Origin of the sequence: Alteromonas sp. P256 (genome assembly GCF_036864455.1) — a bacterium.
GTDB lineage: Bacteria > Pseudomonadota > Gammaproteobacteria > Enterobacterales > Alteromonadaceae > Alteromonas.
Genome location: NZ_JAZETM010000002.1, coordinates 115,343 through 173,013, shown reverse-complemented (window position 1 = coordinate 173,013; position 57,671 = coordinate 115,343). Strand labels below are relative to the sequence as shown.

The window sequence follows — 57,671 nt, the reverse complement described above, 5'->3', positions numbered from 1 at the left end:
TGTTCTCCTAATGCTGTGAACGAATTGAAACAGATAGACGACAACGGCAACGCTTTGCTTTTTACTATCGATGAAAAAGCGAAACGTGTAACTGACGCACGTTATTAAAAATCGCACTATCGTTTCAGTGGCATCAAACCCTGTAAGGCATATTTACCTAACTGGTTTAATACCGAATTTACTTAAGTTTAAAACTAGCTTACTAGGCTTATCTAAAATATGACTAGCAAGCGATGTGGACAGACTACACAAACTTGAACGAGCGTTCAAGAAAATTTTGAACGATCGTTCAAATTGACATAAATAGGAGACTATAATTCGAGACTTAAATTTTGGTAAATGTCGATTTTAACCCGCATTTTTCAATAATGGGTTTACCTTAGCCACTGTTCGAGAGATAATTGAACACACGTTCAAATTTGTATTTAGTATGATGTTATGAAGTACGCACAAGAAGATGCTGTCGAAAAGGCGACTATATTGTTTTGGAAAAAAGGGTTCCAAGGCTCTGGCATGCGCGATATTCAGCAAGCATTGGACATGCGCCCGGGAAGCATATACGCACGGTTTCAAAACAAAGAAGGCTTATTTAAACTTGTGGTAGAGCAGTACGTAGCTCACAGCAAAGACACACTGCAGAGCGTGGCCAATAGCGACACCCCGCTTTTATCCCTACGTGAATTTTTTAAAACTGCCTTAATTAACCCTGATGAGCTGCGATACATGCGCCAATGCTTGTTAGTAAAATCGATTACCGAGTTGGAACTGATTGGCGATGTGGGCAAAAAAGCAGTACTTGAAGGAATGGTGTTACTAAATAAATGCTTCGCTAACATCATCGAAAAAGCGATAGAGACGAAAGAGTTGCAAGATACTACGCCGGTGGTGTTTGCAGCCGATTGGCTGCAAAATCAATTCGTAGGGTTACGAGCCTTCGCAATATTGCAAACTGACAACAGTGCAATTGAAAAAATGATTGATAAGGTGCTTTATGACCTTAAAACACAATGGCCCTCAGACTGAATCATTACGCAATGACCTTCATATTGAATCATTACGAAAACGCTAACCTAATTAATAGAGCCACTAAAAGTAACCCCATTAGTGGCCAAATCCACTTCGCCCACTTTGCTGCGTCATCGTTACTTATGCGCATTTTCGAGCGCTCTAAAAGTGGAACAACAATAACTAACGCCGCAAACAATACCGCCAGTAAAATAAGAACTTCCATTAACGCATCCCTATAGCATATTTAAGCACTTCTTTTTTGATTGGACCTGCACGTTCGGCCACAGAAAGAAGCTGATTTCTTATCCATTTTATGGGGGCTATGTCGTTACTAAACAAGGTGTAGAACCCATCCATTGCTGACATCATTAACAAGTTGTCCCGTTTGCGTGGCTTCTCGTAATCGTTTTTCAACGCCTTAAAAAAGACCTGAGACGTTACATCATGACGCTTGGCAGTTACCTCCAATAGAGCTTGAACGTCTCTAAAGCCAATGTTTACTCCCTGCCCTGCTAATGGGTTAATGGTATGGGCTGCATCGCCGATTAATATTACCCGTTCCCTCACATATTCACTGGCATGCATGCGAGTCAGCGGAAACGCTGCCTTGCCGATAATAGAGAAATCATTCTTGTTCTGAGTAAGTTCATCAGGAAAAGCGTCAATGATCTCTGTTTTTAACTGCGTGCTGTTAAGACCTTTCAGGCGTTTTAATTCCTCAGGGGAGTTGTACCACACAAGCGATGCGTACTTCTCAAACATAGGCAAAAAGGCTTTTGGTCCTGTTGGTGTAAACTGCTGCCAGGTAATAGCCTGGGTTTCTTTTGCCATTTTAATGGTAATGCCCATCGCTTGTTGACCATATTGCCAACCTGACGTGCCAATACCGGCAAACTGACGAACTTGGGATTTTGCGCCATCTGCCCCAATGAGCCATTTAGCGTGAATCTGCGTGTTTGAAGACTCTGTGACTGAAGACAGTGTAATACACACGCTTTGCTCCTGTGTGCTTGTTTCGCTTGAGTGTTCTTCGTTGCTGCTAGAGTTTTTATCAGTTTTAGAGCTAGGCGTTGGTTTGGAGCTAGGCGTTGGTTTGGCGCTCGGCGTTAAGTTACTTGATGCGCTTTCTGATATCAGCGCAATGTTATCTATTTTGTCGTTGAAGATAACTCTCACGTTTTCATGCTGAACTAGCGCCTCGTGACAGGCTAACTGCAACAAACGATTTTCGACAAAGTAACCTAACTGAGGTACGTCGATACTCTTTGCAGTAAAATCAGTTCGGTGTTTGGGGTCATCCCACACGCTCAACCCCACGTAGGGTTTTAAGCGCATTTTTTCAATGTTTGTCCACGCCCCTAGCGCTTTTAGTAAGGTGACAGATGCTTCACTAATCGCTGATACCCGCAAATCTGGGCCTTGCTCTACTTCAAATGCGTGAGGCTGATTTGGCTCTATCACTACCACGCGATAATTTTGCTGCGCTAGCCCAAGGGCTAATGCTGCGCCCACCATACCGCCGCCGTTAATGCAAAAATCGTACATTCGTACTCCGTGGTAACTATAACGTTGAATATAATGAAGAATATAAAATACCCGCTGCCAACACAAATTAAGCGTAAGTTATAAGGCCAGTACTATTTTTGTTGCCGAAATTAATTAATCAGTAATCATCGCATTACGCTGGGAATATAGCTTCATAACAGGTAAAATATGCGGCTATTTTGAACATCTTCAACGTAACTGCGTTGTGTGGCGCAACAATATACGCTATTGCTTGCGACGTTTTTTTTGATTCCACCAACCACTTACCAAAACTTAACAGGTTAACGAATAGTTGCTATGACTAAAAAGCTGTATATCAAAACCTGGGGCTGCCAGATGAACGAGTATGACTCGGATAAAATGGCAGACTTACTAGACTCTACGCATGGCTACACTGCGGCAGACACCGCTGAAGAAGCCGATATCATTTTGCTTAACACCTGCTCAATCCGCGAGAAAGCGCAGGAGAAAGTGTTCCATCAGCTTGGCCGATGGAAAAACCTAAAGCAAGATAAGCCTGAGCTTATTATTGGTGTTGGCGGCTGTGTTGCATCGCAAGAAGGCGACACCATTCGCCAGCGTGCGCCTTTTGTTGATCTTGTTTTTGGTCCACAAACTTTGCACCGCCTTCCTGAAATGATCAACGAACTTCAAGGTGGCGCTAAATCGGTTATGGATATCAGCTTTCCTGAAATCGAGAAATTCGACCGCTTACCAGAGCCCCGTGCTGAAGGCCCCACTGCGTTCGTTTCTATCATGGAAGGCTGCTCAAAGTATTGTACATTCTGTGTTGTACCGTACACGCGTGGTGAAGAAGTCAGCAGACCGGTAGATGACGTGCTGCTTGAAATTGCGCAACTTGCAGGCCAAGGTGTGCGTGAAGTTAACTTGTTAGGGCAAAACGTAAACGCCTACCGTGGCGATCACTACGATGGCACGGTTTGCCGTTTCTCTGAGTTATTAGAGTTGGTTGCTGCTATCGATGGTATCGACCGAATTCGTTATACCACGTCGCATCCGGTTGAATTTACTGACGACATTATCGATGCCTATGCGGATATTCCAGAGTTAGTAGACCACTTACACCTTCCAGTTCAAAGCGGCTCAGACCGTATTTTGAATTTGATGAAGCGTGGCCATACCGCGTTAGAGTATAAATCTAAAATGCGTAAGCTTAAGAAAATTCGCCCGAACATAAGCTTATCGAGCGACTTTATTATTGGCTTTCCTGGAGAAACGGACGCTGATTTTGAAGCAACCATGGATTTGATCCAAGCCGTAGATTACGATTTAAGCTTTAGTTTCATTTACAGTGCTCGCCCAGGTACACCAGCGGCAGATGCAGTAGATGACGTGAGCGAAGAAACCAAAAAGCAGCGTTTACACCTTTTACAGCAGCGTATTACCCAACAGGCCTTGCGCATTGCTCGTCATATGGTGGGTACTGAGCAACGCATTTTGGTAGAAGGCCCATCTAAGAAAAACCCAATGGAGCTTTCTGGCCGTACTGAAAATAATCGAGTGGTTAATTTCGAAGGCACGCCAGATATGATTGGTGAGTTTGTAGATGTAAATGTGGTAGATGTATTTACCAATTCACTGCGCGGTGAAGTTATTCGCAGAGAGAGCGAAATGGGCTTGCGCGTAGCGGTATCGCCCCAAGCGATTTTGGCAAAACATCAAGCAGAATCACCTAACGAATTAGGTGTGGGCCAGTTTAATCCGGCCTAAGCCATTCACCACAGCAGTGTGGTAGTAGTTTAAATTATTGAATATAAAAGCGTATAGCGAGGAAAACAGAAGTTTGAGTACATTGGTAAGTAATGAATTTGAGTTAGAACCGGCAGATAGCAAGCGTTTGTCGAGTTTATGTGGACCGTTTGATGACAACATCAAGCAAATAGAGCGTAGGTTGGGTGTTGAGATAACATACCGAAATAACGCGTTCAAGGTGCTAGGAGAGCCACAGCAAATAAACAGTGCAGCCGAATTACTGAAACTTCTGTATATTGAAACGCAACCTTTAAAAGGCCGTATTCCCGACCTTGAAGCCGAGCAGGTGCACCTGGCCATTCAAGAAGCCCGCGTTATAGAAAAAGACGCTACAGGCGGTTACGGTAAAGAAGTTAACATTAAAACTAAGCGTGGCGTTATAAAGCCGCGCAATCCTAACCAAGCGCAATACGTTGCCAATATCGTTAATCACGATATTACCTTTGGTATTGGCCCTGCCGGTACGGGTAAAACCTACCTTGCCGTGGCCGCTGCGGTAGATGCCTTAGAGCGACAAGAAGTTCGACGTATTCTGCTTACCCGCCCTGCGGTTGAGGCAGGTGAAAAACTGGGTTTTCTACCTGGTGATTTGTCGCAAAAAGTAGACCCCTACCTGCGCCCGCTTTACGATGCATTGTTTGAAATGCTGGGCTTTGAAAAAGTCGAGAAGCTGATGGAGCGTGCGGTTATTGAGGTAGCTCCACTAGCCTACATGCGAGGACGGACACTTAATGATGCCTTTATCATTTTAGATGAAAGTCAAAATACCACGGTAGAACAAATGAAAATGTTCTTAACCCGCATTGGCTTTAATTCGAAAGCGGTCATTACCGGCGATATTACTCAGGTAGATTTACCACGAGGCGCAAAATCGGGCCTTCGCCATGCCATTGAAGTACTCAGTGACGTTGACGATATTTCGTTTAACTTTTTTAGTGCCGATGATGTAGTTCGCCACCCGGTAGTTGCTCGCATTGTTCGTGCGTATGAAGAACATGACGCCGAGCAAGAGCGCATTCGCAAGCAAAAGAAAGAAGAGGCATTGCGACAGCAGCAGGAACAAAGCTCATCATCGGTAGGCAGTTCTGATACAAGCAGCAACTCGTGACCGCTATTATCGATTATCAAAATGTGTATGAAGGCGAAGAGGAAATAGTGAATGCTATTCCTTCTGCCGACAGCCTAGCACAATGGGCTAATGCTGTTTTATCTGCAGAAGAGTTACGCGAACAAGAAGTGACGATTCGCTTTACTGACGAGGCAGAAAGCCAGCAGTTAAACAGTGATTACCGTCAAAAAGACAAGCCTACAAACGTACTTTCTTTTCCTTTTGAGGCTCCGCCTGGCATAGACATAAGCCTACTAGGTGATTTAATCATATGTGCGCCAGTTATTAGCAGAGAAGCCAGTGAGCAGAAAAAGTGCGTTGAGCATCATTATGCCCATATGACCGTTCACGGCATATTGCATTTACTCGGCTATGACCATATTACAGACGAAGATGCTGAAGTGATGGAAAGTAAAGAAATAGAAATTCTTTCCGCCTTGGGTATTGCAAACCCTTATGAAATTTAATCAGCGCTTTGATAGAAACTCCCCTAGGCTTTATAAACAGTTTTTGTAAGCTTGTGGATTAAAAGCGATTTCAAATTTAAAACAATAAAGCATTGACGACTAACGAGAAGCATTTTAACGTTGGCGTTGAACAAACTATAAAATGGATATTATGAGCGACGACAACCCCCACTCTACCAACGGCTCATCAGGCAAGAGTTGGTTAGATAAACTAAAAAATTCGATTTCTGGCGAGCCGAAAAATAGACAAGAATTGGTAGCAGTAATTACCGATGCGGAGCAAAATGAAATAATTGACCCACAAACCCGTGAAATGATTGAAGGGGTTATTGGGGTTAACGAAATGCGCGTAAGAGATATCATGATCCCTCGCGCCCAAATGTCCACTATCGATGTTGAGCAAAAAGTGGAAGAGTTTCTTCCCATTATGCTCGAGTCCGCTCACTCACGTTTTCCCGTTATTAGCGAAGATAAAGACCACATAGAAGGGATTTTACTCGCTAAAGATCTTCTCTCCTTCGCTTTCAACACCGAAAAGAACTTCAACCTTCGCGATATATTGCGCCCCGCGGTAATTGTTCCTGAGAGTAAGCGTGTAGACGTACTGCTAAAAGAGTTCAGGCAGCAGCGCTATCATATGGCTATTGTGGTTGATGAATACGGCGGCGTATCTGGTCTTGTCACTATCGAAGATATCTTAGAGATAATCGTCGGTGAAATTGAAGACGAATTTGATATTGAAGAAGACGGTACGGATGATATCCGCCCGCTAAATAAATCGACCTACTCAGTAAAAGCATTAACCCCTGTAGACGATTTTAACGAATTTTTTGAAACCAGCTTTAGTGAAGAAGAAGCCGATACCATTGGTGGCATTGTGCTAAAAGCCTTTGGTCACATGCCTGAAACTGGCGAAGAAGTTACAATTAGCGATATTCACTTCAAAGTGACTAACTCTGATAAACGTCGCTTAATTCAATTGAAGATATCGGTGCCCTCTCTCGAATAAATAGGGAGCATAGGCGTTGCCTACGTCTATGCTAAAACTACCCATGCTAAAACGCGCTATTCCTTATTTGCTGCTTATTATAAGCGGCCTGAGTCTTACGCTAGCTTTTGCGCCCTTTTCCATGTGGGCGCTCACTATTCCAGCTTTTGCTATTGCGATACGACAAGTCATTAAATTAAAACACAGACCCTTTTTTGCAGGTTGGCTGTTTGGCATGGCTTGGTTTGGCGCGGGTATAAGCTGGGTACATGTGAGTATTGCAGACTTCGGTGGCCTGCCGTTAATTGCCTCTGTGGGCTTGATGGCACTGCTTTGCGGTTATTTGGCACTATACCCAGCACTTGCTTTTAAGCTAACCGCCAAATTTTTTAGACCGCAATTATGGCCCTTGGCACTACCTTTGTTTTGGGTGCTCGCCGAGTGGCTGCGAAGCTGGATGTTATCAGGCTTTCCTTGGCTATCTTTAGGTTACAGCCAAATTAATAGCCCACTAGCAGGGTTCGCGCCCATTATTGGTGAAACGGGTATCGCTGCACTGCTTGTTGTTATTGCTGCATCGCTTGCCATCATTAACAGCAAACGTACCTTACTATCGGCTAGTGCTATAACCGCAAGTTTGCTGATTAGCGGTATTTTATTGCACCAACACACCTGGGTAAGCCCAGCGAAAAGCTATTCTGTTGCCATGGTGCAAGGAAACATTCCTCAAAGCATTCGCTGGGTGCCAGAGCAAGACGCTTCTACCATGGAAAAGTATTTGTCGTTAACGGAAACGGTGTGGGATAGCGACCTGATCATTTGGCCTGAGGCCGCAGTGCCAAAGCTTGAGCCACTAGCGCAGCCTTATTTAACGCAGTTAAACGAAAGAGCCTTTGTCGAAAACACGGCCCTCATCACGGGTATCGTTAACTTTAACTGGGAAACCGATGAGGCTTGGAACAATATAATTGTACTTGGTAAAAAAACGCCAGACGCGGCTTACCCAGACTATCAGTATTTTCATAACAATCGCTTTTCGAAACATCACCTATTGCCTATTGGAGAGGTTGTGCCTTTTGAATCGCTGCTTCGCCCGTTAGCCCCTATTTTTGATTTACCCATGTCGTCATTTTCTAGAGGAGACTTTCAGCAGCAGAACTTAGTAGCCAACGGCATTCACCTTGCGCCCGCTATTTGCTTTGAAATTGCTTTTCCACGCCAAGTGACTGCGAACATAAACAGCGATACCGATATGATAGTTACCGTGAGTAACGATGCTTGGTTTGGTAATTCTCACGGCCCAGCTCAACACCTTCAAATAGCCCAAATGCGAGCATTGGAGTTAGGCAGGCCAGTGCTACGAGCTACCAATAATGGTATTACTGCGTTTATTGATCACAAAGGTAGGGTTGATGGAAGGCTGCCGCAGTTTGAGTCTGCCAATATTAGTGCACCCGTTATTGCCACCACAGGGTTTACCCCCTACTACCACTTGCAAGACTTTGGCGTTGGGTTGTTAGTACTGGTGTTGTTTATTTGTGCGTGGCGTTTGCGAAAATCATAAGCATAGCTACACTGTTCGCTCATCAACATACATATCGGTTGCCAAGGAACGTGCAGCTAACCAATATACGAAAGGGTAGACGTCTAAAGACGTAGCCCCATTCGTTATCTCTGCCCTTTGCTGCAACACAGTCTATGCTGCAGCACGATCGATGCAGCGTGCTTATCTTCTACGCGCTTATTTGAGCCTCTGATAGAAGCTCTTAATTAGCTGTTGCCTTTTGCCTGAATAGCCGTTAGTGCAATGGTAAATACAATGTCATCAACTAACGCACCGCGACTTAGGTCGTTCACCGGCTTTCGCATGCCTTGCAGCATTGGGCCGATACAGACTAAATCAAAACTACGCTGTACCGCTTTGTATGTAGTGTTTCCCGTGTTTAAGTCGGGGAACACAAACACATTTGCTTTTCCTGCTACTGGGCTATTTGGCGCTTTGCTTTTACCAACGCTTTCAATGGCCGCCGCGTCGTACTGAAGCGGGCCGTCGATAAGAAGGTCTGGTCTCATCGATTGGGCAATCGCAGTTGCTTCACGCACTTTTTCTACATCGCTTCCTGCGCCAGATGTACCGGTACTATAGCTAATCATCGCCACTCTCGGCTCAATGCCGAACATTTGCGCTGATATTGCAGACTGTATTGCTATATCTGCCAGCTGTTGTGCATTAGGATCGGGGTTAATAGCGCAATCACCGTAGACCAATACCTGATCAGGCAGTAGCATAAAAAATACTGATGACACCAACGAGGCATTTTCCGCCGTTTTAACTAACTGCAGCGCAGGACGAATAGTATTGGCGGTAGTATTAACCGCCCCTGAAACAAGCCCGTCAACATGGTCTTGCTGAAGCATCATAGTGCCAAGGGTCACGTTGTCTTGAAGTAATTCTTTGGCCACCACGTCAGTAACGCCTTTGTGCCCGCGAAGTGCCACAAGGCCTTCTACGTATTCGCCGCGAACCTGCTCAGGCGATAAAATCTCAACACCATCGCTTAACACCACGCCCTGTTGCTCTGCAATTCGTCGAATTTCGGTTTCATCACCTAATAATACGGGTCTTGCCAAGCCTCGGCTTGCACATATTGAGGCCGCAACAACAGTACGAGGCTCATTACCCTCTGGCAGCACTATTCGCTTATTAACCTGTCTAGCACGGTTAGTAAGGTAATACCTAAATGCCGACGGTGACAGCTTACGCTGCCGTGATACTTTATCGGTAAGCGAGGTTACCCATTCTGCATCTAAACTTTCAGCGGTATGCACCATCACTTTTTCAATGCGCTGACTATCGTCTACCGGCACTTCTTGATTAAACGCATGCAAGTTCTGGGCGGTTTGCCATGTGTTAGTATTAACTAACATTACGGGCAACCCCGTTTCCATGGCTTGGCTACATAAAGCCGCTATGTTCTCGTCGGGCTCATAGCCGCCGGTAAGTAGCAGCGCGCCCAGCTTTGTACCATTTAATGCAGCAAGGCAGCACGACACAAAAACATCGCTTCTATCGCCAGACAGCACCAATAATGCTCCCGGCTTTAGCGCATGAGTCATATTGTGAATTTCTCGTCCACAAAACGTCACGCTACTGAGTCGGCGCTTGGCCATGTCCCCCTCATTGATTAAATTGGCGTTAAGGTGCTTCGCAATGTCGATAGCGCGGGGAGAGACTAACTCTGCGCTCCAATCTACATTTCCGAGCAGGCTTAACCCTTTTTTGAATATGGGCAAATTTTTAAGCGCATCTGAGCGAGATTCATCGTGCTCTGGCTTATCTACAACACCGATATCTGCGCGCAAACTACCGTGCTCATCAAGCGGTGCATTCACTTTGTTAAAAATACACCCTACTACCTTCTGACTTTTATGCCCGCCGTAGGTATCAACTACAATTTCTAGTCTGTGGTTAATATCGACGATATCGTCATTACCGGGAACCGCCACAAACACAATATCGGCATCTAGTGCGCGACTGATTTCTAAGTTTAATCGCTCAGCGTAAGGGTGGTGCCTAGTCGTTACCAACCCTTCAATAACCGTGACGGCATCTTGTTCGCTGCTGTTTTCAAAGCGCTCAATAATGTCTTCCAACAATTCGTCGGTATTATCGTTACTGATCATTCGCTCGACATAGTCGAGCGTAAACGGTGTAATCGGCGTTACGCTGGCATGATGAGCAATAATAGCGGTTGAACGCTCTTCGCCTTTGTCACCACGGCGAGGCTGTGCGACAGGTTTAAAAAAGTTGAGCTTAATGCCCTGCTCTTCAATAGCACGAACAAGGCCCATGCTGACCGTTGTGAGCCCAACGCTTGAACCAACTGGGATCAGCATAATTTTACGAGACATAATTTCTCCTGCTTTTTACAGCATTTTTAAGCGAACGCTGCCGCATCAGCGGCAATCACCCACTCTTCATTCGTGGGTACAACGAAAACGGTCTTTTGTGATGAGGAAGCAGTTATCTCGCCTCCCTTGCCAAACCGTGCGTCGAGATTCTTTTGTTGGTCAATTGTGACGCCCATGTGCGCGAAGTAACCCATAGTGGTTTCTCGAATAAGTGACGAATTTTCACCAATACCGCCAGTGAACACAATGGCATCTAAGGAAGGCACTGCAATAAGGTAACCCGCGACATATTTCGCTAAACGATAGCAGAATATTTCGATAGCAAGTTTTGCCCCTTCATGCCCTTTCTCAGCTTCTTCTTCCAACGTTCTACAATCGTTACTAAGCTCTGATATGCCTAACAAACCAGACTCTTTATTTAATAAGTCACTAATTTCATCAGCTGTTTTGCCTAATTTTTTCTGAAGCGTACTTGGAAGGCTAGGATCTAAGTCACCACATCGAGTGCCCATCACTAACCCCTCTAAAGGAATAAAGCCCATGCTTGTATCAACAGCCTGGCCTTTTTCAATTGCTGCTACGCTGCAACCGTTTCCTAAGTGAGCGCTAATAACACTTGTCTCTTCGACCGGCTTATTAAGCAGTGATGCAGTACTGTCGAGAATAAATTTATGACTGGTGCCGTGGAAACCATATCGGCGTATTCCATGGTCTCTGTAGAGGTCCATAGGAAGCGCATAGATGAAAGCTTTCTGCGGCATGGTTTGAAAAAATGAGGTATCAAATACGCATACATGAGGTAAGTGAGGGTACGCTTTTTGCGCCGTAACAACACCTTTTGCATTAGCTAAATTATGAAGCGGCGCCATACTGGCGTAGTCTTTAATTGCCGCTAATACCTCGTCATTAACCAATGCAGCCTGCTTAAATTTTTCACCGCCATGCACCACGCGGTGACCCACCGCAACAGGTTTAACCCCGGTATCTTCAATGATTGTTGAAATAGCATTAAGCGCCTCGGTATGACCTGCGTTGGCACTTAATGAGAACGACGTTTTATTGCCATTTAATTTGTAAGTGATGCTTGCATCAGGGTTACCCAAGCTTTCTGCTAAACCGGATAAACCAGCTTCGCCAGTATTAGCATCAATAATGGCGAATTTAACGGAAGAACTGCCACAATTTAAAACAACAACTTCTTTTTTCATGAATTTATTTGTATACATATCAAACGGTGAATGTAATGAAATTGTAGCATTTATAATCAACGACGTTGGTTAATGGTTTGCTAAATGTTTTATAAAATGTGTCACAAACCTTTCATTTTGATAAACAAATTCATTCTAACACTCATCGATTTATGTAGTTCACTCACTGCTAATAGAGCATCAAGGAATGTGGGAATGAAGCGTGAATGGAGGTGTTGACAGAGCGCGTAAATGAGAGTGCTTGTATGAGGGCGCATGTAAAAGCTCATATAAGATATCGCTAGCAGCGCAAACGACACACCCCAGTAAAAAAATAGAAAAATCAGCAAAAAAATTAAAATTTAACTTTTAAAAATCAGCAACTTAGAATATCAATCGACTTTTCTTTAAAATAAATTCACTTTTTTTCTTGAAAAGCATTTGGCAAATCCCATATCTGTTATGTCGGCGCTGAAAGGTCAGGTCGACAATACTGCCGCCGCATGTCGGGGCATCATTTTTTAACATATTGCTTTATTTTAAGGATATGACTATGCGTAATATCGATCTATCTCCACTATACCGTTCATTCATTGGTTCAGACCACCTTGCATCACTTGTAGACGCCGCAGCGCGCTCTGAAAAGCAAAGTACTTACCCGCCTTACAACATTGAGTTGCTGAGCGACGACAAGTACCGCGTTACTATGGCCATCGCGGGTTTTAGTAAAGACGATGTGTCTATTCAAGTTGAGGAAAATACGCTCACCATTACTGGAAACAAAAAAACCGACAGTAATGATACTAGCGAGCGGAAGTATCTTCACAAGGGAATTTCTGAACGCAACTTTGAACGAAAATTCCAATTAGGCGACCATGTGAAAGTGTTGGCCGCTGATATGGAAAATGGCCTCCTACATATCGATATGGAGCGAGTCATTCCTGATGCGAAGAAGCCACGAACAATTGAGATTGGTTCGAAGCTTATAGAGAACTAATTTTTTAATATTGTGTGTTTCCCTGTTTTAAACGGCGCTGTGTGGGCGCCGTTTTTTTATATTTGGTATAAAAAGGGAAAGAACAAAAGGGAAGAATAAATTCGAGCTAATTATTCATTACCTTGCTCAGTAAACGAATAGTTAGCTTTACCAGACTCAGACGAAGTGAAGTTCCCAGAAAGGTTAACACCGGAAAGCTCTCCGGTTGCCGTCTCAGTAACAGCGGTAAATGTGCTGCTAGCAACACCGTCTTTAAACGTACCATCGTGTTTAAACGTAACTGTTCCTCGCCGCCCGTCAATCACACCGATAAACTCTTCAAAGCCAACGAAACATGCACTTACACCACTTTTGTAGCTCATGATGAACTCAACGTGTCCTTCTCCCTTCATATCGCCTTCATAGGCTTGAACAACGCTGGCGCGAACAGTTTTTACCTGTTCACACTTCTCTTTTATTATCTCTTCATTCCATTGTGTAATGGTAAATATGCCTTCGCCGTTCATGATTAACTCGCTTGATAATTTGCTGTCAGCAATACTATTAAAAATAGTTAATAAAAATCAATACTGAATGTGTTACCAAAGGTAACCGGAGGATTTTATTTACTTTTTGCCCCATTACGTCTATTACAAGAAACAACCCGTAACTCTGTTTCTCACTGGTCTGACTCGCATTCTGTATTAAATAAAGCCTTTTAATGTCGCCAAGCCGAATGCATTACAGCTAGAGGCATCTTGAATTTCGCCGGCTATAATTTTGTTTTTGAACTCTTCTAGTGGCATTTTAAGTACTTTGAGGTCTTCTTCCTCACTGTCGAGCTCTTGCTTTCCCTGGCTCAGCTCTGAGGCGACAAAAATGTGGTATCCCTGATTACAAAATCCATAAGCGAGATATTGAAAACCCACATATTCCATTTTGCCAGCTCTAAGGCCTGTCTCTTCTCTTAGCTCACCAGCAGCAAGCGTTAGTGGTGAAGCGTTGGGATTGTCTTCCCATGCCCCTTGAGGAAACTCTATTTGTCGTTTACCAATGGTATATCGGTACTGTTCCACTAAATAGACATGGTCTTTATCGATGGGAATAATAATCGCAAAATCAGGCTTTTCTACTACCCCGTAAATGCCTTCTTTACCACTGGCGCGTAGAATTTTATCTTCTCTTAATGTCAGCCATTTATTCTGGTATACCACTTTGCTGTCTAGCGTTTCTATGTCTTTCATATATCCCCTTATATAAGCCTGAGATGATAAGTGACTGGCATAAACAAAAACGCCGAGTTTTTAAGCTCGGCGTTTACATTATTCTATCTACTTGGATAACACTACGCTGACGCTAAATATACTCTACTTCGATAATTTCAACTTCAACAGTGCCGGCAGGCGTTTGAATGTTTACTGTATCATCTAACTCTTTACCAATTAGTCCGCGAGCAATGGGTGAATTTACTGAGATAAGGTTATTTTTGATATCAGCTTCATCGTCGCCAACAATGCGATATGTCGTTTCTTCTTCGCTGTCTACATTAAGGATAGTTACTGTAGTACCGAAGATAACCTTGCCCGTATTTTCCATTTTAGTAACATCGATAATTTGCGCGTTCGACAGCTTACCTTCAATGTCTTGAATACGGCCTTCGCAAAAGCTTTGTTGCTCTCTTGCAGCATGATACTCAGCGTTTTCTTTCAAATCGCCGTGTTCACGGGCATCTGCAATGTCCGCGATAATACGAGGACGTGTTTTGGTTTTAAGTTCGTTTAGCTCATCGCGCAGCATTTGGGCGCCATGCGCGGTCATTGGGTACTGACTCATAAATACAGTCTCGACTAACGTAATATTTAAACTGAAAAATGCGCCCTAAGGGCGCACTTTTATATATTCACACAAATGTAATAAAGCTAGGATACCTCGTATCCTAGCTCATGTCATTAGTGATTAATTCGAGCGTGTAGCTCTTGAACAGAGGCTACTTTGTTTCTATCGTCTGCGGATTTTGCTCTGATAGTCGCAAAGGCAGCGTTCATTGTTGTGGTATAGGTTACCTTATTCAGTAACGCTTCACGGCGAATGTACACTGAATCTGTGATTGCCTGACGACCTTCTGTTGTATTGATTAAATAGGCATACTCGCCGTTTTTAATTGCATCAACAATGTTAGGGCGACCTTCAGACAACTTATTCACTACTGAACTCATAATGCCTGCATCGTAAAGCGTTGTCGCCGTACCGCGGGTAGCTTCAACAGTAAACCCTGCGTCAACCAACGCCCTTGCAAGCTCAATGATTTTGCCTTTATCAGTGTCACGAACAGAAATAAGTGCCTTACCGCTTTTCGGCAGTGGCGCACCAGCACCTAGGTTCGCTTTGGCATACGCCTCTTCAAACGTATCGCCAACGCCCATAACCTCACCTGTAGAGCGCATTTCTGGGCCTAATAGTGGATCAACACCTTGGAACTTCGCGAACGGCAGAACCACTTCTTTCACAGAGTAAAACGGTGGAATAATCTCTTTGGTAACCCCTTGCTCAGCTAAGCTAACGCCAGCCATGGCGCGTGCTGCCACTTTTGCTAACGGAACGCCGGTTGCCTTAGAGACAAAAGGAACTGTACGTGCAGCACGTGGGTTAACTTCGATAAGGTAAACTTCACCGTCTTTAATCGCAAACTGGGTATTCATTAAACCGATTACGCCAAGCTCAAGGGCCATTGCACGAACCTGTTCACGCATGGTGTCTTGAATTTCTGCTGACAGTGAGTGTGGCGGCAGTGAACATGCAGAGTCACCAGAGTGAACACCCGCCTGCTCGATATGCTCCATAATACCGCCGATAACCACCTCTTTGCCGTCGCAGATGGCATCGATATCAACTTCAATGGCATCGTCAAGGAATCGGTCTAGCAATACGGGGGCATCGTTCGATACTTTCACCGCTTCGTTTAGATAGCGCTTTAGATCTTTGATGTCGTATACAATTTCCATTGCGCGACCACCAAGAACATAAGACGGTCTAACAACTAGCGGGAAGCCAATTTCTTCGGCCATCGCCAGTGCTTGCTCAACATTGGTAACCGTTGAGTTAGCAGGCTGCTTTAAATTCAACTTATTAACCATCTGCTGGAAACGCTCGCGATCTTCCGCGCGGTCAATCGCATCAGGTGTGGTACCCATAATTGGTACGCCCGCAGCTTCAAGGGCACGCGCAAGCTTCAGTGGCGTTTGGCCACCGTACTGAACGATGACGCCTTTTGGCTTCTCTTTTTCAACAATTTCAAGCACATCTTCAAGAGTGACTGGCTCGAAATACAAGCGGTCAGAAGTGTCATAATCGGTAGACACCGTTTCTGGGTTACAGTTAACCATAATGGTTTCGTAACCATCTTCACGCATTGATAAGGCCGCGTGAACACAACAGTAATCAAACTCAATACCTTGACCAATACGGTTCGGTCCGCCGCCAATAACCATAATTTTGTCACGGTCTGTTGGGTTGGCCTCACACTCTTCGTCATAGGTTGAGTACATGTAGGCAGTGCTGGTAGAAAATTCAGCAGCGCAGGTATCAACACGCTTATACACCGGCGCAATACCGAACTCTCTGCGCGTTTCACGCACGTCGCTTTCAGCTACTTTGGTGAGCTCTGCAATACGAGAATCTGAGAAACCTTTACGCTTAAGTGTGCGCATAAGGTCTGTGTCTATGCCAGGCAATCCAAGTTCAGCAATCTGAGCTTCGTGTTTAATCAAGTCTTCTAGCTGCACCAAATACCAACGATCGATATTGGTTAAATCGAACACTTCATCAACGCTCATGCCCATGCGGAACGCGTCGCCAATATACCAAATGCGCTCAGCACCGGGTTGACGCAATTCATATATCACCTTGTTACGTGATTCAGAATCGTCTAAATCCACCATGGAGTTCAGGCCGTTAGCGCCCACTTCCAATCCACGCAATGCTTTTTGCAATGACTCTTGCTGGTTACGTCCAATGGCCATGACTTCACCAACAGACTTCATCTGCGTAGTTAAACGGTCATTTGCACCGGCAAACTTTTCGAAGTTAAAGCGTGGAATTTTGGTCACAACGTAATCGATAGAGGGTTCGAAAGACGCCGGCGTTAAACCGCCAGTGATGTCATTCGCTAACTCATCAAGGGTATAACCTACCGCAAGCTTGGCAGCTACTTTAGCAATAGGGAAACCTGTCGCTTTAGATGCCAACGCAGAAGAGCGGGATACGCGAGGATTCATTTCGATGATAACCAAGCGCCCTGTTTTAGGGTCGACACCAAATTGAACGTTTGAACCGCCAGTCTCAACACCAATTTCACGAAGTACCGCCATGGCAGCATTTCGCATAATTTGGAATTCTTTGTCGGTCAGAGTTTGTGCTGGCGCAACAGTAATCGAGTCGCCAGTGTGAACACCCATGGGGTCGAAATTTTCAATGGTACAAACAATAATGCAGTTGTCTGCTTTATCGCGAACCACTTCCATCTCGTATTCTTTCCATCCTAGCAACGACTCGTCAATAAGCAGTTCGCTTGTAGGTGAAAGGTCGAGACCTCGGGTACAAATTTCGTTGAATTCGTCAATGTTGTAAGCGATACCGCCACCGGTTCCGCCCATAGTAAACGAAGGACGAATAATACATGGGAAACCAATGCGGCTAAGCACGTCATGGGCTTCATCCATGGTGTGAGCAATTTCAGCACGTGGACACTCAAGCCCAATGTTCTTCATTGCTTTGTCGAAACGCTCGCGGTTTTCAGCCTTATCGATAGCATCAGCAGTCGCACCGATAAGCTCGCAACCAAACTCTTCAAGCACGCCGTGCTTGTCTAACTCGAGTGCGCAGTTGAGTGCTGTTTGCCCACCCATAGTAGGAAGGATGGCATCTGGACGCTCTTTCTCAATTATTTTGCGTACTACTTCCCAGTGAATTGGCTCGATGTAAGTGGCATCTGCCATTTCGGGGTCGGTCATTATCGTCGCTGGATTAGAGTTAACCAGAATGACGCGGTAACCTTCTTCACGCAGCGCTTTACACGCTTGAGCGCCTGAATAATCAAATTCACAGGCCTGGCCGATAACAATAGGGCCAGCACCTATAATAAGAATACTTTTTATGTCGGTACGTTTTGGCATGTTGGCTAATTCCTACTGCTTGTGTTGTTCAATAAGTTCAATGAAGTGGTCGAATAATGGCGCCGCTTCGTGAGGGCCTGGGCTTGCTTCAGGGTGCCCCTGAAAACTAAACGCTGGCTTGTCGGTGCGGTGAATACCCTGCAACGACTTATCGAACAATGAAACGTGGGTGATTTCTAGGTTATCTGGCAAGCTAGATTCATCAACAGCAAAACCGTGATTTTGGCTGGTGATCATAACCACGTTACGCTTTAGATCTTTAACCGGGTGATTCGCACCATGGTGACCAAATTTCATTTTGGCGGTAGTCGCGCCGCTGGCAAGCGCCAATAGTTGGTGCCCTAAGCAAATGCCAAACACTGGAATACCCGTTTCAACAATGGTTTTGATTGCTGTAATAGCGTAATCACATGGCTCTGGATCGCCGGGTCCGTTTGATAGGAATACCCCATCTGGACTCATAGCAAGCACGTCATTAGCAGGTGTTTGTGCCGGTACCAACGTGATTTTGCAACCGCGGTCGGCAAGCATACGAAGGATGTTGTGTTTAACACCGTAATCGTACGCTACCACATGATATTTGCTTTCACTTGGTGTTACGTAGCCTTTACCAAGCTCCCAGCTTCCTTCTGTCCATGTTTTTGGTTCGGTAATACTCACTACCTTCGCCAAATCCATGCCTTTAAGACCAGGGAATGCTTTGGCTTGCTCTAACGCACTAGACTCGTCTAATTCATCAGTACAAATGATACAACCATTTTGCGCGCCTTTATCTCGAAGAATTCGAGTTAAACGACGGGTATCAATATCTGCTATACCAACAATGCCTTTCGCTTTGAGGTATTCAGATAGAGTTTGTTGTTGACGATAGTTACTAGCAACGAGCGGCAAATCGCGAATAATAAGACCTTTTGACCAGATTTTATCTGCTTCAACGTCTTCAGAATTAGTGCCGGTGTTGCCAATGTGTGGATAGGTAAGGGTAATGATTTGTTCAGCGTAAGATGGGTCGGTAAGAATTTCTTGATAGCCTGTCATGGAAGTGTTGAAAACAACTTCCCCAACGGAACAGCCAGCGGCACCAATAGCAGTACCTTTAAAAACAGAACCGTCCTCTAACACCAAAAGGGCAGAATGAGCCAAGTCAACCTCCAGATTAAGGATAACTATGTGTTTGTGCAGTTTTTTGCACAAACCCCACAAAAAACGGGAGGTAATGAAAACAATACATCCCGTTTCACGATCTTTGCAGCTAATAAATACGTGCTCTACAGCCGATTTACTCGCTAAGAATTCGAAATTCTGGCAAATTCCGGCGAGTATACATTACTCACCGAAAATGTCTAATTTATTTGTAATAATTTATTAAAATAGCCCTTAACATCGTTTTTTTGCGCAGAACCACTGAAAGTACGGCTTAGTGTTTAAATAACGCACGCACTGCTCATTCAACGCTCAACTTATGCCCTCGCCGTCGCTGTTCAAGTAGTCCGCGTTCAAGCCCAATCTGGGTTAGCGCGGTACTCATTATGTTGCTTTTTTATCGTAGGCAGAGAATAAGCAACAGCTAAATAGCTATTGAAAGCTTCAAATTAAAGCTTTAAATTTAAAACATCAGTCATGGAGTATAGTCCAGGTTTTTGACCACACAACCACTTTGCAGCATGAACAGCACCTTTAGCAAACGTAAGTCGACTCGATGCTTTATGCGTAATTTCTAAACGCTCGCCAATATCAGCGAAAAGCGCAGTGTGCTCCCCCACAATATCACCGGCTCTGACCGTAGCAAAACCAATGGTGCCTTGGTCTCTTTCAGGCTCTTTGCCCTCACGACCATAAACTGCGCAGGTACTTAAGTCTCTTCCAAGTTCGTCTGCAATGGCCTCACCAATTGCCATGGCTGTGCCTGATGGCGCGTCTTGTTTAAATCTATGGTGGGCTTCGGTTATTTCAATGTCTGCCGTTTCACCTAACACGCTAGCCGCTTGCTTTACTAGCGACAGCATTAAATTTACGCCAACACTGTAATTTGCAGCAAATACGATAGGGATATGCTTTGCTGCTTCGTCTAGCGCTGCCAACTGCGCTTTGTTAAGCCCTGTAGTACCAATCACTACTGGCGTATTATTCTCAACGCACCAATTTAAATTGGTCTCGATGATCGATGGCAAAGTAAAGTCGATCATGACATCGGCATCTTCTTTTGATAGCGAGGAAAATCCAGAACAATCTACTGGCTTTTTACCAATGCCTGCCAACTCGCCTACATTCATACCCACCCAAGGTGAGTCATCTCTTACTGTAGCGACACTTAGGTCTGCATTTTCACTTAGGTCGAGGGCTTCAATTAACACCCTACCCATGCGCCCATTTGCGCCAAATAGTCCTACTTTCATGTTTAATCTTTTAAATAATTCTCAACTTGTTCACATTCTGCCAAATGCATTCACTAATGCAATGCGATTATTAGATTAATTGAGGTGACATCATCGTTAACAGTACATATAGACGATCGCATAGAGCCTACATAAAAGGATACATAGCAGGTCATAATCTTTATTACCCTCGCCCACATTGTTATTTTTATCAGTTCGAACTCGAATTTTAAGTGCAGAGCCGATACGATACAGAAAAACGCTTCCTATCTACTCAAACACAAAAGAACACCTCTTATGAAAAAAAGGCTTATCTGGGATTTGCCCACTCGACTGTTTCACTGGCTATTGGTGCTGAGTATTTTGGCTCAATACGTGACCGCTGAGTTACTTGACGATGCCGTGCAATGGCATTTCTACATTGGTTATTTTACGTTGGGGCTGATTATATTCAGGCTACTTTGGGGTGTGTTTGGACCAAGATACGCCAAATTTAGTGAATTTGTGAAAGGCCCTGGGGCTGTGTTTGCGTACGCAAAGACTCTCTTTGATAGGGACAGCTTACCATCCGTTGGTCACAATCCATTAGGCGGCTGGTTTGTGGTGGCTATGATAATACTTGTGCTGGTGCAAGCCGTTTCAGGACTGTTTATGACTGACGACATATTTCTTGATGGACCTTTGCGAAGCATGGCGAAAGACGATGTCTTATCAATCATGAATACACTGCACCATCTGTCATTCGATACACTGGTGTATGTAATTGTGCTGCACATTGGCGCTAGTGTATTTTACGGTTTCTACAAAAGACAAAAGCTGGTGCCGCCAATGATAAGCGGTAAAAAGCCTCTGCCTGAAGACGAAGCGCAATACTACGGCGAAGCTCAGGGCATAACACACTCTCAGTTAGGCAAGGCCATTATTATTGCCCTTGTCGCTGCCGCGTGTGTGTATGTAGTGGTTGAAGTATTACCACCTTCAGCCCCTGCCGCCCAGTATTATTACTAGCCTATTTTTAGTGCTAGCCCGTCATTATTATACCCTAAACCTCGGCTGCTTCTACGAGCCCTTTATCGCGCATTAACGTGGCAATCTCAGCAACGCTGCTTGGGTCGTCGATGGTTGAGGGAATTGACACGGGCTCGTCCGCAGCTATTTGTCGCAATAATTTACGCAGGATTTTGCCTGACCTAGTTTTTGGCAGACGCTTAACAACAATGGCGCGTTTAAAACAGGCAACAGGACCAATGCTGCTTCTTACCGAAGCAACCAATTCTTTTTCTAAGTCCGCCTCATTAATATTAACGCCGTCTTTTAACAAAACTAATCCCACTGGGAGTTGCCCTTTTAGTGCATCGTTGACCCCGATAACGCTGCATTCAGCTATTGCAGGGTGTGCAGCAAGTACTTCTTCCATTTCACCTGTAGAAAGTCTATGACCTGCTACATTGATAACATCGTCGGTGCGCCCCATAATAAACACGTAACCGTCTTCATCGATATAGCCGTTGTCACCCGTGCTGTAGTAGCCCTCAAACTCTCTTAGATAACCATTGACTAGCCGAGAGTGGTCTTGCCAAATAGTAGATAAACACCCTGGAGGCAGCGGCAGTTGAATGGCAATAGAGCCTTTTTGTCCGGCTGCCGCTTCACTATCAATACCATTGAGCACTTTTACGTTGAAGCCTGGAGTGGGCACGCTTGAGGAACCAGGCTTAGTCTGCATTGGTTCTATTCCCATTGGGTTTGAGCAAATGGGCCATCCCGTTTCTGTTTGCCACCAATGATCCACTACCGGCTTGTTGGTTTTCTCTAGCGTCCAATAATACGTAGGAGGGTCTAAACGCTCTCCGGCCATAAATATCGTTCGCAGACTGGAAAGGTCATATTGCTTGATAAACTCCCCTTCTGGATCTTCTTTTCGAATAGCTCTAAAGGCAGTAGGTGCGCCAAATAAGATATTGATTTTATGCCGCTCTACCATACTCCAAAATGCACCTGCATCGGGCGTGCCTACAGGTTTACCCTCATACATTACCGAGGTAGCACCTTTTATCAGTGGTCCATAAACGATATAAGAATGCCCAACTACCCAGCCTACATCGGAAGCTGCCCAAAACACATCGTTTTCATCAATACCGTAAAGTGCTCCCATAGAATAATAAAGGGCTACTGCGTGACCACCATTATCTCGTACTACACCTTTGGGTTTACCGGTTGTGCCAGACGTATAAAGGATATAGAGAGGATCTGTTGCGTCTACCTTAACTGCAGGGACGGGCGAACACGTTTCCATTAAAGCATGCCAATCATAATCGAAGGTAGAATCGAGTTCGGCGTGCAGCTGTGGCCGTTGAAAAACCACGCAGCCATTGGGCTTATGCGAGGCAAGCTCAATGGCACTGTCTACCAACGGTTTATAAGGGAGCAGCTTTGTTCCCTCAATGCCGCAAGACGCAGTAACGATAAACGAGGGAGTAGCGTCATCTATACGTACCGCTAATTCATTTGCTGCAAAGCCACCAAATACCACAGAATGAATAGCACCTAAGCGAGCACAGGCAAGCATGGCGATAGTGGCTTGTGGGATCATGGGCATATAAATTATCACTCGCTCTCCCTTAGCTACCCCTAGGTCTTGAAGCGCGCCTGCAAAAGTAGCCACTTCCTGTAGCAATTCACTATAGCTATAGGTTCGCGTGGTATTAGTAACCGGAGAGTCGTAGATAAGAGCGGCTTTGTCTCCCCTCCCCGCATTAACATGGTGATCAAGCGCAAGGTAACTGGTATTGAGCTGCCCGCCTTCGAACCACGTTTGGTAACCGTTTGCCGAGCCAGATAGTGCTGTTTCAGGCGCTTTAAACCATTCTATGTCGCGAGCTTTTTCTAACCAAAAGCGTTCAGGAGAGGTTGTTGAGGCTGTATATTCTTCTTTGTAGTTCATAACCAAATCCGTTGTAGAGTTTGTAGTTACACTACTTCAGTATAGTCATGAATGCTTATAAGACTTCAGGCTTACATAAGTTAAGCTTTTGTTTAATAATAAAGAAGCCGGCAGCACTGCTACCAGCTTTTCAAAAAAACGAGTTCACTTTTGGTGAGATGACTTAGTCTTTTTTGTAGTCATCGTGGCATGACTTACAGCTTGCGCCAATTTTACCAATGGCATTTCTATATGCACTCTTATCGCCAGCTTCAACGGCGCTCTGTAGGCCTTGAGAAGCAGTTTTTAGCGCAGCAATTTTGGTTTCTACATCTGAGAAATTCTCCCAAATGGCATCTTTTGCGCCAGTGTCTACATTGTATTCTCTTGTATCTACTGACAAGTAATCGCCCATCATGGTAGCAAGTTGCTCTAATCGCACAGCGTTAGTTTGCATTACAGACTCATCAAACGGTAATGCACCTTTTGCCATGCCACCTAGTGGGCCCATGTTGCTTTTCACTAGTTGAAAAATCGATTGGCGATATTGTGTTGCCGCTTTTGCATGCTTTGCCGACATTGCTGGCTTTACTTGTGCAGCTAATGCGTTACTAGAAAAAGCAACACTTGAAAATGCCATGTAAGCTGTGGCTGCGATTATTGCTTTATTTATATGTTTCATGCCTGTTCCCTTTTTAACACTATGAGATTTGCTTTCTATACACTGCGGTATCAGTGGTGATTTTAATACGGCCTGTTGACCCCGCTGTTTCCAGCACGCTCTATTTATCGTGACGAAGAGCCATTCAAAGCGCAAGTAATAATTGATAAAAATCAGGCGAAATAAACTAGGAAGATGCTAAGCGCATATTAGAGGCAAACGCAGTGCACGCGTAAAATTTAGAATTGGGTAACACAAGAAATTGTAGCAATGAAGAGTTTAAAAACTGAAGGCAAGTAAAAAAGGCAAGGCCCCTTTCGGGGCCTTTAGTGCGGCGTAATGCCGCTACCATGTTGAAATGGTGATCACACCGCTTAATAGTGTGGTGTGATAAATTCAGTGTGGTTGAAGATTAAATTCTTCCGTTAAGCTCAGCTGAAATTGGTGAGTCTTGTAGACCTTGCTCAGCAATCCACGCTTGAAGTGTTTTGCCGTCTGCTTCTGGCGCTTGTAGATCTTTACTAGGCATTTTTTTAACAAGTAATGTGCCTACTTCAATCGCATTGCTCGTTACCGCCGTACGAATAAGGCTTTGTCCGTTACAAGAAACGCCTGCGTAATAATCGCGAAGTTTCAAACGGTAATCTGACTGTACGCTACGCATCTTTTTACGAAGCTCACCTTTGTCGTCAGCCTGTACGATAGTACAGATATTAGCTAGTGCATCGTTGATGCCGTCTGCTTGTGCTGCGTTAGAGAAAGCAAGTGTAGATGCTGCAATGATGATAGAGGTTTTAACTATTTTCAACATGGTTAAAGTTCCTGTGGTTAATGGTTTAATGTTTTTTTTGCAACTCACTCGTCGTTGCTTGAGTTGTATTAAACGCCACCTTCGCAAAAACAAAAACATGTTGAACAATATATAAGTATTCAAACCTATACTTTAGTTGAAGCCAAAAATTATCACCTAGCCTTAAATATGAAATTTATCAATTAAATTCAAAAGCTTAAGAGTCACCACCGCAAAAAAGTGGGAATTATTGAACATAGGAAAGTAAGGACAAAAGGTATGAATTGAGGAGTTGATTAGGCCAAATTGACCTAGATAGACAGTGGCTACAGACAAAAAACGCCAGTTAGCATGGCTAACTGGCATTTAATCGTTATGTTTCTAAGCTATCTTTCCGTTCTATGTTTTTGGCTATTTCGTTAAGCCTTTAAACATGGTGAGGTGTGTGACCTCACCAGCATTACGGCAGTAACTTAACACCTAAAAAGCTGACTAATTTAATTAGTTAGGTCGTCAAAGAACTTTTTGACGCCATCAAAGAAGCCTTGTGCTTTAGGGCTATGCTTGCTTGACGCTTTACCCATCGACTCTTCAAGCTCGCGCAATAGCTCTTTCTGCTTAGATGAAAGGTTCACTGGTGTTTCTACCACAACCTTACACATTAAGTCGCCCAGCGCGCCGGTACGCACCGACTTAACGCCCTTGCTGCGTAAGCGGAACATACGACCAGTCTGAGTTTCAGGGCTTATCTTCAGCTTCACTTTACCGTCGAGGGTAGGAACTTCTAACTCTCCACCAAGGGCTGCGGTGGTAAAGCTTAGCGGTACTTCGCAATACAAGTTGTTGCCATCACGCTCAAAAATTTCGTGGTCGCGAATATGTACTTGAACATACAAGTCGCCTGCTGGCGCGCCGTTTTCACCGGCTTCACCTTCACCTGACAAGCGAATTCGATCGCCCGTATCCACGCCTGCTGGTATTTTAACATTAAGGGTTTTCGTTTTTTCTTTGCGACCATGTCCGTGACAGCTGTTACACGGATCTTCAATAATTTTGCCTTTACCCGAACAGGTAGGACAGGTTTGTTGAACCGCGAAGAAACCTTGACGCATTTGTACTTGGCCGTTGCCGTGACACGTTGGGCAAGTTTTTGGTGTAGAACCATTTTTAGCGCCAGAGCCATCGCACACTTCACATTCTGCCAATGCAGGAACACGAATATCAACGCTCTTTCCTCGAACCGCTTCTTCTAGCGATAGTTCAAGGTTGTATCGAAGGTCTGAACCTTGACGAGCGCGAGATTGTCGACCGCCTCGACCGCCGCCACCAAAGATATCGCCGAACACATCACCAAAGATGTCGCCGAAATCTGCACCGTTGCCGTAGCCACCACCACCGCGGTTAGGATCAACACCTGCGTGACCATATTGATCGTAAGCAGCACGTTTCTGTGAATCTGAAAGAATCTCGTAAGCTTCTTGAATTTCTTTAAACTTTACTTCAAGTGCTTTGTCACCCTCAGTACGGTCTGGGTGATATTTCATCGCTAGCTTTTTGTACGCTTTTTTAATTTCGCGTTCGCCAGCACTTTTATCTACTCCAAGCACTTCGTAGTAGTCACGTTTCGACATATCGTTTACTTACCCTACTTATTGTCGACAAGCTATGTGAGTTGCCTGTCAAATCTACATCTGACTGTTGTGAAAATCACCTGCGCTGCTCATACGCTAACGACAAGTCATTTACACAACAAAGGCGCAGCAAGAAAATCCTGATGCGCCTGAACTGCTAAAACAGCCCGGCGCACCGGGCTAATCAATACAGCTTACTTTTTGTCTTCGTCTTTAACTTCTTCAAATTCAGCGTCAACTACATCGTCGTCGCCTTTTGCAGAAGCTTCGGCCTCAGCGCCTTCTTGTGCACCACCTGCTGCACCTTGTTGCGCTTGCGCAGCTTCCATCAACTTGCTAGACGCTTGGATAAGTTCCTGCGTTTTCGCTTCAATTTCAGCTTTGTCTTCGCCTTTGGTCGCTGTTTCCAGCGCGCTTAATGCTTCTTCAATTGGCGCTTTGTCTTCTGCACTTAGTGCATCGCCAACTTCTTCCATTTGCTTACGAGTCGCGTGGATCATGCCGTCAGCTTGGTTGCGCGCCTGAATGAGTTCCTCGAACTTCTTATCAGCTTCTTTGTTCGCTTCAGCATCTGCTACCATTTTTTCTACTTCATCGTCACTGAGACCTGAAGACGCTTTGATAGTGATTTTCTGCTCTTTACCCGTGTCTTTGTCTTTCGCTGATACGTGTAGAATACCGTCTGCATCTAGGTCGAAGGTTACTTCGATTTGCGGAACACCGCGCGCTGCTGGACGAATACCCTCAAGGTTGAACTGACCAAGAGACTTGTTGCCGGTTGATTGCTTACGCTCACCCTGTAGTACGTGTACTGTTACCGCAGACTGATTGTCTTCAGCTGTAGAGAACGTTTGCGACTTCTTCGTTGGAATAGTCGTGTTCTTCTCGATTAGCGCCGTCATCACGCCGCCCATGGTTTCAATACCAAGAGACAGTGGAGTAACGTCTAGAAGCAATACGTCTTTAACATCACCTGAAAGAACACCACCTTGGATTGCCGCACCTACTGCAACAGCTTCATCAGGGTTAACGTCTTTGCGCGGCTCTTTGCCGAAGAATTCAGTGACGTACTTTTGCACCAAAGGCATACGAGTTTGACCACCGACCAAGATGATATCGTTGATATCACCCACCGATAGGTCTGAATCAGCAATCGCTTGCTTAAGTGGACCAAGCGAATTTTTAACTAACTCTTCAACAAGAGATTCTAGCTTAGAGCGAGTTAATTTAATCGCTAAATGCTTAGGACCTGAACCATCAGCAGTAATGTAAGGCAGGTTAACCTCTGTTTGTTGTGAAGATGAAAGTTCAATTTTCGCTTTCTCACCGGCTTCTTTAAGACGCTGCATAGCAAGCGGATCTTTGCGAAGGTCGATGCCTTGATCTTTCTTAAACTCGTCAACAAGATAGTTGATAACACGGTTATCGAAATCTTCACCACCAAGGTGGGTGTCACCGTTTGTCGCGAGTACTTCAAATGTGTGCTCGCCGTCTACTTCATCAATTTCGATGATTGAGATATCGAACGTACCACCACCTAAGTCGTATACGGCAACGATGTTATCGCCTTGCTTTTTGTCCATGCCGTAGGCAAGAGCAGCAGCTGTTGGCTCGTTGATAATACGCTTAACTTCAAGACCAGCAATACGACCGGCGTCTTTAGTTGCTTGACGCTGAGAATCGTTAAAGTATGCAGGTACAGTGATAACCGCGCCTGTCACCTCTTCGCCAAGATAGTCTTCGGCGGTCTTTTTCATTTTCTTAAGTACTTCAGCAGAAATCTGAGGAGGCGCCATTTTCTCGCCTTTCGCTTCTACCCATGCGTCACCGTTATCAGCCTCTATAATTTTGTAAGGCATGATGTCGATGTCGCGCTGTACTTCTTTATCTTTAAAGCGACGACCAATTAAACGCTTGATAGCGAATACGGTATTTTCAGGGTTAGTTACTGCCTGACGCTTCGCTGATTGACCAACAAGCGTTTCGCCATCGTTTGTATATGCAATGATTGATGGCGTTGTACGATCGCCTTCCGCGTTTTCAAGTACGCGTGGTTTGTCGCCGTCTAGAACTGCGACACATGAATTTGTTGTACCTAAATCGATACCTATGATTCTACCCATTTTCGTGTCTCCGAAAAGTTTCTTAATTCTGTAAAATTAGTGGGGTTATTCCCGCTATTTTCAATAGTTGTCAGTAAAAAAACTGACTTTTTTGTGTCTTTTTTCGCTGTGCGTTGTTTGTTCAACTTACGCTTGCGTATCAACACCACCGCTTGGCGCGCGCGATACCATTACCATGGCCGGGCGGAGCAAGCGGCCGTTAATTTGATAACCTTTCTGCATCACCGCCATTACTGTGTTTGGCGCGTGGTCTGCACTTTCTTGCATCGACATTGCCTGATGCAAATCAGGGTTAAAGGTTTCGCCCTGCGGATTAATAAGGGTTAATCCAAATTTCTCAATAGTGCTCATAAAACTTTTGTGGGTCATTTCCACACCTTCGAGCAGCGGCTTCACCGCTTCATTGTCGCTATCAGAAAGTTCGATAGCACGCTCTAGGTTGTCAACAACAGGCAGAAGCTCACCAGCAAAACGCTCTAATGCGAATTTGCGTGCTTTTTCAACTTCACCTTCAGCGCGACGACGAGCATTGTCGGCATCAGCTCGAGCGCGAAGTACGCCGTCTTGTTGCTCTTTAATCGTTGCTTGAGCTTCAGATAAAGCAGTTTCTAGCTCGTAAATGCGCTGTGAAGCTTCATCCTGAGGGGCCTCAGTACCTTCTACTTCTTGGCCTTCAACTTCTACTTCTTCAGTAGCCTGCACAGTTTCATCAACTGCGTTTTCTTTATCTGCGTGCACGTCGCGACTATCGCTCATGCCTACCTCCAAACATTGTATAAATTGGGCAACACCCATTTGCTAGCATTACTAGACAAAGGGAATATCTATGTTGCGCTTATTTATGGGGCTAGTTTGTAAGCGATCAAGGGTAACCACACAATTTTTGTGGTTTGAATTTAATTTTTTTTCAAAAAATAATTATCAGCGTGAATACTGCTCACTATTGTGAAAATCGTGTTAACGTAAATCAGTGATTTTTATGAGGTGGTGAATGCTTAGCATTTGGTCGGTAGGCAGTATTGTTGCCGTGTATCTTTTTATTTTGTTTGCTATTGGCTTTTGGGGCGAAAGGTACCTCAAAGACAATCGGCAGCATCCTATTTTATACAGCCTAGGTTTAGGCGTTCACTGCACGTCGTGGGCGTTTTTTGGTACCACATCGCAAGCCGCAGAATACGGTTGGGCCATCGTGCCTACTTACATGGGCATTATATTAACCATGGTTTTTGCATTTCCTGTGGTACTGCACATTAGTCGGTTATGCCAGCAACACAATATCACTTCCCTCGCTGACCTGATTGGTATGAGATACAAGCACTCTCACCTTGTCGCGGCTTTTGTTAGCGTACTGTGTTTTGTGGGGGTTATTCCGTACATCGCTTTGCAGCTCGACGCCATTACCAAAAGTATTACTCTGATCACACCCAATACCGCCGAAACCAGCCAGAGCGTTAGCATGTATGTGGCTTTGTTGATGGCTATTTTTGCCATCATCTTTGGGACGCGAACCCTGAACTTAACCGACAAGCACCCTGGGCTTTTAATGACTATTGCATTTGAGTCGGTGTTTAAGCTTGTGGCGCTGTGGTGTATTGGTATTTTCGTTTGCTATTTTATGTTCGACGGCGTTCTCGACCTTATTTCACAAGCGTCTGTACATGAACAAGCGCGAGAGGTTATCTATGCCGACAGCGCTCCCCTTGTTTATGTTACTCACGTCATGCTTGGGGTTTGCTCCATGTTTGTACTGCCGCGTCAATTTCATATGAATTTTGTTGAACTCAACGGCGAAGGGGAGCTGCGAACCGCCCGCTGGTTTTTCCCCGTGTACTTATTGGGTATGACCATTTTTCTCATCCCTTTGGCTTTGGCTGGCAAAATGCTGCTGCCTGAAAGCGTAAGCTCAGATACCTATGTATTGGCGCTTCCTCTTTTTGCCGAAAACACGCTGCTCTCAATCATTGCGTTTTTAGGAGGATTGTCTGCAACCACCAGCATGGTGATTGTGGCCACGCTTGCCCTAGGCATTATGATTGCCAACAACTTAGTTACACCGCTTTGGATAAAAGCGAGATTAAGAACCGAGCCAAACCATACCCTTGAGACAAATAAAGTACTCGTTATTCGTCGCTTAACCGTGTTGGTAGTGCTGTCGGTGGCCCTTTGGTATCACCTCAATGTCAGCCAAGCCGCACCGCTAGTAAAAAGCGGCGTAATCGCCATCGCCTTACTGGGGCAGTGCTTTCCTGTGCTCATGTTTGGACTTTATTGGAAAAAGAGTACCAAATCTGCGGCTTTGGCCGGGTTATGTGCAGGTTTTCTTTGTTGGTGTGCCTTACTGCTCTACCCTAGCATCATGTCCAGCTACTATTTTTATGCGCCGCCTACCGATGCTCAGCTAGGTATTGGCTTTATTGCTTCCCTTATCGCCAACGCAGCAGTTTTTATCCTGGTTTCGCTGGTTAGCTTGCTGAATCAACAAAAATTAAGTGATAAACGAGGCACTATTAATCACCCAGTTTACAACCACGCTGACGATAAAGATGACAGTGAACATATTGAGTCATCCACACCCTATTTAAAAATTCGCGTAGGTGACATCGTCTCTCTGACCCACAGAGTGCTAGACAAAAAAAGTCACGACACGTTAATAAACCAACTTTCTGTAGACGTCTCTGATGCTCGCGCTAATGGGCTTGCCAATCACACCTTATTGCAACGAGTAGAGCAATTGCTCGCAGCGCAAGTAGGAGGACCAAGCGCTCGTATACTATTAGGCGCTATTGCCGATAAAAACACAGATTCACTTCCCGAGCTTGTAGACTGGGTGGAAGAAGCCTCTCAGTCGTTTCAGTTCAATCACGAGGTACTGCAGTCGTCTGTGCAAAACATAGAACAAGGGATCAGTGTGCTTGACGAAAAGCTGCACTTACTTGCTTGGAATGAACGCTACGTTGAACTGTTCAGCTACCCTAGAGGCTTTTTAAAAGTCGGTATGTCAATACATGACATACTGAGCTTTAATGCCAAACGAGGGCTTTTTGGGAATCAAGAGCGCAACAGGAACGAAACCGATACCAGCACTTCAGCGACAACAGATTCAGCGACAACAGCGTCAGCTGCAGCAAATTCGACTGCATCAGATTCGACAGCTTTAGATTCAACGAGCATAGATACTGACATTAATGATGTAGATGAGATAAATAGCCGCATTAATCAAGAAATAGAAAAGCGCGTTCAGTTTATGCTGGCAGGGAGTCGCCACAAATATATACGAAAACAACATGATGGCAGGGTTATAGAACTTAACGGCGCTCCCCTTCCAGGAGGTGGCTATGTAACTACCTATAGCGATATTACCGAATACATCGCCATTCAAGATGAATTAAAAGAGTCAAAATCGGAACTTGAGCAGAGGGTAATGCGACGCACGAAAGAACTTCAGCTTGCCAAGCAACAGGCTGATGCTGCAAACGAGAGTAAAACTAAATTTTTAGCCGCTGCAGGACACGATTTGATGCAGCCGTTTAACGCGGCAACCCTTTTTGCTTCTATGCTAGAGAAGAAAACGAAAAACAGTGAATTATCTGGCTTGTCTGAAGGCGTAGTGAATTCACTTAATAGCGCACAAACGCTACTTTCTATGCTGCTAGATATGACAAAGTTAGACTCTGGCGTGCTCAAACCCAATAAAATCACCTTCGCCGTAGACGACGTACTTTCATCATTAGTGACAGAGTTTAGTCTTATTGCGTCTCAGCGAGGTATTTCATTAAAATACGTAAAAACAAACTGTCACACACACACCGATAAACACCTTTTTAGACGAGTGATACAAAACTTACTGTCTAACGCGATACGTTATACCCAAAAAGGCAGTGTTTTAATTGGGGTAAGACAATGTACCGTCAATGGTGAAAAAGCATTGAATGTATGCGTTTACGATACAGGTCCGGGTATTCCACTGCATCAACAAGAAGCTATTTTTGGCGAATTCCACCAGCTGGAAAACCCCAATAGTTCACAGGGCATTGGCTTAGGATTAACTATTGTTGATGGGGTATGCAGGTTGCTTGGGCATTCTGTATCACTGAGATCTGCTTTGAATAAAGGCAGTTGCTTTGCCATTACTGTGCCTAAGTACCCTGCCAGCGTGATGCAGACAAAGCGTATACCGCAGGGAATGGAGGCCGAACCCAACTCTCTACCGCTCGATAACACACAAGAGAACACACAAGAGAACACACACTCGCTGTTTTTAACAAACAAACGAATTCTACTTATTGAAAACGACGAACAAGTAACGGTAGCCATGCAGGCGCTGCTCAGTGATTGGGGAGCTGAGGTTATTACCGCAACAGGAAAAAAAGACGCCCTTGCTGCTTTCAAACACAAACCAGACGTTGTTATAGCCGACTATCATCTAAACTTCGGTGAAACAGGCACAGACATTTTGCAGTCAATGGACTCCACACTAACTGAACCAATAGCATCATCTGAATCATCAAAGTCGCTCAAGCCTAACAAACCAGCGCTTCGTATCTTAATCACTGCGAACCGCAGCCCTGAGATAAGGGATTTAGCCGCCAAGATGAACCTTGCCTATTTACCAAAACCCGTAAAACCAAGTGCCCTCAAGCGATTATTAAAACAGACGTTTAGCTAAAGTCGGTAAGGACTCCCCTATCGCTTAAGTATTTAGTACAGTGCCAATATGGCCTTTAACGATGCTAAATCTACTGGTTTAGTGAGATATTCGTCCATACCTGCATCGAGGCATTTTTGCTTTTCGCTATCCATGGCATGGGCCGTTAGCGCTACGATAGGTATCTTTTTGTTTTCATCTCCTGCATGCCCCTCGCGAATACGACGTGTTGCCTCATAACCGTCCACATTCGGCATTTGGCAGTCCATAAAAATAAGGTCATAATGTTTTGCTTCGGGCTTCAACAACGTGTCTATTGCTTCTACGCCATCACTTGCAACCACGACCTCAATTCCCATGTCACTCAACAACGTTACCATTACTTCCTGATTAATTAAATTATCCTCAGCCAGCAGTACATTTAAGCTGAAATGGGAGGGCGGTGTCTCGACATTCTCGAGACTACTAGCCTCTTCGCTTTTCGAAGTCGTCTCGACCATTACGTTAAACTTAAATGTAGAACCCTGACCAGGTATGCTTTCAACAGAAATATCACCGCCCATCAATTCGCAAAGTTGCTTAGTAATCGCAAGCCCTAGTCCAGTGCCACCGAACTTCCTAGTCGTCGACATGTCAGCTTGAGAGAAAGGGGCAAAGAGTTGATCTATACAAGACTCACGAATTCCAATGCCAGTATCACTAATCTCTACATTCAGTGACAGCGCCTCTTCTTTTTCTACTACACTGTAATGAATATTTACACCGCCGTTCTCTGTAAATTTTATGGCATTTGACAACAAATTATTGAAAACCTGCTTCAAGCGATGATGATCACCCATCACTCTCGTATGTTTATTGTCTATAGCTTTTGCCTTAAGCCACAAGCCTTTACTTTTCGCATGATATGCTTGTTCTTGAACAAGGTTAGTGACAAACTGATTTAAGTCGAATTCAACGTGTTCTATCGCCAGTTCCCCAGCTTCAATCTTTGAAAAATCAAGAATATCGTTGATGATGAACATCAAGGAATCTGCGCTTCGCTGAGCGGTAGAGATTAGTTTAGCCTGACTGTCGGTAAGAGGTGTACGACTGAGCACCTCAATCATACCTATCACTCCATTCATTGGCGTGCGTATTTCGTGGCTCATATTAGCAAGGAAAGCACTCTTCGCTTCATTAGCTGCATTTGCTTCTCGCTCGTGAGCGACTGCAACGTCACGCTCCAACAGCAGCTCAATCTGCTTACTTACCAGCTTTTGCCGGGCAAGATGCGCAAACCAACTAAGCAATGTACTCATCATCAATGCGAAGAAAAAATGCATCACCATCGGCAAGTCGAAAGCAATATTGATAGTAAACCAGCCGACCCAATTAAACATTATAGAGGCGAACCAGTGGACTCTGTTTGAGAGCACTATACCAGAGGCAATAAGCACTAAAACGATATTGGTTGCTTGTTCTGGCGTCTGCGAAAGCCATATATGGACGAGGCTATTGGTAGCGCCGGCAATTAACATCAGTAAGATACATGGGCTATGCCATCTCATAGGTATTGCTGTAGCGGTGCGGCTTAATACCAAACTTATAGCCGCAACAATCGATGAACAAGCGATAAGGGGCCACTTAAACGTTTCAGTAAGGAGTAAGAGATGGCTAACCGTTAGAAACGAAAAAAGGATACAAACGACAATTGCGATACGTCTTAAGTGCCCATGGTCTTCACCGCTGATTTGTCTCGGCACACACGATGTCATTACTCTTTACCCACAATAAACGTTCTATATATGTGATCATATTGTAAAAGTATTACGGTAGGTATCCGCAATTAGGATAAGAACGCTACTTTCCCTGTCACCAATAAAGAGCCGCCATTCGGTTACCATTGCTTTAAAAGCGTTATGACTTATCTACAATCTTAAGATCTATAGCGTCATCGCCGTCACTTCTTTTTTCGCCAATGAATACATCGATAACTGTTTGCTCGTGTTCGGTGAACGCGGTTTTAAAATTATCACTGTGCACAGGTATTGATTTACGCATAGGTGGAGCAATGCGCTCGTTAGCTCTTGCTAACTGCTGGGTAAAGTCTTCTATAGATATTCGATTGTAGGTATACACTCCCTCTTTCTTGCCTCCGACAGACGGCGTGAGCAGGTCGTCATGCTCAAGTAAAAACGCATGTTTGAATACCGCCTGAGATTTAGTAAAGCAATGTGTTTTGCTGCGCAGCATTGCCGCTTCTGGCAGCGCTTTAATACGAACGCTGTCATGGCTTTTTTGCCATGTAACACCACATACACTCACTACATAAGCATCATCTTGCTGTGCGACGGTTGCTCTGGCAAGTGGTGAGCCCGCGGGCATTGCGTCTAACGCCCTTATAACATCAGGTAGCTCGTTGAGAGAGAGCTTTTCTAACGTCATCACACCGCTATTAGAGGTATAGGTAAGTTTTAGCGTATTTTCTAAGTAATACACCTGGCCGGTATCTTGCCATATAGAAACAGCGTCATTTTTAAGATTGCTGATATGGTTGTTGTTTTGCTGAGAGGCAGAGAACTGTCTATTTAACCCACTCGATAATCGCTTAATAATATTTGATAACACGGTATACACTTCATATTATTGAGTATTAAGTGCTACGTATTTATAACCAGTGTGGTTTAATTCTCACACTACAAAAGTACTCGATTGGTTTATCTTTAGTTAGGGCGTGTTGATCTTCAATTGGTTTGCCCTCGATTGAATTGCCAGGCCTTACTGCTTATCGACTTTAACCACTCTACTCGCCACCTGCGCCCGCAAGCTAGAGTAGTTGAATGCCAGCTAAAGTAGGCACGGCCAGCTAACGACTGTCACGCCTGTCAACTAGCGCGTCCACAGTCGCTTTATTGGTTATTGCTACCAAATCCAATATTATCGACACTGATACCCATACCGATTACTCTAAAGGCAATACTACACATAAAAAAGGATTTGCCGTTGCGACTGTTTTTCTCCGCTTCACTGCACTCAATACTCTTTGTACTGCTAACAACCTTGATAGCAGCATGCAGTGACAATAATGAATTAAGTGAGTCTGAAAGACGATATAACGCAGCAATGGCGCTTCATGCAGAACGTATTGCGGAAACGAGAGCTCTACTTGATGAAAAACTGACAGGTCAGTTTTTATCTGACATTAACACGCTCATCTATGCAAAAGAAAAACTCGATAGTGCAGCATCTGTGTTCATTGAGGCTAAAATTGTCGGTATTACCTCTTCTGATGCGCAAGCACTTGAATTGAGGTTAAAACAGTTTGAGAAACAAGCTGCTAAATCGTCCATATTGTTATTGCGCTCAGCGTTTGATAAGACGCTTAAATTTCAAAATAGCGTGCACGATATGCCGTTAGCACCTGTAAGCGGCGCTTCGGTAAAGAGCAATTCGATGATTGAGTACATGGGCAAAAAATTCAATACCTCACTTGACGATTGCTGTCTTAAGGACCTGAAAAATATCGAAGTCTTTATGCGAGGCGCTGAAGGCGAACTCTTTTATGCACTGCGAAAACGAATTCTGAACGTAGAAAATGATTTAACTCGGGTATTGTCTGACGACGACTATCGAAGTAACTACAAAAAGCGCCTTACGGAATTAGAAAACGATATGAACGCTTACTTTCAGCCGTAAAACACCCGCAAAAACGTATAAATGTATACTAACGACTCAGCGCCAATCTTTGAAAGCGTTAAACTTGAAGGCGTTAAACTTGAAGGCGTTAAACTTGAAGGCGCTTGAAAGCGTGACATTTAGAACAGCGACCGTAAGAATAACGATAATATTAAGAACGATAACAATAAGAACGAGCCGATAAGGCATGAGGCGTATGAAAACGATAATACAACTTTCAATAAGTGCACTTTATATAGCATATATATATTCATTTAATGCTTTTGCAGAAGCGCAGTCAGAAGCTTTATCAATTGTTCACAACTACCCTGACTGTAATTATGACGTATTGAAAGAAATTACATTACAGGATGCAGCCTCACGGCTATCACATAATGATAACGATGTACGAAAAGACTCAAATTCCTCAAACGTCTCAAGCGAACAAGCTGCTCCAGATAGCAACCGCGATACACTATCCTTATTAAAGCAAGCTGCACTTCTTGATGCAAAAGAGCTTGGTGCCAGTCAAATTGTACTCGTATCCAGCGAACAGCTCTCTGATAACCGTAATGGGTATGAAAAGACTGCAAACAAAACGCGCTCTTTTGAAAAAACATCGGCTGAAAAGACCGGCACTTCTAGTTCCGACCCTACTAATTCCGACCCTACTAATTCCGACCCTACTAATTCCGACCCTACTAATTCCGACCCTACTAATTCAGACACCACTGCTTTTGACACTACTATTGTGAGTGCCACGCTAATCAGCAGCTGTAACGCCAAAGCGTTAGCAAAAATTGACGTAAAGAGAAATCGTTTGCTTGGTACTACCAAGGTAAGTATGTCCTACAAGTACAGCACCGTTGTCAAGGGACGAGACATGACCTTTGATTTTGCCGACTATGCATTAGGTGGAAAAAAGGAAGTACAAAACCCAGAGCTTAAAAACCAAGTAATTTCCTTCGATAACGGTGTATTTGGGGTAAAGGTAGAAGATGATTTATCTATGCTGCTTGAAACATTAGGCACTCCTACCGCCGAGTTAATTCTCAATGACACTGACACCTTATACGCCTATGGGCGAAACCTATGGATTGTGGTGCAAAACAACAAAGTAAAAAGCATACAGAGTGATAACACGTGGCTCTCTGCTGGTTTGATTAATTATTTTGAGTTTGATGACAGACCATTTCTTGCATGGCAAGTGAACGGATCCATTGGCAGAGGGGACGATGTAAAATCCTTTGATGCCAAACTCGATGGCAAATTAAAAGATGAATATACCTATCGACTAGCCGCAGAGAATGGCTTGTTTATCGATATCGGATTAACACTTGTGATAGATAATGAGAACAAGCGCTACGTCGCAAAAGGCTTTGCTTATGGGTATCTTGATGGCAGTGATTTTAAATCTGATTCTGATATAGCTCCTGAAATAACGAATTCGAAGCCGAGTATCTACGAAAAAACACACAGCGACCTCACCGAAGCATCTCAAACGCTAGAGCCCATTACTATTGATCAATTTTCCTTTACTCCCATACTTGCAGCGCGTGGTTATCAAGACAAGACACTGCATATTTATGACAAAAGCCTGGCTATGGTGTATTCCAATAATACACTGAGAAAAATAATAGTAAGAGACTCGTTTTTTAAACATTCAGCACCTAAGGGAAAATGGACCTTCGGACCTCTACAAGCTGGTATGAATGAAGAAAATGTGACAGCGTTATTCGGTGAAGAAAACATTTTTGCACTTGGCGATTATTGGGAAATCTATGTCGATAATCTCAAATATGAACTCTATTTTACCGAAAACGAAAAAGGCGCAATGGTACTTGATGAACTAGAGGTAGAGATGTTTTAGGACTAGCTGTCGTCGTTATAATCAACTATCACTACAGATGTGTTGCACTCTTTCACATAAAGCAATCTTATATTACATAAATGTATTTATAACTGTGTTAAAGGTTCACTATGCTTAAATTGTACGGATTTGATGTTAGTAATTACTACAACATGATTAAACTGGCGATGGCGCTGAAAGGGATAGATTATGAAGCCGTCATGACGTATCCAAATCAAACGCCAGAATATTTAGCAATCAGTCCAACGGGCAAAGTGCCCGCATTGCAAACAGACCAAGGCGTACTGGTAGAAACCAATGTCATCCTTGAGTATCTTGATGAAATCTCGCCTCAAGCACCACTTTATCCAACCGAGCCCTTCGCAAAGGCCAAGGTGAAAGAGTTAGTTAAACTCATCGAGTTATACATTGAATTACCTGCAAGGCGTTGTCACACAGAGGCATTTTGGGGCGTACCCGTTGATGACATCACTAAAAAAGAAGTGAAGCGTGCATTGTTTAACGGTGCCCAAGCGCTTGCCCGCGCCGCTGAATTTTCTCCTTATATTGCCGGTGACACGTTAACTGCGGCCGACATTATGCTGCTTTATTCTATGGACCTTGCAGCTTCCGTGGCTAACAAGCTTTTTGATGTAGATTTATATGAACATGCTCCTGGCAGCAAAGCACTCATGACCAGATTAAAAGAAATGCCGGAAGTACAACAAATTGAAACAGATAAACGGGCCGCTGCGCCAGCGTTTAACGCTTATTTGAAAAAGGCCCTTGGCAGTAAATAAACGGGTGCCAATTGGTGCATGTTGGCCAACATTATCCGTCGGTTCGCATGGCATTTTTAAATGCTATGCCAGCCTTGGTTCTATTGATAACCCCTAGCTTTTTAAGCACTGCAGAAACATGCTGCTTGACCGTTGACTCTGAAATCGCTAACTCGTAGGCAATTTGCTTGTTAAGCAAACCATCGGCGACCATTTTAAGCACTTTTAATTGATGAGGTGTAAGTAGGCTCAATCGCGTGCTGAAGTCATCCAGGGTGCTGCTAGCATTGGTAGTGGCACTGATATGCTCTGGCAACCAAGTTTCGCCGTCTAATACTGTATCTACCGCATCTATAATACAATCCACAGACGCTGATTTTGGAATAAATCCACTGGCACCCAACGCGAGTGCTCGCTGCACAATACCTGGCGCATCTTGCGCTGTTACAATAACCACAAGCACATCTGGATACTCAGCTCTAATCTCAGACAATCCGTTCAATCCCTCACTGCCTGGCATTCCCAAATCTAAAAACACGATGTCGATGCTGGTATCTTGAGATAACAGCGCCTTTGTTTCTGGAAACGTAGACGCTTCAAGTAGCACTGCGCCCTCGCTGTTTTGTAGCGCATGGCACATTGCAGCACGAAATAGCGGATGATCATCCGCTATGAGCAATTTTACCGTTACTGCGCTATTCATTCGTCGCTACCGTTTGTATCTAACATTTGTATCTGTCATCCGTTTTAACCATTGATCTCTGCCGTTGATTTGCGTCATTCAGTTTAACCATTGATTTCTGCCACCCGGCTTTCGTATTTTTGGCTGTCAATTTGTTATTTTAGTGTAAACAGAATACTAACACGACATTGGGCATCTTTCTTTTACCTACTCTTACTTAACTGAAGATTTCCTTAGTCCAAAGAGCTCGTAAATCTTAAATTATAAAAACTGTTTTAGATAGCTAATAAAAAGCCCGCTGAAAAAGCGGGCCTTTAACGTCTTTAGTTAGCAGGCTATTAGAAGCGATAGCCAACAGTTAGATGAACAGTTCTAGGGTCGCCGTAGTAACCAATTAAGGTTGTATCGCCCCCAAGCCCTGGTCCAAAGTTACCATCTTCATCGCGGGTAACAAAGTCGTAGCCGCCGGTCAGGTACTCTTCGTCGGTGAGGTTTTTCACGTGAATACCGCCGTACCAGTCTCCCTCTATGCTTTCCCAACGGGCACTGAGGTTAACCATGCCATACGCATCTTGTTGAATGAGGTCGCTTGCCTCAAACAGTAAGTAATCATCTCTGAAGTAATAGTTAGCGTTAAATGTTATGTCACCAAAACTGGTTTCCAGGAAATAATTAGCGTTGAAATTAAAGGTATTTTCTGGCGTGCTTGCTGAACCAATAAGAGGTGGTATCGCATTATTCTCCTTAATTTCAAAGTCGATGTACCCATATGCCACATCAAACTGGAGGTTCTCTGAGGCAATCCAGGTCATTTCTAACTCGGCACCCGTTGCAGCTGTTTCTGCCGCGTTTCTTAGGCGTTGATCCAGCGCGGTGGGGTCAGATAAATCGCCCTCCACACCAATATACTGTCTATCGCTATGTTCGTAAGAAAAGAGCGTTACGTTTAATCGTAAGGTATCGCTTAAGTCGCTTTTCATACCCAATTCAAAACTGTCTACCACTTCTGGATTTACCCCCGGCTCATTTATTGTTGCACGAGGGTTAAAGGTGCCTGACTTAAAGCCTTGAGAATAACTGGCGAAAAACATCATGCTGGGGTCGAATTGATACTCTAGCCCTACACGAGGTGTAAAGCGTGACCAGCTTTGAACTGCAGGAGCATCCAGCACTCCATCTCCGTCAGTATCGGTGCCCAATACCTGAGGTACTAACTGTCCTTCTGGGCGAACATAGCCTTCAATCCAACCCGTAGACGGATATACATTGTCAAAAATAAGGCCGTTATTCACGAACGCAGATTTTTCTTCGTCGGTGTAACGTGCACCAAGGGAAAGAGAGAGTTGCTCTGTGATGTTGTAATTAAGCTGTGCGTAGGCTGCATAACTTTCCGAGTTGTTACAGCCGGTCACCTCACGGGTGAGACCCGGAGCACCTAATGACTGTCCAAGTACACCTAAGATGGCATCGAAATTACCACAGCTATCACCATCGTAAAAATAGAGCCCCGACACCACGTCAAAATTATCGCCAAAGTAGTTTGCCTGCAATTCATGGGTGGTGTTGCTGTCATCATACTCTGCCGGTACATCAAAAATGGGCAGAGGCGTATTATCAAAGTCGATATTCGTTGGTGAATAACTCTCGCGGTAAGAGCCAATATATTTAAGCTCTAGATTGTCATTAACATTGTAACGGGCCAGCCAGCTGTAGCCCTCTAATTCAACTCTGTTTGATGTTGGCAAGCTGGTATAAGAGTCAAATTTTGAATCTGGAACAGGTGCGTCGGTCAACAAGCTTGGAATCAAGCGATATCCACCGCGGGCGTTAGACGTATCTTCGGTCTTATCCCAGCCAAAACGGAAGAATAAATCATCGCTAGCATGTACCTCTAGGGAGACTCTTGCAGCCCATAAGTCTTTGTTATAGTTTTCTTTGTCTTGGTTTGGCAATGCACTTAACAAGTATTCGCCGAAGCCATCTCTATTGAGATTAGCGTAACCTACACCGAGGTACACGGTGTCCTCAACTAGAGGCACTTGACCAATTAACCTGATATCACGCTGATTATAGCTACCTACGGTAGCCTCTACATTCATTTCTGTGTCGCCAGTCATTTCTTTTGTTACGTACTTAACGGCACCACCAATGGTATTTTTGCCATAAAGTGTACCCTGGGGCCCACGTAATACCTCAATGCGCTGAACATTTAACAAATCGAGCACTGCGCCTTGTGGTCGCGCAATGTAAACATCGTCAACATAAATACCTACACCGGGCTCATAGCCCCATAAGGGGTCTTGTTGGCCCAAACCACGAATAAAGGCGGTTAATGTATTGTTAGTTCCGCGACTGGTTTGCAAGGTTGTGTTTGGCGAGAATTGCTGTAGCTCAGTAAGTACACTAATGCCTTTTTCACCAAGCTCAACAGCGCCTACCGACGTTATGGCAACGGGCGTTTCTTGCAGCGACTCAAGGGTGCGTCGCGCGGTCACTTCTATACGCTCTAATTTACCTTTTTCATTTTCAACTTGTTCTGCGTTGGTTGTTTGGCTATTGGTCTGTTGTGCCCAAGCAGGAGATGCACATAAACTGGCGGCTACCGCAATGGCGCACAAACTGTGGCGAGCACTTTTGTGACAAGAAGCCTTGTGATGAGCGGCTTTGTGATGAGAAACTGGGGTGCAGCCATGACGCTTTGTGTGTGTTGTTAGTAACATAGTGAGTCCTTTTTTGTTCTAGGTGTTATTCACTGCTGGATAAGTTGCTACGGTCACGAATTACTCTAGTTAATTAATTGTTAACAGTATGTAGTACCATCGTACTATGGGATTTTTGCAAAAGTAACGTCAAACTTTACGTGTAATTTGAATACGTTAGATTTATTGACAATAAGCTTGCACGAAAGCACGTCGGTTAGTAGATCTACAATCGACTTAACTGCTTTGGAATATCTGCGGTCACAGATTTTTAAAGGAAAACAACTATGTTAAGTATGATTGGCTTAGTAGGCGGGCTATTGCTACTTATTGTGTTAACAATACGTGGAATGAACCTGTTTATCGCTGCCCCCCTGTGTGCGCTTATTGTGGCGCTTACCAATAACATTGCGGTATTTACTGGCGATGTAAACTTTGTAGAAACCTACATGAGCGGTTTCTCAGGGTTTATTGCGTCGTGGTTTTTCATGTTTTTGCTGGGGGCGTTGTTTGGCAAATTTATGGAAGACACCGGTGCGGCAGATTCGGTATCTCAATGGATAATTTCTAAAATTGGCTACAAGCAAGCTGTACTAGCAGTGGTTATGGCCTGCGCCATACTTACCTACGGTGGCGTGAGTGTATTTGTGGTGGCGTTTTCCGTCTATCCCATGGCGGTAAGCTTATTTAAAGATGCCAATTTACCGAGACGATTTATTCCAGCCGCCATGGCCTTTGGCTCGGTAACCTTTACCATGACGTCTGCGGGCTCACCAGAAATCCAAAACTGGATCCCAATTAAATACTTGGGTACATCGCCTTTTGCTGCATGGGAAGTCAGTTTAATTGTCGCTATTTTAATGGCGGTATTCGGATATTGGTGGCTCGCTAAAATGATTCGAAAAGCAGTTAGTCAAGGTGAAGTGTTCGAGGCAAGGGAAAGCGACCCTGAAATTCGGGAAAGGGACCTTCCACACCCATTTACCGGTATTGTGCCCCTGCTCGTTGTGCTTGCCATTTCGTTTTTATTTCACGAAGAATTGGCTCAGTTAGCGTTAATTCTAGCGTTGGGCGGCGGCGTGCTTTGTTTACTAGCCATAAACTTTAAATACTTTCAAAGCTTGCCTGTTGCCATCAACGCCGGCACCACCGGAGCGCTTATTGCCATTGGCAATACCGCAGCGGTTGTGGGCTTTGGCTCAATTGCAAAAAATACCGACGCTTTTCAACAAACGGTTGCCCTAATGACTCAAATCCCTGGCAATGAGCTCATTGGTGCAGCCATTGCAGTCAGCGTTATAGCTGGTTTAACAGGCAGCGCTTCGGGCGGCCAAGCCATCGCCCTTCCCTTGGTAGGTCCACACTATATGGAACAAGGTGTAGAGCCAGAACAGTTGCACCGGATTGTGTCTATTTCATCGGGCGCGCTCGATTCACTGCCTCATAACGGGTATGTCGTCACAACGATTCGCGCAATTTGCCATGAAACCCACCAAGCAGCTTATTGGGCAGTAGGTGCGCTGACTGTCGTTGTGCCCGTATTAGGGTTAGCGCTGGCCATCGGTCTGTTTAGCATACTGTGATAAAAGGGAAAGATATTACTATGATTCAGCGTTTTAACGACTTACTAGTGCTGGCGAGTACGTACACTACTAGGAAAACTTCACTTTTTCGCCCTGCGATAACTCGAATTTTGTCTGGCGGCAGCTCTGATGGAGAGCCTGGCGGCAGCCAAGGCACCGGCGTGTTAGCTGCGCTGGCAGCTAGGCTAGCAGATAAGCTAACAAGTAAGCTAACAATTAAGTTAATAGCGTCGCTGCTGTTACTTTCTGCACTGACAACCACCGCTTTACAGGCCAACGGCGATGTGAATACCGATAAGCAACAGCAACATACCTTGTTGGTGAATAAGCACACCTTTCACATAGACAGTTTTACTACCTTTGGTGGCAAAACCATTAACGATGTAAAGGTAGGCTGGGAAGCCTACGGTAAGCTTAATGCACAAAAAGACAATGCAATCTTAATTACCCATTACTTTTCTGGCACTTCCCATGCGGCGGGTAAATACAGTGCTACCGATCAAAATGCAGGGTACTGGGACAGTATTATTGGCCCAGGCAAAGCCATTGATACCAACCGCTTTTTCGTTATTAGCGCAGATACCTTGGTGAATTTAAACGCTTACGATGAAAAGGTGGTCACCACCGGGCCCGCCACCATTAACCCATCCACAGGAAAACCCTACGGATTAGACTTTCCGGTAGTGACTATTCGCGACTTCGTTAATGTGCAAAAAGCCTTATTAGAAAGCTTAGGCATTAAGAAGCTTCATGCGGTGGTAGGGCCGTCGATGGGCGCCATGCAGGCCATTGATTGGGCAAGTGCCTATCCAAGTTGGGTACCTAGAATGCTGTCGGTAATAGGCGCAGGGGAAAGCGACGCTTGGACGACGACGGCTCTTGAGCATTGGGCTGCGCCTATAAGACTCGATAAAAAATGGAACAAGGGCAACTATTCTCCAAAAGAAGGGCCAACTGATGGACTTACCGCATCGCTAATGCTGATAACGCAAAATGCCCTAACCCCTGAGTTTTTTAACGCTCAAGGTAATATGCTAGGCTTTAAAAACCTAGAGCAAGCTCCCCTGTCCAGTATTAACGAACAACATTCCATCACAAAGTGGTTAAAAGCACGGGCGGCCGCCCGTGGTAAAAAGATGGATGCCAATCACCTGCTTTACTTGGTAAGAGCGTGCCAGCTTTTTGTCGCAGGACATAAAGATAACCTAGATGCGGGACTAAACAACATCAAGGCAAAGACGCTGTTTCTGCCTGCCGATTCTGATTTATTACTGATGCCCTATTTAGCTCAACATGCACATCAAACGCTTAAGCAGCAGGGAAATAACAGCGAATATACCGAGCTTCAAGGGTCACTCGGACACCTAGAGGGCGTGGCAAATATATCAAAACAGGCAACCGCTATTCGCCAGTTTTTGGAAAATAAGTAAAGGATTTTTATGATGACTATCAACACTATTATCAAAGCAGCCTTGGCAAGTAGCCTTTGCTTTTCTATTGCCTTACACGCGCAAACAAAACAAGAAGATATGCCCAAGCTATCTCTCGACTTATCTGACGTCACCGTATCGGGGTTGTCTTCTGGTGGATATATGGCCACACAGTTTCAACTGGCCCACAGCGATTGGGTTAAAGGTGTTGGGGTATTGGCAGCCGGCCCGTATTTTTGTGCCAAGGGCGATATTACAACGGCACTTGCCCAGTGTGTCAACAAGACCGACACCCAGCCAGATTTAACGGTTTTAAATGAGCAAGCGGCACAATATGCAAAGGCGGGAAAGCTTGCTGACTTAGACAATATGAAAGATGCCAAGGTGTGGTTATTTCATGGCAAGCGTGACGTGCGAATTGCCAGTGAAGTTAGCGATGCCTTATTCGAGCAATACACAATGTGGACAGACACTCAAAACATAAAATACGTTAACGATATGTCTATCGCCCACCTGTTTCCAACGAAAACGAACGGAACAGACTGTATGACATCAGAAAGCCCGTTTATTGGTAACTGTGATTATGACGCGGCTGGCGACATGCTTAATCATCTCGTGGAAGGGTTAACGACACCAGACGATGAACTGTCAGGTTCGCTGCATACCATTAATCAACAGGACATTGCAGGCAGCAATGCCAAAACACTGGCAAGCGAAGGCTTTGTTTACGTACCTCAAAGCTGCGCAAGCGGAGAAAGCTGTCGGGCACACATCAGCTTTCACGGCTGCAACCAATACGCTGACGCTGTGGACGATGCCTATACGTCGCAAACAGGGCTGAATGACTGGGCCGATGACAACAACATGATTGTGCTGTATCCGCAAACAAAAAAATCCCTCTTTATGCCGCTTAACCCACAAGGTTGCTGGGACTGGTGGGGATATGCTTCAAAGGACTACGCCAACAGAGATGGCGATCAGATAAAAGCAGTAAATGCGCTTTTACTCTCTCTTAATACGTTACCCTCGCCCACAACGAAAGCTGTATCTCAAGTAAAGCCTCGAGCGATGTCTCAAGTTACACAGCCTTCGCCACACCAGGCAATCGCACAGCAAACTAGCGCACAGCGAACTAAGACACAGCAGCAGATAGAGCCGATGAAGCAGGACGATAATAATGAATAAGAGAACGATATTTATCACCGGGGGAGCCAGCGGTATTGGTTTGGGCATGGCAGAGACGTTTGTAAAACAGGGGCACCACGTTATCGTGGCAGATATTAACGAAAGTGCTGCGCAAGAGGCGGCAGCGGTGCTGGCCAGTAAGTTTGGCAGCATTAATGATGGCAGCGCGAGCGCAGTGGCGGTAGATGTGTGTGACGCAGCGCAAATTGCTGCCTTACCTGAAGTACTCGGTAAGCTCACCGTTGACGTATTAATTAATAATGCTGGTATCCAACACGTTTCAAACCTTGAAGATTTTCCTGCTGAAAAATGGCAGCAGCTAATTAATATAATGCTGGTTGGCCCTGCGCTAACCACGCAAGCGCTATTACCAGCCATGAAAACACAAAACTTTGGGCGTATTATTAACGTGGGCTCTATTCACTCTCTTGTAGCCTCGCCGTTTAAGTCAGCCTATGTGGCTGCAAAGCATGGCTTGCTAGGACTTGCTAAAACCGTAGCATTAGAGACTGGTGACTATGATATTACTATTAATACCTTGTGTCCTGCCTATGTAAAAACCCCCTTAGTTGAGCAACAAATAGCGGCTCAAGCAAAGGAAAACAATATGACTGAGGATGAAGTAGTGAAAAAAATCATGCTTGAACCCATGCCGAAGAAGCAGTTTATTGAAGTTCAAGAACTAGCCGAAACTGCCGCATTTTTAATGACAAACAGCGCCAAAAACATCACAGGCCAAGCAATAACCCTAGATGGTGGCTGGACCGCAAGGTAAAACTTCCCTTTTACAAAACACTTGTGCTAATGTCCAAATCATTGGAAATGAGAGGACATTAGCGTTCCATGCCCTACCAAACCGTTGCTTTAATTGGAAAACCTCAGCACGAGGCCACTCACGACAGCTTAAATTTACTTGCCGATTATTTACTCGCCAAAGGATGCGAGGTATTGGTAGAGGAAAGTATTGCTCAAGAGCTTGAAACCGACAACATTAGAAGCTGCGACCTCGTCGCTATCGGTAAAGAAGCTGATCTAGCCGTTGTCGTTGGTGGAGATGGCAGCATGCTTGGTGCCGCTCGCGTGCTTGCCCGTTTCGATATCCATGTTGTGGGTGTGAATAGAGGTAACCTAGGTTTTCTCACCGACATTCATCCTGACGATATCATTCAGCAACTTGACTACATCTTTAACGGCGAGTGTTTCGTTGAAAAGCGCTTTTTACTGGAAGTGGGCGTTTACCGTCACGAGAAGTTAAAAAGTAATAGCTCAGCGGTCAATGAAGTCGTACTCCACCATGGAAAAGTGGCGCACATGATGGAGTTCGAAATTTATATAGACGAACAGTTTGTGTTTAGCCAACGCAGTGATGGACTGATTGTAGCAACGCCAACGGGCTCAACCGCTTATTCGCTCTCCGCAGGCGGGCCCATCATTATGCCAAAACTGGATGCGCTAACTTTAGTCCCCATGTTTCCGCATACTCTAAGTAGCAGACCTATTGTGGTAGATGCCGACAGCCAGGTATCGATGAAAGTGTCAAAAGTAAATAGTGACTCGTTGCAAGTAAGCTGCGACAGCCACATTGTATTGCCTGTTTTACCTGGCGATGAAATTCGCATAAACAAAAGCATCGATAAACTTCACTTAGTCCACCCTAAGGGCTATAGCTACTTTAACGTATTGCGTAAAAAGCTGGGCTGGGGCAGTAAGCTTTACTAATATAGGGCACTCGCCTACTACCATACGAGTGGCCGCCATACATTAGAATGCTATACATATAGACTAAGCACATATGGCTTCATTTACCCTGTCGTCATAAATTTTTCGAATTTCTCTACCCTCGCGAACTTTGTGGCGAGTTAGCCGGCTTTTCTACTTAATGTTCGCCTTACCATATAGAGAATACTGAATTTTTTACACGCCTACTCATATTTCGAGCATCTTTTTCGCACCTTTTAGACAAACCTATCACATTGAAAAATAAAGAAAAATTAACCTTTACAAATTTATTCAATTAAATTAGTAACTTATAATTTTAGTACAAGTCGGCATACCGGTTGCAACATCGTAAACAACTGGTTCGATAATCTATGTTGTTTCAACATAACCTTTGAAGGGCAAAAGAATCGATAAGTATTATCAACACCTATTTACTGAAGCGATAATAAGGAGTTTATTATTATGAGTAACAACGATATTAAATTTACTGCACCAGGTATGGATAACGATACTGCAGCAAGTACTATCAAAACGTTAGAGCAACGTTTGGTGGCGCTACTTGATCTGCAGCTTACACTGAAGCACATTCACTGGAATGTAGTAGGTCCAAACTTCATTGGTGTGCACGAAATGCTAGACCCACAAGTTGATGCAGTGCGCGAAATGACTGATACCATTGCAGAACGAATTGCCACGCTAGGCGGCGTACCGAAAGGCACACCAAAAGCCATTGTAGAGGGTCGTTCGTGGAATGATTATGAATTAGGCAAAGGCTTAGTGACCGACCATTTAAAAGCACTAGATGCAGTGTATGACGGCGTAAATGGCGATCACCGCGACGCGATTGAAGGCTTAGACGACTTAGACCCAGTGTCGGAAGATATGATCACGGGGCAACTCGCTGAGTTAGAGCAGTTCCAGTGGTTCGTAAGAGCGCATTTAGAATCAGGCAGCGGCGAACTAGCCCAATAGCTCTACCGGCAACCAATAGCCCTGCAGGTAAACGATACCAGTAGGAAGATAAAGGAAGGTTAATTTGGCCTTCCTTTTTTGTTTTCTATTTCTCCCTGTCTTAATCATTTCCCTTTCCCTATCTTTTACTTTTCTAATATTTTTCCCAACCGATTTTCTTTTTTTACTCATTTCTACCGACCTTGAACGTAATGCGAGTAATTACACAAGGTGGAATTGCCATTAACTTTACAGTGACCACTGGCAAAAAAAGTTGTAGGGTAAATTTTGAAGCAGAGATCTTGCGAACAATGGAAAGTGTGTGCTTTGTTTATATAAAACTGATTTATATGCAAATCAAAAAACACTCCCAAGGCTTAATACCCTCTGCTTAGAAATATTATTTGCAGTCAAAAACATGGTGCAAAAAAACAAAAATTAAAAACAATACTCATATAGAGCTATACGGCTAGTCTGAGATAATTCAGCGCCGATTGCCAAAACCAAACATCATTAGAAAAGAAGGAGTTCCATTTAATGGACTATTTTACAAAAGCACTTAAACACTATGCTGATTTTACAGGCCGTGCGCGGCGCACAGAATACTGGATGTTTTATCTGTTCTACATTATTTTTTACGTTGTGTGTTCAGCCGTTGGATACTTCCTTGGCACTGAATTTATAACGATGATTTACGCCCTTGCATTATTAATCCCCTCATTAAGTGCAGGCGCAAGGCGTTTACATGACACTGGCCGCTCAGGTTGGTGGCAACTACTCAATCTAATTCCGATAATTGGCACAATTATTTTGATTATTCTCTTAGCGCAAGACAGCCATGATGATAATGAATATGGGCCAAACCCTAAAGCCGGTCTTTAGGTTTAAGTTGTAGGCTGAGGTTTTAGATAATAGCCTTGGCCTATAGTTTTGTGGTTTACCTGTATAAGTAACAGGTGACGTGTAATAAAGCGCATGATGAATTTCACTCTCATGCGTTTTTTTCTTAATTTTAATGTCAATTAGCGTCAACTGACTACAATATGAAGCTGCACCAGGCAAATGCTCATCGAGATAACTAACTGAAAAAAAAGCAAGTGCAAAAAGCAAGAGTAACAACAGTTACAATAGTAAAGCGCAACAGGCAAGCCATGTATAAGAATACTGTAAAGCCTGTCTAGGGCCCGTAAATAGTGGGTCAGATAAAGATTTCCGGCAAACAACACCTCACAAATCGACAGATTACATTCGACTAGACTTTACATCTCAGAAATACTGTATATATTTACACGTACTGTATATATCATCATGTTCAACTTTATTAGGGTGTGGTTATGTTAGCGAATCTTTCGATATCAAATTTTGCCGTTGTAAAACAACTTTCTGTTCACTTTGAAAATGGCCTCACTGCGGTTACAGGTGAGACAGGGGCAGGTAAATCAATTGCCATTGATGCACTAAGCTTATGCCTTGGTGAAAGGGCCGATGCAAATGCGGTAAGAAAAGGTTCAGCAAAAGCCGAAATAGTAGCGCACTTTTCACTTGCTGATAATGCAAGTGCAAAAGCGTTTTTAGACGACCATGAATTGACCTCTGACGAAGACGAAACCAGCTGTTTTATTCGCCGGGTAATATCGAAAGAAGGTCGCTCAAAAGCCTTCATTAACGGCACCCCAGTATCTTTACAGCAACTAAAAGGTCTCGGCCAAACACTGCTTTCCATTCATGGTCAAAACACCCATCTACAGCTATTGAAAGAAGATTATCAGCGCCAGCTTATTGATAGTTACGCAGACCATTCTCATTTAATGAATGATGTTAAAGACGCTTATAGCTCGTGGAGAGACAAGCAAAAAACTCTCAATGAACTGCGTTCGAAAGCTCAGCAAAGAGAAGATCGTCTACAGTTACTTACCTATCAGGTGCAAGAACTCGACGAGTTTGCCATTGAGAATGGCGAATTTGAAGAACTTGAAATTGAGCACAAGCGCTTAAGCAATGGTCAGAGTTTATTAGAACAAGCGCAAACCAGTGTGTATAACCTCTATGAAAATGATGAAGGAAATGCACTGACCGTTATTCAAAGCAGTATTGAGAAGCTTGGCGAATTAGAAGCACACGATGCAAGCCTAACGCCTATCATCGCCCTGCTTAACGACGCATCAATTCAAGTTGAAGAGGCAGCAAGCGAACTGCGTGGTTACTGCGATCAATTGGAAATAGACCCTCTGCGTTTACAGCAGGTTGAAGCTCGCTATTCAAAAGCGATGGAGCTGGCTCGTAAACACGCTGTAACGCCAGAAGAACTTGCTCAACATCACCAGTTATTGTCGCAAGAATTTGCCGCACTTGGTGAGCAGGAAAGCTTACTAGGCACACTCGAACACGATGTTGAATCAGCAAGGCAACATTATTTAGTGGCAACTAGCAGTTTATCTGAAAGCCGAATGAAAGCGGCCGAAAGTTTTGCAAACGACATTGAATCACAAATTCAGCAAATGAATATGCCGCACGCTAAAGTGTGTATTGATATTCTTTATGACGAGCTGAAAAAGCCCGCAGTTAATGGGTTAGACTCGATTGCCTTTAAAGTATCAACGAACCCTGGGCAAGATGCCGACGTATTGGAGAAAGTGGTATCAGGCGGTGAGCTTTCTCGAATAGGTTTAGCTATTCAGGTTATTGCTAGCGATAGCCATGCTACCCCCACTATGATTTTTGACGAAGTGGACACCGGTATTAGCGGACCAACTGCTTCAATCGTAGGTGCACTGCTAAGAAAATTAGGAAAGCAGTCTCAGGTTATGTGTGTTACCCACTTACCTCAAGTGGCGGCACAAGCACATAACCAGCTTTTTGTTACCAAGCTTACTGATGGCGAAAGTACAGAAACACAGATGATACCGCTGACTAAACAAGACCGAATTGACGAACTCGCCCGACTGTTAGCTGGCGACAAAGTAACCAAGTCGGCACTTGCTAACGCAAAAGAGCTGCTAAAAAGCGCTTCATCGAACTAAAATGCAGTTGATTGGTCATAGTTGTCAATGTAGCATGCCTTCGCGCTTGCACTAAAACAGCTGAGGCTTCCTTACGAGGAAACCTTTAGGCACTAACAAAGGCAATACTGGACTTATATACGCATGAAGTTGCACCATCTTATAGTTATTCTTTGCATTACATTTACTACTACAGCCTGTTCTAACTGGATTTTCAGGATTGACGTTCCGCAGGGCAATTTTCTAGATCAACGTGATGTTGAAAAGCTGCGTATTAATATGACAAAAGAACAAGTTATCTACGTGTTAGGTAATCCTGTTGTTCAAGACTCTTTTGATAACGACACATGGTACTACGTCTACGATATGAAGCGTGGTATGAAAGACCGAGGCGACGACTTCCAGCGTCAGATGATCATCACGTTTGTAGATAATAAAGTGGCAAACGTTGAAGGCGATTTTGAACTGTCTGAAGACTTTAATACTCCACTCGACGAGTAAATCAATCACGTTGTTTTACAGCACTGCAGAAAAATAGAACAGAAGCCGGCTATTAACCTGCTTTTAAAGGTGCTTTTATTTTCAACGATATTAGATTTAAGCTGTTAGACTCGGAGCATTAGACTTAAAGCGCTAGATTTGAGGTATTTAATTAGGGTATCAATATGGAACATAGCTTTTGGCACAGCAAATGGCACAATAATGAAATTGGGTTTCATGAACCCACTGGTAATGCCTTGCTGGTGAAATATAGTGGTGTTTTATTAGGCCCAAATAGCAATGAAGCCTCACAAAAGCGAATCTTTGTGCCCTTATGCGGGAAAACTAAAGATATTGCATGGCTGCTGTCAAAGGGCTGCCAGGTTGTTGGTGCAGAGCTTAGCGAGGTGGCTATTACACAGCTGTTCGACGATCTAGACATTACTCCCACTGTTAAGTCTTCGTCTAAAGGTAGAGTATATTCAGCCCCTAACCTTACCATTTTTGTTGGTGATATTTTTTCACTGCGCCGTGATGACATTGGCAAAGTAACAGGTGTGTATGATAGAGCAGCATTAGTTGCTTTGCCCGATGAACTGCGTCGAAAGTACGCTAACCACCTTATAGACATAACTCATAACGCCCCTCAATTAGTTATCACATTCGACTATGACCAGAGTGAACTGCCAGGTCCTCCTTTTTGCGTGAATGATGAGATGGTTGCGGATTTATATGCTAGCAATTATTCAATTTTACAGCTTGAGCGCTTAAACGTAGAAGGCGGTTTAAAAAGAAAAGTGAAAGCAGACAGCCTAGTCTTTAAGCTAAGTCTTTAATCTTGGTATTTAGTTCTGGGATCAAATTTTCTGTACTTTAGAACTCGCAACAGTTGGTTATTTTTAACGACTACAATAACCAAGACCATGGTAATGGCCTGCTAATAGAGGCAGCGACTTTTCAGCAAGTCACATTGAGTGCAGACGATACCGGTGTATACACGTTTAGTTTCGATGCTAGAGCCCCTAGCGAAGGTGCTATTGCCGAGCCCACTGTGGCGACTGCTTATGTACAAACCTTGGACCCATCAAACGGTTTTGCTACTACAGCACGTGTGGAAATCGATTTATCTACAATCTCAAGTTCTGATTGGCAAACCTACAGCGTTGATTTCAATATTGACGGTGAGGCTATGGCTGGACAGTTGCTAGAGTTTGGTTTTACAAACCGCACTACTGGCTTTGCTCCCTCGGCAATTGTCGTTGATAATGTAGACTTCAACCTGGCTGTTGGTGGAATAAACTTCGCCAGCGACTTTGAAAGTGGCGACCCAAGCGGTGGTGAAATTGGTGATAACTGGTTAAGTTTTGCCGCGGTATTTGGGGCGGATGGTAATTTTGCCTATAGCTATGGGCCATTCCCATCACCAAACAGCACTGGCGGATTTACCAGCTATGCCTCAGGCGAAGCCACAGAGAGCCAAGGTACTCAGTATCTGAATGTGTTCAGCGATTACAAAAACGCCGACCATGGCAACGGACTCACTATCGAGGCCGCAAGTTTTCAGGAGCATACCTTCTCTGCATCTGATGCCGGCGAATATTCGTTTTCGTTCGATGCCAAAGCTCCTTTTGAGGGTGGTATTGCCCCACCCACCACAGCGTACGCCTACATTCGCGTACTCGACTCTAACAATGGATTTGCTTCATCCGTTGATATTCGAGTGGATTTGAGCGCAGTCAGCAGCAGTGAATGGGCTCGCTTTACTGTACAGGCAACGCTAGAAGACAGCTTAGACGGTCAAATACTTCAGTTTGGGTTCTCAAACTCAGCCACCGACTATAACCCCAGCGGCATTTTCTATGACAACGTAGAATTTTCCCGAGCTGAGTGAGGAGATACGAAATGGAATATTTCAATAAAAATGTATCGAGCGCGGAGCAAGGGTTCATGAGTACTGCCACAACAAAGGTTCATTTCGCCAGCAAACAGCTTTTGATTGCTGCGGTTGCTTTAATGACCTGCACCTCGTTAGCAGCACAGGAAGCTGAAAGCGAACAAGATAAAAATGACGCTGACGTAGAGCGAATTATTGTCACTGTAGAGCGCAGAACACAGGACTTACAAGACTTAGCGGGCACTGCCTTTGCGTTTTCTGGAGAGGATTTAAAAGCCCAGGGCATTCAGGATATTACTGATATCGCAGAGTCTATCCCCGGTCTTGAGATTGGTAATAATCAAGGTAACGTGGAGGTGTGGATTAGAGGTATAGGCAGTTCTAACAACACCGAGCTTGGCGACCCTGCCGCTGCAACTCACCTAGACGGTGTCTACATTCCTCGTCCTTCAGGTATTGGTTCTGCCTTTTTTGACATATCGAGAGTAGAAGTAAACGTTGGCCCGCAGGGCACGCTGCGCGGTCGTAACGCCACCGCCGGCTCGGTAAACATCATTCCTTGGCGACCGGCCTTGAATCAGTGGAATGGAAGTGCAGAAGTGGAGGTGGGTAATTATAATCAGCGTTCTATAACAGGTGCGCTTAACATTCCTGCTACCGATAACTTAGCCTTTCGCATTGCAGGCACTAAAGTTGATCATGACTCGTATTATAACGATGTCGGCCCCTTAGACCTTGAGCTTGCCGAGGCCGCAGATAACCTTGGACTGCGTTTTCAAGCGCTGTATGAGCCCACGGATGACTTAAGTATTTACCTTTCTTATGATTACGCCCGGGAACAGGGAACTGGGTATACTGGTACTAACTTTGCGCTGCCATTGGGTTTAGGGATTGACCCAGATGACATTGAAGACCCTCGAGATGTCGTCGGAAGAGGCTTCACTCCAATTCAAGACACTATCCACGATGGATTTAAAATTGAAGTTACGTGGGATATGGGTAAGGCCCTACTTGAGTACAACGGCAGTTATCGAAACTTAATTTACGACTATCAAGCCGCCACACCGCTGTCGCCTGATTTCCCTGGCGTATTTGAAGCACTAGACCCATTAGACCAAGCAATTGATGACTTTTCACGCTTTCAGTTCTTAACCGACTCAGAATCGATTATTCACGAACTCCGCCTGCTATCTGATGATGATACCAGTCGCTTAACCTATACCGCAGGTATCTTCTTATTTAATGAGAGACAGCAAACGTTTCTAGCATCGGCTGGCGATAGAGGCGGCTTTTTCCAAGGGGCTGAATTTAATCAACCAAATACGGATACCGATTCATTTTCTGTTTACGGTGATGCTACCTATGAGTTTAGCGCAGAAACTCGCTTAACCCTCGGCCTTCGTTACACTGAAGATACAAAAACCCGACAAGGTGTGAACGCGCGGTATGCGTTTGCATTGGGTGGGTTTGATGTCAATACCGGCAACCCGTTTGGTTGCTGTATGGGAGCGCGCGTTGGCACTGAAGGATTTGCGTTTGCAGGATTTGGACGCTCTATTTATGAGCCTGACCAAGATGGTGACGGTGCGGTATCTGATGCTGAATTTTTAAACTTTTACTTCGACGGTATTGCTCAGTTTGGTGAGCGAGACACCCTTGATGATATTTTTGCTAACGGCATTACTCCGGGCGGCGCAGACGTGCGCCCTGCGTGTTCAGATAGCGACGTTACCGACAACCTGATTTGTAACCAAGACGGCACCCACTCTTTTGCTGTGCCCATTTCACCAAACAACTCAATTACCGTTCAAGACGGACGTATTGACAATAACTTTGTCGACTGGCGGATACGTATTGAGCACGACGTAAATAACGATCAGCTTGTATATGGATTGATTGCCACAGGTCACAAATCTGGCGGCTTTAACGATACGTTTAGCGATCCAACCACTGGGCTTACTCTAGCGCCAACTTATCAAGAAGAAAGCGTTACTTTGTTTGAGTTTGGCTCAAAAAATGAGTTTGATTTAGGCGACGTGCCTACTACGTTTAATTTTTCAGCGTTTTATAACGACTATCGCGATCAGGTATTTACTAACCTACTCTCTGTAGAGCAGGCCCTTGAATTCAACTCAGGCGCTCCAGTAGACCCTCTCGACGCAACGCCAGGCGCACTGGTGGTATCGTTTAGCTTTAACGCCGCAGATTCAGCCATTTATGGTATGCAGTTTGATGGCAAGTTTGAGCTTCCCTACGATATTAACCTTAATTGGACAGCGTTGTGGCTTGAGGCAGAAATTGAAGACAGTCAAGATATTCAAGACTCTCGCTTTCAAGCAGATGTGGCACCCGATGAAGCAGTGTTTCAGTCTATTGACGGCAACCGACTGCCACGCACTCCTCGCTTTCAACTCAATGCAAGCTTAAGCCAGGTGTTTGATATCAGTTCTGGCACCATTGATTACGTTATATCTGCAGGTTGGC

Annotated in this window: 45 protein-coding genes (1 of these 45 cut by a window edge); 24 read left to right on the top strand and 21 right to left on the bottom strand. The window is 44.5% G+C overall.

Annotation, left to right across the window (positions count from 1 at the left end):
• The first annotated feature begins 438 nt into the window (after window positions 1-438).
• Window positions 439-1,023, top strand: a complete 585-nt coding sequence (locus tag V7R39_RS04055) for a TetR/AcrR family transcriptional regulator (protein WP_334028449.1) — start codon at window positions 439-441, stop codon at window positions 1,021-1,023.
• A gap of 31 nt (window positions 1,024-1,054) precedes the next feature.
• Here V7R39_RS04055 and V7R39_RS04050 read toward each other — a convergent pair whose 3' ends face one another.
• Both V7R39_RS04050 and V7R39_RS04045 read right to left on the bottom strand, forming a co-directional pair.
• Entirely contained in the window at window positions 1,055-1,231 is a 177-nt protein-coding gene (locus V7R39_RS04050; RefSeq protein ID WP_334028446.1) for a hypothetical protein, read from the bottom strand.
• A complete protein-coding gene (locus V7R39_RS04045) occupies window positions 1,231-2,553 on the bottom strand; it encodes an FAD-dependent monooxygenase (protein ID WP_334028444.1) in 1,323 nt (440 codons plus the stop codon). Before V7R39_RS04045 ends, V7R39_RS04050 begins: the two co-directional genes overlap by 1 nt.
• A 297-nt stretch (window positions 2,554-2,850) precedes the next feature.
• Here V7R39_RS04045 and miaB point away from each other — a divergent pair, with 297 nt between their 5' ends.
• The 5 genes from miaB (at window position 2,851) to lnt (ending at window position 8,453) form a co-directional block, all read left to right on the top strand.
• On the top strand, window positions 2,851-4,284 hold the full coding sequence (gene miaB / locus V7R39_RS04040; protein ID WP_334028442.1) for a tRNA (N6-isopentenyl adenosine(37)-C2)-methylthiotransferase MiaB: 1,434 nt from the start codon (window positions 2,851-2,853) through the stop codon (window positions 4,282-4,284).
• Between the two features lie 73 nt (window positions 4,285-4,357).
• The gene (locus V7R39_RS04035; RefSeq protein WP_334028439.1) at window positions 4,358-5,434 is read left to right on the top strand and encodes a PhoH family protein; all 1,077 of its coding nucleotides are present in this window, start codon (window positions 4,358-4,360) and stop codon (window positions 5,432-5,434) included.
• Entirely contained in the window at window positions 5,431-5,901 is a 471-nt protein-coding gene (gene ybeY / locus V7R39_RS04030) for an rRNA maturation RNase YbeY (protein ID WP_334028437.1), read from the top strand. Before V7R39_RS04035 ends, ybeY begins: the two co-directional genes overlap by 4 nt.
• Before the next feature lie 151 nt (window positions 5,902-6,052).
• Window positions 6,053-6,910 carry a CNNM family magnesium/cobalt transport protein CorC gene (corC, locus tag V7R39_RS04025; RefSeq protein ID WP_163105588.1) on the top strand — a complete coding sequence of 286 codons (858 nt, stop codon included), beginning with the start codon at window positions 6,053-6,055 and terminating at the stop codon, window positions 6,908-6,910.
• A gap of 43 nt (window positions 6,911-6,953) precedes the next feature.
• The gene (gene lnt / locus V7R39_RS04020; RefSeq protein WP_334029112.1) at window positions 6,954-8,453 is read left to right on the top strand and encodes an apolipoprotein N-acyltransferase; all 1,500 of its coding nucleotides are present in this window, start codon (window positions 6,954-6,956) and stop codon (window positions 8,451-8,453) included.
• Between the two features lie 206 nt (window positions 8,454-8,659).
• Here the strand turns inward: lnt and pta are convergent, their stop codons facing one another.
• Both pta and V7R39_RS04010 read right to left on the bottom strand, forming a co-directional pair.
• The gene (gene pta / locus V7R39_RS04015) at window positions 8,660-10,801 is read right to left on the bottom strand and encodes a phosphate acetyltransferase (RefSeq protein ID WP_334028434.1); all 2,142 of its coding nucleotides are present in this window, start codon (window positions 10,799-10,801) and stop codon (window positions 8,660-8,662) included.
• Window positions 10,802-10,827: 26 nt separating this feature from the next.
• Window positions 10,828-12,009 carry an acetate kinase gene (locus tag V7R39_RS04010; RefSeq protein ID WP_334028432.1) on the bottom strand — a complete coding sequence of 394 codons (1,182 nt, stop codon included), beginning with the start codon at window positions 12,007-12,009 and terminating at the stop codon, window positions 10,828-10,830.
• Between the two features lie 532 nt (window positions 12,010-12,541).
• Here V7R39_RS04010 and V7R39_RS04005 point away from each other — a divergent pair.
• Window positions 12,542-12,985, top strand: a complete 444-nt coding sequence (locus V7R39_RS04005; protein ID WP_334028430.1) for an Hsp20 family protein — start codon at window positions 12,542-12,544, stop codon at window positions 12,983-12,985.
• Between the two features lie 110 nt (window positions 12,986-13,095).
• On the opposite strand, the gene V7R39_RS04000 is transcribed toward V7R39_RS04005, so the two are convergent.
• The 6 genes from V7R39_RS04000 to dapB form a co-directional block, all read right to left on the bottom strand.
• Window positions 13,096-13,491 (bottom strand): DUF3224 domain-containing protein, encoded by a 396-nt coding sequence (locus tag V7R39_RS04000; RefSeq protein ID WP_334028428.1) that lies wholly within the window; start codon window positions 13,489-13,491, stop codon window positions 13,096-13,098.
• Window positions 13,492-13,668: 177 nt separating this feature from the next.
• Window positions 13,669-14,208 carry an NUDIX hydrolase gene (locus V7R39_RS03995; RefSeq protein WP_334028425.1) on the bottom strand — a complete coding sequence of 180 codons (540 nt, stop codon included), beginning with the start codon at window positions 14,206-14,208 and terminating at the stop codon, window positions 13,669-13,671.
• 112 nt (window positions 14,209-14,320) lie between these two features.
• A complete protein-coding gene (greA, locus tag V7R39_RS03990) occupies window positions 14,321-14,797 on the bottom strand; it encodes a transcription elongation factor GreA (RefSeq protein ID WP_334028423.1) in 477 nt (158 codons plus the stop codon).
• Window positions 14,798-14,913: 116 nt separating this feature from the next.
• On the bottom strand, window positions 14,914-18,135 hold the full coding sequence (carB, locus tag V7R39_RS03985) for a carbamoyl-phosphate synthase large subunit (RefSeq protein ID WP_334028421.1): 3,222 nt from the start codon (window positions 18,133-18,135) through the stop codon (window positions 14,914-14,916).
• A 12-nt stretch (window positions 18,136-18,147) separates the two neighbouring features.
• Window positions 18,148-19,278, bottom strand: a complete 1,131-nt coding sequence (gene carA / locus V7R39_RS03980) for a glutamine-hydrolyzing carbamoyl-phosphate synthase small subunit (RefSeq protein ID WP_334028419.1) — start codon at window positions 19,276-19,278, stop codon at window positions 18,148-18,150.
• A 449-nt stretch (window positions 19,279-19,727) separates the two neighbouring features.
• Window positions 19,728-20,531, bottom strand: coding sequence for a 4-hydroxy-tetrahydrodipicolinate reductase (gene dapB, locus V7R39_RS03975; protein ID WP_334028416.1), 804 nt, complete (start codon window positions 20,529-20,531; stop codon window positions 19,728-19,730).
• Between the two features lie 276 nt (window positions 20,532-20,807).
• Here dapB and V7R39_RS03970 point away from each other — a divergent pair, with 276 nt between their 5' ends.
• Entirely contained in the window at window positions 20,808-21,518 is a 711-nt protein-coding gene (locus V7R39_RS03970) for a cytochrome b/b6 domain-containing protein (protein ID WP_334028414.1), read from the top strand.
• Between the two features lie 34 nt (window positions 21,519-21,552).
• Here the strand turns inward: V7R39_RS03970 and V7R39_RS03965 are convergent, their stop codons facing one another.
• From V7R39_RS03965 to grpE, 6 genes are all read right to left on the bottom strand, one after another.
• Window positions 21,553-23,454, bottom strand: coding sequence for a propionyl-CoA synthetase (locus V7R39_RS03965; protein ID WP_334028412.1), 1,902 nt, complete (start codon window positions 23,452-23,454; stop codon window positions 21,553-21,555).
• Between the two features lie 163 nt (window positions 23,455-23,617).
• The gene (locus V7R39_RS03960) at window positions 23,618-24,115 is read right to left on the bottom strand and encodes a c-type cytochrome (protein ID WP_334028410.1); all 498 of its coding nucleotides are present in this window, start codon (window positions 24,113-24,115) and stop codon (window positions 23,618-23,620) included.
• Between the two features lie 391 nt (window positions 24,116-24,506).
• Window positions 24,507-24,905 (bottom strand): DUF3718 domain-containing protein, encoded by a 399-nt coding sequence (locus tag V7R39_RS03955; protein WP_334028407.1) that lies wholly within the window; start codon window positions 24,903-24,905, stop codon window positions 24,507-24,509.
• A gap of 476 nt (window positions 24,906-25,381) precedes the next feature.
• Window positions 25,382-26,515, bottom strand: coding sequence for a molecular chaperone DnaJ (dnaJ, locus tag V7R39_RS03950; protein ID WP_334028405.1), 1,134 nt, complete (start codon window positions 26,513-26,515; stop codon window positions 25,382-25,384).
• Between the two features lie 194 nt (window positions 26,516-26,709).
• Window positions 26,710-28,638 carry a molecular chaperone DnaK gene (gene dnaK, locus V7R39_RS03945; protein WP_334028403.1) on the bottom strand — a complete coding sequence of 643 codons (1,929 nt, stop codon included), beginning with the start codon at window positions 28,636-28,638 and terminating at the stop codon, window positions 26,710-26,712.
• A gap of 126 nt (window positions 28,639-28,764) precedes the next feature.
• The gene (gene grpE / locus V7R39_RS03940; RefSeq protein WP_334028401.1) at window positions 28,765-29,394 is read right to left on the bottom strand and encodes a nucleotide exchange factor GrpE; all 630 of its coding nucleotides are present in this window, start codon (window positions 29,392-29,394) and stop codon (window positions 28,765-28,767) included.
• A 235-nt stretch (window positions 29,395-29,629) separates the two neighbouring features.
• Between grpE and V7R39_RS03935 the strand changes: the two genes are divergently transcribed.
• Entirely contained in the window at window positions 29,630-33,304 is a 3,675-nt protein-coding gene (locus tag V7R39_RS03935; RefSeq protein ID WP_334028399.1) for a PAS domain-containing hybrid sensor histidine kinase/response regulator, read from the top strand.
• A gap of 32 nt (window positions 33,305-33,336) precedes the next feature.
• Here the strand turns inward: V7R39_RS03935 and V7R39_RS03930 are convergent, their stop codons facing one another.
• Both V7R39_RS03930 and V7R39_RS03925 read right to left on the bottom strand, forming a co-directional pair.
• Entirely contained in the window at window positions 33,337-34,830 is a 1,494-nt protein-coding gene (locus tag V7R39_RS03930; RefSeq protein WP_334028398.1) for an ATP-binding protein, read from the bottom strand.
• Window positions 34,831-35,179: 349 nt separating this feature from the next.
• A complete protein-coding gene (locus V7R39_RS03925; protein ID WP_334028396.1) occupies window positions 35,180-35,890 on the bottom strand; it encodes a hypothetical protein in 711 nt (236 codons plus the stop codon).
• Between the two features lie 375 nt (window positions 35,891-36,265).
• On the opposite strand from V7R39_RS03925, the gene V7R39_RS03920 reads away from it, so the two are divergent.
• From V7R39_RS03920 to V7R39_RS03910, 3 genes are all read left to right on the top strand, one after another.
• Window positions 36,266-36,958, top strand: a complete 693-nt coding sequence (locus V7R39_RS03920; protein WP_334028394.1) for a hypothetical protein — start codon at window positions 36,266-36,268, stop codon at window positions 36,956-36,958.
• 196 nt (window positions 36,959-37,154) lie between these two features.
• Window positions 37,155-38,807, top strand: a complete 1,653-nt coding sequence (locus tag V7R39_RS03915; protein WP_334028392.1) for a hypothetical protein — start codon at window positions 37,155-37,157, stop codon at window positions 38,805-38,807.
• A 110-nt stretch (window positions 38,808-38,917) separates the two neighbouring features.
• The gene (locus V7R39_RS03910; RefSeq protein ID WP_334028391.1) at window positions 38,918-39,586 is read left to right on the top strand and encodes a glutathione S-transferase family protein; all 669 of its coding nucleotides are present in this window, start codon (window positions 38,918-38,920) and stop codon (window positions 39,584-39,586) included.
• Between the two features lie 31 nt (window positions 39,587-39,617).
• Here the strand turns inward: V7R39_RS03910 and V7R39_RS03905 are convergent, their stop codons facing one another.
• Window positions 39,618-40,268, bottom strand: coding sequence for a response regulator transcription factor (locus V7R39_RS03905; protein WP_334028389.1), 651 nt, complete (start codon window positions 40,266-40,268; stop codon window positions 39,618-39,620).
• 317 nt (window positions 40,269-40,585) lie between these two features.
• Window positions 40,586-42,967 (bottom strand): TonB-dependent receptor, encoded by a 2,382-nt coding sequence (locus V7R39_RS03900; protein ID WP_334028387.1) that lies wholly within the window; start codon window positions 42,965-42,967, stop codon window positions 40,586-40,588.
• Between the two features lie 266 nt (window positions 42,968-43,233).
• Here V7R39_RS03900 and V7R39_RS03895 point away from each other — a divergent pair, with 266 nt between their 5' ends.
• The 6 genes from V7R39_RS03895 (at window position 43,234) to dps (ending at window position 49,835) form a co-directional block, all read left to right on the top strand.
• The gene (locus V7R39_RS03895) at window positions 43,234-44,529 is read left to right on the top strand and encodes a GntP family permease (protein ID WP_334028385.1); all 1,296 of its coding nucleotides are present in this window, start codon (window positions 43,234-43,236) and stop codon (window positions 44,527-44,529) included.
• A gap of 20 nt (window positions 44,530-44,549) precedes the next feature.
• Window positions 44,550-45,959: an E22 family MetX-like putative esterase gene (locus V7R39_RS03890; protein ID WP_334028383.1), complete on the top strand. Its 1,410-nt coding sequence runs from the start codon at window positions 44,550-44,552 to the stop codon at window positions 45,957-45,959.
• 9 nt (window positions 45,960-45,968) lie between these two features.
• Window positions 45,969-47,144 carry an extracellular catalytic domain type 2 short-chain-length polyhydroxyalkanoate depolymerase gene (locus tag V7R39_RS03885; protein ID WP_334028381.1) on the top strand — a complete coding sequence of 392 codons (1,176 nt, stop codon included), beginning with the start codon at window positions 45,969-45,971 and terminating at the stop codon, window positions 47,142-47,144.
• Window positions 47,137-47,919, top strand: coding sequence for a 3-hydroxybutyrate dehydrogenase (locus V7R39_RS03880; RefSeq protein WP_334028379.1), 783 nt, complete (start codon window positions 47,137-47,139; stop codon window positions 47,917-47,919). Before V7R39_RS03885 ends, V7R39_RS03880 begins: the two co-directional genes overlap by 8 nt.
• Window positions 47,920-47,987: 68 nt before the next feature.
• Window positions 47,988-48,863: an NAD(+) kinase gene (nadK, locus tag V7R39_RS03875; protein WP_334028376.1), complete on the top strand. Its 876-nt coding sequence runs from the start codon at window positions 47,988-47,990 to the stop codon at window positions 48,861-48,863.
• A gap of 462 nt (window positions 48,864-49,325) precedes the next feature.
• Window positions 49,326-49,835, top strand: a complete 510-nt coding sequence (gene dps, locus V7R39_RS03870; protein WP_334028374.1) for a DNA starvation/stationary phase protection protein Dps — start codon at window positions 49,326-49,328, stop codon at window positions 49,833-49,835.
• On the opposite strand, the gene V7R39_RS03865 is transcribed toward dps, so the two are convergent.
• A complete protein-coding gene (locus V7R39_RS03865; protein WP_334028372.1) occupies window positions 49,824-50,006 on the bottom strand; it encodes a hypothetical protein in 183 nt (60 codons plus the stop codon). The two genes, dps and V7R39_RS03865, sit on opposite strands and share 12 nt — an antisense overlap.
• 345 nt (window positions 50,007-50,351) lie before the next feature.
• Between V7R39_RS03865 and V7R39_RS03860 the strand changes: the two genes are divergently transcribed.
• The 6 genes from V7R39_RS03860 to V7R39_RS03835 all read left to right on the top strand — a co-directional run.
• Entirely contained in the window at window positions 50,352-50,696 is a 345-nt protein-coding gene (locus V7R39_RS03860) for a DUF805 domain-containing protein (RefSeq protein ID WP_334028370.1), read from the top strand.
• Window positions 50,697-51,148: 452 nt separating this feature from the next.
• A complete protein-coding gene (gene recN / locus V7R39_RS03855; protein ID WP_334028368.1) occupies window positions 51,149-52,834 on the top strand; it encodes a DNA repair protein RecN in 1,686 nt (561 codons plus the stop codon).
• A gap of 123 nt (window positions 52,835-52,957) precedes the next feature.
• Window positions 52,958-53,314: an outer membrane protein assembly factor BamE gene (locus V7R39_RS03850; protein WP_163105617.1), complete on the top strand. Its 357-nt coding sequence runs from the start codon at window positions 52,958-52,960 to the stop codon at window positions 53,312-53,314.
• Between the two features lie 164 nt (window positions 53,315-53,478).
• A complete protein-coding gene (gene tmpT, locus V7R39_RS03845) occupies window positions 53,479-54,129 on the top strand; it encodes a thiopurine S-methyltransferase (protein ID WP_334028365.1) in 651 nt (216 codons plus the stop codon).
• Between the two features lie 53 nt (window positions 54,130-54,182).
• Window positions 54,183-55,184: a hypothetical protein gene (locus V7R39_RS03840; protein ID WP_334028364.1), complete on the top strand. Its 1,002-nt coding sequence runs from the start codon at window positions 54,183-54,185 to the stop codon at window positions 55,182-55,184.
• Between the two features lie 11 nt (window positions 55,185-55,195).
• Window positions 55,196-57,671 carry the 5' portion of a TonB-dependent receptor gene (locus V7R39_RS03835; protein ID WP_334028362.1) on the top strand. It continues 272 nt past the right edge of the window, so 2,476 of the gene's 2,748 nt are visible here — the first part of the coding sequence; it begins with the start codon at window positions 55,196-55,198; its stop codon lies off the right edge, out of view.

Bases quoted from the DNA above. Each gene is read 5' to 3' on its own strand.
- V7R39_RS04055 (WP_334028449.1), top strand. From the start codon at position 439: ATGAAGTACGCACAAGAAGATGCTGTCGAAAAGGCGACTATATTGTTT.
- V7R39_RS04050 (WP_334028446.1), bottom strand. From the start codon at position 1,231: ATGGAAGTTCTTATTTTACTGGCGGTATTGTTTGCGGCGTTAGTTATT.
- V7R39_RS04045 (WP_334028444.1), bottom strand. From the start codon at position 2,553: ATGTACGATTTTTGCATTAACGGCGGCGGTATGGTGGGCGCAGCATTA.
- miaB (WP_334028442.1), top strand. From the start codon at position 2,851: ATGACTAAAAAGCTGTATATCAAAACCTGGGGCTGCCAGATGAACGAG.
- corC (WP_163105588.1), top strand. From the start codon at position 6,053: ATGAGCGACGACAACCCCCACTCTACCAACGGCTCATCAGGCAAGAGT.
- lnt (WP_334029112.1), top strand. From the start codon at position 6,954: ATGCTAAAACGCGCTATTCCTTATTTGCTGCTTATTATAAGCGGCCTG.
- pta (WP_334028434.1), bottom strand. From the start codon at position 10,801: ATGTCTCGTAAAATTATGCTGATCCCAGTTGGTTCAAGCGTTGGGCTC.
- V7R39_RS04010 (WP_334028432.1), bottom strand. From the start codon at position 12,009: ATGAAAAAAGAAGTTGTTGTTTTAAATTGTGGCAGTTCTTCCGTTAAA.
- V7R39_RS04005 (WP_334028430.1), top strand. From the start codon at position 12,542: ATGCGTAATATCGATCTATCTCCACTATACCGTTCATTCATTGGTTCA.
- V7R39_RS04000 (WP_334028428.1), bottom strand. From the start codon at position 13,491: ATGAACGGCGAAGGCATATTTACCATTACACAATGGAATGAAGAGATA.
- V7R39_RS03995 (WP_334028425.1), bottom strand. From the start codon at position 14,208: ATGAAAGACATAGAAACGCTAGACAGCAAAGTGGTATACCAGAATAAA.
- greA (WP_334028423.1), bottom strand. From the start codon at position 14,797: ATGAGTCAGTACCCAATGACCGCGCATGGCGCCCAAATGCTGCGCGAT.
- carB (WP_334028421.1), bottom strand. From the start codon at position 18,135: ATGCCAAAACGTACCGACATAAAAAGTATTCTTATTATAGGTGCTGGC.
- dapB (WP_334028416.1), bottom strand. From the start codon at position 20,531: ATGAAAGTAGGACTATTTGGCGCAAATGGGCGCATGGGTAGGGTGTTA.
- V7R39_RS03970 (WP_334028414.1), top strand. From the start codon at position 20,808: ATGAAAAAAAGGCTTATCTGGGATTTGCCCACTCGACTGTTTCACTGG.
- V7R39_RS03965 (WP_334028412.1), bottom strand. From the start codon at position 23,454: ATGAACTACAAAGAAGAATATACAGCCTCAACAACCTCTCCTGAACGC.
- V7R39_RS03960 (WP_334028410.1), bottom strand. From the start codon at position 24,115: ATGAAACATATAAATAAAGCAATAATCGCAGCCACAGCTTACATGGCA.
- V7R39_RS03955 (WP_334028407.1), bottom strand. From the start codon at position 24,905: ATGTTGAAAATAGTTAAAACCTCTATCATCATTGCAGCATCTACACTT.
- dnaJ (WP_334028405.1), bottom strand. From the start codon at position 26,515: ATGTCGAAACGTGACTACTACGAAGTGCTTGGAGTAGATAAAAGTGCT.
- dnaK (WP_334028403.1), bottom strand. From the start codon at position 28,638: ATGGGTAGAATCATAGGTATCGATTTAGGTACAACAAATTCATGTGTC.
- grpE (WP_334028401.1), bottom strand. From the start codon at position 29,394: ATGAGCGATAGTCGCGACGTGCACGCAGATAAAGAAAACGCAGTTGAT.
- V7R39_RS03935 (WP_334028399.1), top strand. From the start codon at position 29,630: ATGCTTAGCATTTGGTCGGTAGGCAGTATTGTTGCCGTGTATCTTTTT.
- V7R39_RS03930 (WP_334028398.1), bottom strand. From the start codon at position 34,830: ATGAGATGGCATAGCCCATGTATCTTACTGATGTTAATTGCCGGCGCT.
- V7R39_RS03915 (WP_334028392.1), top strand. From the start codon at position 37,155: ATGAAAACGATAATACAACTTTCAATAAGTGCACTTTATATAGCATAT.
- V7R39_RS03910 (WP_334028391.1), top strand. From the start codon at position 38,918: ATGCTTAAATTGTACGGATTTGATGTTAGTAATTACTACAACATGATT.
- V7R39_RS03905 (WP_334028389.1), bottom strand. From the start codon at position 40,268: ATGAATAGCGCAGTAACGGTAAAATTGCTCATAGCGGATGATCATCCG.
- V7R39_RS03900 (WP_334028387.1), bottom strand. From the start codon at position 42,967: ATGTTACTAACAACACACACAAAGCGTCATGGCTGCACCCCAGTTTCT.
- V7R39_RS03895 (WP_334028385.1), top strand. From the start codon at position 43,234: ATGTTAAGTATGATTGGCTTAGTAGGCGGGCTATTGCTACTTATTGTG.
- V7R39_RS03890 (WP_334028383.1), top strand. From the start codon at position 44,550: ATGATTCAGCGTTTTAACGACTTACTAGTGCTGGCGAGTACGTACACT.
- V7R39_RS03885 (WP_334028381.1), top strand. From the start codon at position 45,969: ATGATGACTATCAACACTATTATCAAAGCAGCCTTGGCAAGTAGCCTT.
- V7R39_RS03880 (WP_334028379.1), top strand. From the start codon at position 47,137: ATGAATAAGAGAACGATATTTATCACCGGGGGAGCCAGCGGTATTGGT.
- nadK (WP_334028376.1), top strand. From the start codon at position 47,988: ATGCCCTACCAAACCGTTGCTTTAATTGGAAAACCTCAGCACGAGGCC.
- dps (WP_334028374.1), top strand. From the start codon at position 49,326: ATGAGTAACAACGATATTAAATTTACTGCACCAGGTATGGATAACGAT.
- V7R39_RS03865 (WP_334028372.1), bottom strand. From the start codon at position 50,006: ATGAGTAAAAAAAGAAAATCGGTTGGGAAAAATATTAGAAAAGTAAAA.
- V7R39_RS03860 (WP_334028370.1), top strand. From the start codon at position 50,352: ATGGACTATTTTACAAAAGCACTTAAACACTATGCTGATTTTACAGGC.
- recN (WP_334028368.1), top strand. From the start codon at position 51,149: ATGTTAGCGAATCTTTCGATATCAAATTTTGCCGTTGTAAAACAACTT.
- V7R39_RS03850 (WP_163105617.1), top strand. From the start codon at position 52,958: ATGAAGTTGCACCATCTTATAGTTATTCTTTGCATTACATTTACTACT.
- tmpT (WP_334028365.1), top strand. From the start codon at position 53,479: ATGGAACATAGCTTTTGGCACAGCAAATGGCACAATAATGAAATTGGG.